Here is a 56,711-nt window from a genome sequence, read left to right on the forward strand (position 1 = left end):
CGGTACCGGTTGAGGACCTTCGAGACCGTCGATTGCGGCAGCCTCAGGTGGTAGCCGATGCGGTGCGGCCCCCACCGCCTCGTGAAGCGCAGCGCGATGATTCGCCGTTCGGTGCGCCGAGCACATTGGTTCGGGAAGAAGTGCGGGCGCGACGACCGGTCGACGAGCCCGGCACCACCCTGAGCCCGGTACCGGGTAACCCATTTGGCCACGGTCGCGCGAGAGACCTGGAGCCGTTCGGCGACCCGGGCTTGAGCCCAGCCGTCGTTCACGACGAGCTGAACCAGCTTCAGCCGGCCTCCCGGGGTCAGCGGGGCGTTGGCATGAGTAACGTAAGAGATGAGGGCCTCCGTTGCATCGTGTTGAGTGTGGTAACCCAATCGATACCGGAGGTCCTCACCTTTTTAGCTCACGCCACGCTCACAACCTGTGTGGGAACAACACCTAGCTGACGACGTCACCGTTCGGATACTCGTTCGTCAAGTCGACGCCACCATAGCTATCGACCACGGCGACAATGTCGACCTCGAGACCGAGCTCCTCCTTGACTCCCCTGCGTAAAGCGGATCCGCATCACCGACGACTCCTCCGGTGCCGGCGTAACCTTCGATTCTGCAACTGGCCTCGTGACCAACAACTGACCCGCGATAAACAAAAGCGAACCTTGGGGAGCCGCCCGGGGCCACTCCGCCCACAGTTACGTCGGAAGACAGGCCCCAGCTTTTTGCCGTGTAGGAGCTCCGGATGTCCCGTGAGAGGTCGCTCAGTCGTAATTCGTTCATGGCCGCTGTGAGATCAGTAACCTGCATACCTGATCGGTATTGGACCCGGCATTTGGATACTCGCGCTAATACATTGCATCCTCCGTGCCTGCAGAGGCAAGAACCGCTCTCAGCCTGCAACCCACCGTCCTCGTGACGGGAGAAATCGATGAACCCGAGTACCTTTGAGGAGCGGCTGAATGGTTCGGCGGCGTGCTCGGGGGAGGACACGTGGTGGTGGATCCGGTCGCTGCAAACGAGGCAAAGCTCAGCATTGAAATGAGTGATAGCGGGCTTCTCCATCTGCGCTGGCTGCCCGGGGTCCACGTTCAGGTCGAGGACGCTCGGGCCGCGATGGCGAAAGTCAACGAGGTCTGCCAGCAGGAAGAGCATCCCATGCTCGTCGATATGGCAGCGGTCGGTTCGGTTAGCCGTGAGGCCAGGGCTGTTTGGTCCATTCCCTGCAGCGCCTCACGCATTGCTCTATTAGGCGAATCGCCTGTAGATCGGGTCCTGGCGAACTTCTTCCTCGGTGTGCACGTCCCGCCTTGTCCGACTCGTTTTTTTACATCGCGCAGCGAGGCCTTGGACTGGCTTAGTGCCCGTGCATGAGCGCCGGGAAGTGCTGCCTGCCGCGATGAGGGCCACACCGGGCGTCTGTCCTTTGAGCGGGGAACCGGCGGTGGCGGTGCCCGACACGTTCCGGCCAACCGGCAGGGTTACTGACCGCCCGTCGGGCTGGCAGGCGCCTTCGGGTGGGTACTCCTCTTGGTGGAGTATCGATAGTGGGCCCACATCGGAGGTCGCTGGTGACCGCAGGATTCAGCGCGTGACAGATCGATTCAGGGCGACCCCGGGGCAGTTGCCAGTTCTTCGGCCGGGGTCTGCAAAGGGCCAGACTTCCCGTCGTGGATTGCACCTTTGGACGATATGAGCTCGGGAAAGGCCGCTGAGGACCCGCGCCTGCAGCAGTTGGTGGAGGGCATTGTCCGGTTGGCTGCCGGTGAGCTAGACACACGCATGAAAACTTCGGAACGTAGGGATGACATCGATGCTGTCATCACGGGTGTCAACCTGCTCGCGGAGGAACTTGACCATATTTACTCGGATCTGGAACGGCGGGTTGCCGACCGTACGGCCATGTTAGGGCGAGCGCAGGCTGAGCTGGAGCAGATGGCCAAGACGGATGCCTTAACAGGCCTTGCGAATAGGACCCTGCTCAACGAGCGGATCCAGGAGGCAATCCTGGCCAGTGCGGACAGCGGGAAAGCCCCGGCCGTGCTGGTGCTGGATCTGGATTCTTTCAAGGCCATAAATGACACTCTGGGCCATGGTGCCGGTGACGCAGTGCTGGTCGAGGTTGCCAAGCGTCTCCGGTCCGCCGTCAGGGCCGCCGATACAGTGGCCCGTCTGGGTGGGGATGAATTTGCCATCGTCATCACCGAGGCCACGGAAGAGGAGATCCTGCAAATTGCGCACCGGGCATCCGAGCAACTGCAGGACAGCGTGCGTGTCGGAACCGAAACGGTCTGGGCAATGGCCAGCATCGGGGTTTGCATCGGCACGCCGGGGTATCCGGCCGAGGCGCTGATGCGCGATGCTGACATCGCCATGTATCAGGCGAAGGAGCAGGGTCGCAACAACGTCCAGCTCTTCCACCCCGATATGCTCGACGCTGTCCGGGAACGCTCGCGCATAACCGCCGAACTACGCAGCGCTGTTGCCGGCGGCGAACTGGCACTGCGGTACCAGCCGGTGGTCGAATTGGCCTCCGGCAGGGTCATAGGCATCGAAGCCCTCCTTCGGTGGCATCATCCCGTGCGCGGAATTATTATGCCGGACAGCTTCATCCGCATCGCGGAAGAGACCGGCCTGATCCTAGAGCTGGGGCGGTGGGTGCTGCATGAAGGAGTCGCCCAGATGAGACGCTGGAGCGAAACCGCACCTGACCTGACGGACTTCCGTCTGCACATCAATCTTTCCGCCGCCGAACTGCTTCGCAGTGATCTGCTGGAGGATATCAGGGATACGCTGGACCGGAATCACGTGGCTCCGCGGCGTTTGGTTTTGGAGATCACCGAGACCGTGTTGATGTCTAGGGGAACGGCGGAAGAACAGGTCTTCAGCGGGCTGCGGGACATGGGCGTGGGGCTGCAAATTGACGACTTCGGTACCGGCTATTCGTCCATCAGCTATCTCCGGTCGCTTCCCGCGGACACGGTGAAGGTCGACCAATCCCTGATTCAGGACATGGGCTCGGACCCGCAGCAGCTGAAATTCATTGCTGCCATTCTTCAGCTGATTTCCTCTGTGGGACTGAAAGCGATCGTGGAAGGCATCGAAACCGCCGAGCAGGCGATCCAGTTGCAGGCCATGGGTTGCCTTTACGGGCAAGGCTATTACTACAGCTACCCGCTGCCGCCCGCGAAGGTACTGGATCAGCTCCGGAGCCTCGCGCAGCGTCGGTAGAGTTAGGGCATGTCAAAGCTTTGGGAACAGATGCTGCTTGTCCCAACAGTAGTACGCCTCACTTCCCGGGTACCGAGAGACCCGGCGGCCGCGTGGGATGGGTATTGGCGCGGAATCCACACCACCGGCCGTTCCGGAGACGTGCTGTGGGACTCCGGATCCCGGACCGAGCATGCGCAGTACTCCGACGCCGTCGTAGCCCACTTTGATCCGGCTCTTCCGGTGATTGACGTCGGGTGTGGTAACGGGACCTACACCCGCTGGCTTGCTGGTCTTTTTCCAAGCGTGCTCGGCATCGATGTTTCAACCGGCGCGGTCGAGTTGGCGAGGAGGGAAGCTGAAGGCGTCCAGAACGCCGACTTCATGGTCATGGATGCTGCGGGAGTAGGAGCGGGAGAGCACCTGTTGGAGCGGATGGGGCCTGCCAACGTTTTTGTCCGCGGAGTCTTTCACGTCCTGAAACCCGACAAACAGTCCAGCTTAGCTGCCAACCTGCGAACCGTCATCGGGCGCAGCGGCCGGGTGTTCCTCGCCGAAACCAACTTCCAAGGAAACAGCCTCGCCTACCTGCAGCAGCTGGGTGCCACGCCGCGAAGCATACCCCGGCAGTTGCAGAGCGCCCTGGAAAACCTGCCCCGCCCCGGGCGTTTCGGCGCCCAGGAACGGCACAGCACATTTTCGGATTCGGACTGGCAGTTGATCGCGGACGGGCCGGTGAACATCGAAGTGGTCCCGATGAAATCCACCGGTCTTTCGCAGCAGATTCCGGGATATTTCGCTCTTCTGGCCGGCAAATAAATCCAGCGAACATCCGCCCTGAGCGTCAAACGGCGGACTTGCTCTGAGGTACTGGCCCTGACACGTAGGAACAGCCGTTTCTCCGAACCCCGCTCACGTCGAGGGTCTCTCGCGTTACGTGGTGAAATGAAACCGCCAACGGACGCGGGCGACAAGACCCACCGATCGTCAGTCCGGGTTCTGGTCGACGCTGGCGGTCGGAGTCAGGTCGACTAAACTCACCGGCTCTACTTTTGCATGGGTCACGTCCGCCGGCGGCGCGACCGGAGAGTTCCGAAGCGAATCGCGGTCCGCCTCGCCATAGCCAACGATCTCGACTGTGACGGAGTCAAAGGTAAAGCTCAGTGCCCGCAGGGGGGTTCTGCGACGTGATGTAGAACGACCCTGGCCACGCGAGGCCACCGATCGGCGGCCCATCAGGATCGGGGTTAGCGAGAGTGACGCCAAACTCGGCGGCTAAGTCACGGCCGACATGGAACGGGAGCCCGACAGCATCCGGCACAGTCACGCGAGCCGCCAACAGCTCAGTCATAGCAACAAGCTACTCGCGGCCCGCCATGAAAACACCCCGCACCAGATCCGCGACCGTTGCATCGGTGGAACCGTCGCCGGGACGTGGTTCCGTGGGGACGGTTCAGCTGGTGGGCTGTCCTGCTCGCCAGTTGCGTGCATGGGTCAGTATCTGCTGGATGACTGCACTCTTGGCATCGGCGTAGTGGTTCGTATCGCTCCATGTGTTCTCCGCGAGCGTCCGCTTCGTGGATTCGTAGAGTGCACGGTCTGCAGCGCTGACCCGGAGCCAGTCGCGGAGGTCGAGGTAGTCGATTTGCTCAGCGGACTTTGGCGGAAGAACGTGCACGTGGAAGTCCAGCTCCGCCGTGCGGAGCATCCGGTGGCCGTATTCTCGGACACGGAGCTGCAACCCGATGGATTCCATTGGCACAAGGTAGGACTCCTCGTCGTCAATGTTGGCCACGACAAGCAGCATGTCGATCACCGGTTTCGCAGCCAGTCCAGGGACTGAGGTCGAACCGATGTGTTCGACCGACAGCGCAGCTGGGCCCAGGGAGTCCTGGATCTTTTGAGCCATGGAAGCTGCTTTTGAGGGCCATGTGTCGTCGTGATCGACGATGACGATCGCACGTTGCTCACGACCACCGATCAGGATGGTGTCGAATTCCGTGTCTCTTGCCTGGTCCATCCAGCGAGTCTGGCACGACAGACTCGGCCGTCCAGGCCAGACGGAAGTCCCTCAGCAGCGGAACCGTGACCGCGTCAAGCAGTCACCAAGTGAAACGTCGCTACGTCCACGACATCGTGGCCTTCGAGGTCCGGGTAGTGCGTGCGCAGTGCTCCGCGAAGAGCGTCAGCGTCGGGGAGGTCTTCCTGGCGAGCGTCGTCGTTGCTCAGGTGATCGAAGCGGCGTGATTCGATGCTCTCGATCTTGGCGTTGAGCCGCCGAATGGTGTCTCCGTCGTCGAATACAAGCACTGCCGATCCAGTCTGGATGGGATCGTGGTGGCGGATCGTGATTGTCTTCTGACCCGAAGCAATGCTGTCGTAGTAGCGAGGGTTGAAGTAGACGATTCTGGGGCCGAATGCGGGCTCCGGTGCCGAGTAGCTGCGGGGTAGTAGATCGCGTAGGGGTTCCGCGGTCACGTCGCCACCGGGGAGGGGCAGGATGACTGCCACATCGGGGTGAAGATCGAGCAAGACCTGTCGGCACCGTCCGCACGGAGCGAGCACACCACGGTCACGGTCACCGACCGCGACGATGGTGACGAGGGGGCCGGCGAGGGCCTGCGCGGCGGCTGCAATGACGACGAGTTCGGCGCATGGCCCACCCGTGAAGTGAAAAACGTTCACGCCCGTGTGGACATTGCCCTGGGTATCCATGGCCGCCGAGGCGACCGTGTGCGTGTCATCGTCTGGCAGTGATCGCACTATCGCTTCGGCGGCAGTCACGAGACGACGTTCGTTGTTTTCCAGCACGGGCCCAGTCTCGCATCGACACCGGCCCCCGACTCGCTCTGCGGACTCAAACGAGTTTCCGAATTGGGAACCCTGAGGGCGTACGGCAGTCGTTACGGTTCCGATCCAGTGCCCGTATGGCCGTCCAAGGCTCTGCTAGCTTGGCCTCGGCTCTCTGGGCCGGCCGGCAGGTGGGAACCGGTCCCTCAGGGATTAGGTCAGCACCTGTTTGAAGAGCGCTGGGTACTCATCATCAGCTAGGTCCAAAGACGTCGCCTCGTCCAAACTGAACCAGCCGAAAGCATCGTGTTCATCGGGCGCCGCATTGACGGTGTCGCCGTCCCACCCGTTGACCCTCCACACCTCCAGGAGGACGTCCGCTATTCGACGCGTTAGCAAAGCGTTATCCACGGTGTCACGGACGTGCCCGGTGTTCCGGTCTGGTGCGGCGGGGTGCTCGAACCGGGCATCGGCCGGGCAACAAATATCGCCCTTGTACTGGCCGGCGTCGCGGCATCCATCACCCAAATCGGGTTCCACCGCGTGGCGGTGTTTGAACCGGGCATCCGTGCATCGGATGTCCGCAGGCTGGGTGCAGACATGTCCAGACTCTGGATGATCCGTCCAATGAAACCGCTCTGACTCGCCACTAGATTCGAGGAAACCCGAACATCATCCGAACCGAGTCAACGGAGCACGAGTGCAGAATCAGTTCGAAGACAGCCGGAGTCCAACCTCGAAGCCGCTCGCCGGGATCCTGGTCGCGGACTTCTCCCGGGTACTGGCCGGTCCGCTGGCCACCGTGACGCTGGCCGACCTGGGAGCACGGGTGGTCAAGGTGGAGAGGCCGGGCAGCGGTGACGACACCCGCAGCTGGGGTCCGCCGTTCTCCGCCACGGGGGCCACCTATTTCGAGAGCGTGAACCGCAACAAGGAATCCCTCTGCCTCGACCTCACCGACGACGCCGACCTCGCCGTCGCGCGCGCTCTCGCCCTCAGGGCCGACGTGGTGGTCGAGAACTTCAAGCCAGGCGGGATGGACCGGCTCGGCCTGGGCTATGAGAGCCTCAAGGCAGAGAACCCCGGCCTCATCTACGCCTCGATCACCGGTTTCGGCAGCGGCGGTGGGGCCGACCTGCTCGGTTACGACTTCATGGTCCAGGCGCTGGGCGGGCTGATGAGCGTCACGGGGGACGAGAGTGGCCCGATGAAAGCGGGCGTCGCTCTCGTAGATGTGCTCACCGCGAAAGACACGACCATCGGCGTGCTCGCCGCCCTGACGGCCCGAGCGAGCACCGGCCTCGGTGCCCGGCTGGAAATGAACCTGCTGTCGAGCCTGCAGGGGGCGCTCGCCAACCAGGCGCAGGCGTACCTCGGCGCGGGCGTGGTTCCCGGAAGAATGGGCAACCGGCATCCGTCGATCGTGCCGTACCAGCTGCTTGCCTGCGCGGACGGACCACTGGCCGTGGCCTGCGGTAACGACGGCCAGTTCGCCAAGCTCGCCCGGGTGCTCGGCGACGAGCGACTCGCAACCGACCCGCGGTTCTCGACCAACTCGGCCCGTGTGCACCACCGTGAGGAACTCGTGCTCCTCCTGGAAGCGCGCCTCGCGGAGGCTCCGGCGCTGTCTTGGCAGAACCGGCTCACGGATGCCGGCGTACCGGCCGGGCAGGTTGCCACCATCGCCGAGGGCATCGAGCTCGCCGAATCACTGGGCCTGGAGCCGACGATCGAGGTGCAGGACGCCTCGGGTGCCACCATGGGCCGCCAGATTCGGCACCCCGTCAGCTGGACGCCGCCGCTGGCCCCGCGCACGAGCGCGCCGCCGGCCCTCGGCGAGCACAACGACTCCATTCGCACCTGGCTCACCGGCGCTGCGGTTCTCGTCGCACCCCGGGGCTAAGCAGGCTGAACCGGCTGCGTGGTGACGCCGCGCAGCGCCAGCCACAGGTTCGCCGCCACATCGGGATCGTCGAGGTCCGCGTCGATCAGTCGGGAGGCGATCTCGATCCGGTGCCGCAGCGAATTGCGGTGCAGCTGCAGATCCCGAGCGGTCGTCTCCCACTGGCCGCGATGGCCCAGGTAGCAGCGCACGGTATCCACGAGATCCGCCCTGGTGTAGCCCTTGAGCGCTTCGACCCAGGAATCGGCCAGCGGGTCGAGAACGTTCTCCGTCTGTACCAGTTGTCCCGGCGCTGCCCGCCGGCAGGCCCGGCCCACCTCAACCACGATGCCAGAGACCTGGGACGGCAGCACCGGACCGCTCATCGCGGCCCCTAGTCGGTCGGGAGCGACACCCGGCAGTCGCCTCGGCACAGGCGCCGGATGCTCCAGTTTCACCGTCTTGGCCGATGCAGCTGCGCCGCCAGCGACGTCTGGGGCGACGTGCGGCACGTCCAGGACCACGTAACTGAGTCCGTCGAAGATACACCGCAGGCTCGAGCGCCGGATGCTTTGCCGCAGCTCCGCGGCATCCTCCCGCGTCGCCATCGCGGCTACCGCATCGGCGAGCTCCTCGGTAGAGAGTAGGTCCACCTGCTCGCCGGTGACGGCCAGGACCCGCACCCGGTCCGTCACCGGGGGCAGTCCCAACTCCGCCGCAGCAAGGCGCGCGGCGTCGACGTAGCCGTGCAGGAGCAGGGTACTGGCGGTTCCGCCCAGGATCGCGTTGGCCCGGCGCATTTCCCAGTCCTGCTGCGCCGTGATCGACAGCAGCATGCAGCCGGTCAGCATGAGCTGCCGGTCCGCGGGGCGGAGCGCCCGCCCGGCTCCGACCGCCAGGAACCCGGCGGTTCGCCGGCCAGACACGATGGAGTACTCGACGACATCCGTTCCCAGCAGCGGGAAGGTCGCTGCGGCGTGCGTGCCGGCCAGGTTCAGCCGGGCCGTCTCCTCTCGGAGCTTCGGCAGCACCCGGCTCTCGGTCGTTGGCCAGAGGGACTCCGGCGTGCCGTCGGCCGGCAGGTACGCGGCCCAGCCGCCCAGCGCTTCGGCCAGGACCTTCACCACGGATGCTGCCGCTCCCGGCCGCGTGGCGGCGCGCGCGAGCGAGGTCTGCAGCCCCAGGTTCGCTGCAAAATCGGCCTGTTCGGTGCGGCCCACGATGTCCCAGTACGCCCGGGAAACCTGCAGGAAGGGGGTTCCGTCCGGAACGATCAGCAGCGCCAGCCCCGCCTCGCGGCACGCGGCGGCGAGGTGCGGCGGAACGTGGTCGGTGCCCGCGCCGAGGCCCAGCCCGAGGGCTGACACCCCGTGGTCGACGAGCCGCCGCACGTATCGGCGTACATGCTCGTCGGTTCCGGCCAACGGGATTCCCGTGGTCAGCAGTAGTTCGCCGCCGCCCAGGTACGGAGTCGGGTCGGTCAGCTCGGAGATGTGGACTCCCGTGAGGTCGCGGCGGGTCGGTCGCCCACCACCGTCTGACTGGAGGTCGCTGCCGAGCTGATCCTGCAGTTGGGTGAGGCTGATCGTCACCATGGGGTTCCTTTTCAACTCTGAAAGGCCAATATCTTGGATATTCTAGCCACGCCGCCCGGCCTTCTTAGACGTTTTATACGATGTCAAGCGGCGTGGCCTGCCCTACCTTTAGTCGATGGACACAGCGACCGTTCCCCAGACCCGACTCCTCCGGACGGCTATCCCGGGCCCTCGGTCCAATGCGCTGCAGGCCGAGCGGATGCGACAGGTCTCCAGCGGGTTCGGGACCGCGCTGCCGGTGTTCATCGAACGGGCCGAGGGCGGCATCCTGCAGGACGTCGACGGCAACCGCATCATCGACTTCGCCTCGGGTATCGCGGTCACCAGCGTCGGAGCCGCCAATCCGCTCGTGCAGGCGCGCGTCAGCGCGCAGCTTGCCCGCTTCACGCATACCTGTTTCATGGTCACCGAGTACGAGTCGTTCACGGCGGTCTGCGCCTGGCTGAACGCCCACACGCCCGGCGACTTCGAGAAGCGCACGGCGCTGTTCTCCACTGGTTCCGAGGCTGTGGAGAACGCCATCAAGATCGCCCGGGCCGCAACCGGCCGGGCCAGGGTCTTGGTCTTCGACGACGCCTATCACGGCCGGTCCCTGCTGACTATGGCCATGACCGCCAAGGAGAAGCCCTACAAGATCACTTTTGGGCCGTTCCCCACCGAGATCGTGCGTGCGCCGATGGCGGCTCCGCTGCGATGGCCGAGCGGCGCGGAGAACGCCACCGCCGAGGCGGTCGCCGGGGTCGAGGCTGTTCTGGCCGAGCACGGTCCCGAGACCTTCGCCGCCATGGTGATCGAGCCCATCCAGGGCGAGGGCGGCTTCATCGTGCCGGCTCCCGGTTTCCTGGCCGGGCTCCGCGACATCGCGGCCCGGCACGGGATCGTGTTCGTGCTCGACGAGGTGCAGGCCGGCATGGGCCGCACCGGCACGATGTTCGCCAGCGAGCACGAGGGCGTTGCCGCGGACCTCCTTGTCACGGGCAAGGCGCTCGGCGGAGGACTGCCTCTGACAGCCGTGACCGGCCGCGTCGAACTGATGAACGCCGTGCACACCGGGGGACTCGGCGGCACCTACGCCGGCAATCCGCTGGCCTGCGCGGCCGCGCTCGGCGTCTTCGAGGCGTTCGAGAACGGCGACCTGCTCGCCGGGGCACTGCGAATCGAGAGCACGGCCCGCCGCTTCCTGGAGCCGCTCGTGGCGGAGGATTCCCCCATCGTCGACTTCCGTGGCCGCGGCGCCATGCTCGCAATCGAATTCGCCGACTCCGGGACCCTCGAACCACGCCCCGAGCTCGCCGCCGCCGTTGCCGCCCGCTGTCACCAACAGGGGGTGCTCGTGCTCGTCTGCGGCACATACGGCAACGTCATCCGTCTGCTGCCCCCGCTCGTTATTGAACAGGATCTACTCGAAGACGGGCTCGCCGTGCTCCGGACAGCCGTCGAGACCATCTATGCCGAATCGACCGTCGGCGCTGCGGTGGTGCACGCGTGACCGAAACATTCGCACCGGCCGTCGACTCGGCCGTTGACCCGAGCTACGACCCCCGCACGGGCGCGCAGCACGGAAGCGTCTCTCACACTGCCCCGGAGCAGGTCGCCGAGATCCTGCGGCGGGCGCAGGGCGCGGCATCCCAGCTCGCCGACACCAGCCCCGCGACCCGGCAGGGCTGGCTGACCACGATTGCGGAATCCCTCCGAACCCACGAAGACGAACTCGTTCAGCTCGCCGGAGAGGAGACCGGCCTCGGCGCGGACCGGCTGCGCGGTGAACTCGCCAAGTGCGCCACCAGCACCGATTTCTACGGCGCGGTCGCGGCCGAGGGCAGCTACCTGGGTGCCAGCACCGAAGTCATCGGCGGCGACTCCACGCTGTCCCGCTGGAACATCCCCCTCGGCCCGGTCGCGGTGTTCGGGGCGAGTAACTTCCCGTTCGGGTTCGGCGTGATCGGCCACGACGTGGCGTCTGCGCTCGGCGCCGGCTGCCCCGTCATCGTCAAGGCTCACCCGGCCCACCCGCGACTCAGCGTGCGACTGGCGGAGCTGGTCTCCAACGCGCTCAACCGGGCCGGTGCCCCGGCAGGCAGCTACGCGCTCGTCGTCGGCTTCGACGCGGGCCTCCAGCTCGTCGACGCCTCCGAGGTCACGGCGGTAGCGTTCACCGGCAGTCAGGGCGGCGGGATGGCTCTCGTGCAGCGCGCCGCCGCGCGCGGCGTGCCGGTCTTTGCCGAAATGGGAACCGTGAACCCGGTCTTCGTCACGACGGATGCCGCGGCCGACACCGCGGGGATCGCAGCTGGCTTTGTCGGCTCCTTCACCCTCGGTGCCGGCCAGTTCTGCACCAAACCCGGGCTGCTCTTCGCCCCCGCGGGAGCCGGAATCTTCGAGGAAGTGCTGGCCCAGCTGTCGCAGGCCCCGCGGGCCCCGCTGCTGACCGCCGGCATCGCGTGCGGCTATCGGGCCGGTGTGGCGCAACTCATCGAGGCCGCCGATGTCGCGGGAAACGTCACGCCGACGGTCGTCACCGGGGAAACGCCGACCGACCCCGCTGACGGCTACGTGGCCGCCCCGCAGGCCGTCCTGGTGCGGCTGGAGGACCTTCACCCCGGCTCACGCCTGCTGGGAGAGTGCTTCGGCCCGGTCGCTCTGGTCTGCGAATACGAGGATGCCGGGGCTGCACTGGATGCTCTGACGCGCCTGCAGCCAAGCCTGGTCGCATCTGTCTTCACCAGCGGCCCGGGCGACCCGGAGTCGGCGGAGGTCGTGCGGCGGCTGCTTGGGCAGGTGGGCCGGGTCGCGCTGAATGCGTGGCCGACCGGAGTGGCCACCAGCTGGTCCATGCAGCACGGCGGGCCGTGGCCGGCCACGTCCCGGTCCGACGCGACGAGCGTTGGAGCGGGCGCGCTGGGCCGATTCGTGCGACCGGTCGCGGTGCAGAATGCCGAACTCGCGCACCTTTCGGATGCCCTCCACCCTGACAACCCCTGGCGAGTTCCTCGGCGCATCGACGGGCGACTGACGCTCCCCACCCTCTGACTTCCGGTTCAACCTAACGAAAGCGAAACCATGACTGACCTCGCATCCCGCATCGACCTGACCTTGACAACAGCTCCCGCCGGTATCGTTGCCTCGCCTCTGATCGACACCTCGGATCTCATCGACATCGAGTCCCTGCTCACCGCCGAGGAGGTCAAGCTGCGCGATTCGGTTCGGGCCTTCGTTGATTCCACCATCAGGCCCAACATCGCCGGCTGGTACGAGAACGGGGTCTTCCCTCTCGAAATCGTGCCCCAGATGGCGAAGCTCGGCCTGCTAGGAATGCACCTGAAGGGTTACGGCTGCCCGGGCCGCAGCAGTGTCGAGTACGGTCTGGCTGCCCTGGAGCTCGAGGCCGGGGACTCGGGCCTCCGAACCTTCGTGAGTGTGCAGGGGTCCCTCGCCATGAGCGCCATCCACAAGCACGGCTCGGAAGAGCAGAAGAACGAGTGGCTGCCGAAGATGGCGGCCGGCGAGGCGATCGGATGCTTCGGGCTGACCGAGCCGAACTCGGGCTCCGACCCCAGCAGCATGACCACGTTCGCCCGCCGCGATGGAGACGACTGGGTGATCACCGGCACGAAGCGGTGGATCGGGCTCGCCGCCGTCGCCCAGGTCGCCGTGATCTGGGCGATGACCGACGACGGGGTGCGCGGCTTCGTCGTGCCCACCGAGACCGCCGGCTTCACGGCCACGGTGATCGGACCGAAACTCTCCATGCGGGCGTCCATCCAGTGCGAGATCGACCTGGACAACGTGCGCCTGCCTGTCTCGGCGATGCTGCCGAAGGCCAAGGGGCTGAGCGGCCCGTTCTCCTGCCTGAATGAGGCACGGTACGGCATCATCTGGGGTGTCATGGGCGCGGCGCGCGACAGCTACCTCACCGCCCTGGCTTACGCCGGTGAGCGGATGCAGTTCGACAAGCCTCTGTCCGGCTACCAGCTGACCCAGCAGAAGCTCGTCGACATGGCGCTGGAGATCAACAAGGGCACGCTGCTCGCCCTGCACCTGGGCCGTCTCAAGGACGCCGGAACGCTCAAGCCGCACCAGATCTCCATCGGCAAGCTCAACAACACCCGCGAGGCGATCGCCATCTGCCGTGAGGCCCGCACAGTGCTCGGCGGCAACGGCATCACTCTGGATTACTCGCCGCTGCGCCACGCGAACAACCTCGAGAGCGTGCGCACCTACGAGGGCACCGATGAGGTCCACACGCTGATCGTCGGCAACCACATCACCGGAGTCGCCGCCTTCCGCTGACCCCGGTCCACCGTCCCGAGCTTGCACCGGGGTCATCTCGTGGCCAGTGATCAGCGCGGCCGGGAACGTCCCACCACACGACGAAGAACAGGTGAGCGATCATGGCAACCGCTGAAACGCAGATCGACAATGGGATCTTCAGGGTCACGAAGTGGACCATCGAGCCAAATGACGCCATTCCTATGCACGTGCACGAGTTCGAGTACGTGGTGGTGCCGCTCGTCAACGACAGCATGCGAGTGCTGAACTCCGACGGCTCGGAGATCGTGGCGGAGATTCGGCTCGGGGAGAGCTACACACGCCCGGCCGGCGCTGAGCACACAGTAATCAATCGTGGGGCCAACACGATCGAGTTCGTCGAGATAGAGAAGCTCCTCTAGCCGGCATCCAACCATGGATGTGCATAATCACGTGCTATCGGGCGATTGCCGGGGCGCAGTCCGCCCAAGACCGATTGGATGGGGAATGGATTCGTACTATCGGTTCTCAGCCGACGTCGCTGAGATAGACCGTGACCAGGTGCATCGCTGGATCAGCGAGCTGTCCTATTGGGCGCCAGGGCGGTCACGTGCCAGGCAGGACGCAGCCATAGACGGCTCACGAAACTTCGGTATCTACCACACCGAATCAAACAAGCAAGTCGCCTACGCCCGGGTCATCACGGATGGAGTGACTTTTGCATGGCTTTGCGACGTATTCGTCGACCCCGAGGTTCGAGGCCGCGGCATAGGCGGTGCTCTCATCGATGGAGTCTTGGAAGAGTGTGAACCACTTGGTCTGCGACGAATAGCTCTCTCGACAAACGATGCGCACGGCTTGTATTCCAGGTTAGGGTTCACGGCTTTGGATATCCCCGAGTCGTGGATGGAACGAATCGGGGACCCCATAGCTTGAGCACCAGCAGACCCGAATTGCGGCGGACGGTGGCTTGTTCCGAGTCAGTTTGGGTGCTCGGCCCATACTCGCGCCCATACTTCGGTCCAGGCGAGCGTTTTCCGGGTGCCAGCGGGAGGTGACCGCGTTTCTCGGCGAGTTCGGAAGTGCGCACATTTCGTCCTGATGCACGGGAGGAATTGTAAAATTGAGGGTTACTAAGTGCGTATTTTCGTTTTTTTCGCCGACAAAGTTGGCTGATATTGGTAAATTGTTCGCACTTCCGGACCGGTATTGCTACGTTGGGGCCAACCGATTCCACGGGCTGGCCATGCACCGGGTGCGTGTCTACGGGTCTCACGGGATTTCACAACGGAGTGAAAGAAGAAGGATCACCATGCGAAACCAGAAACTGAAGCGGCAACTGAGCACAATCGCGTTGGGGGGAGTGGCGACTTTGATCATGGCTGGCTGCGCGGGAGGTAACGCAGCTGAACCCGTGGCAGATCGAGACCTTGGCACTCCGGTGGCAGGAGTCGTCCCCGAGGGCGTTTTTGATGGTGTCACGCTCACCTACGCGGCTTCTGGCGGTATTTTCCAGGATGGTCAACGCGACGCAGCGTGGGATCCTTTCGCAAAAATCTCAGGTTCGAAATTTTTGCAGGACGCATTCGACGCCGGCAAACTCAAGGCCATGGTTGACAGCGGAAACGTGACCTGGGACATCACAAACGCGACGCAGTTCGACACCGCCCGTGGCTGTGGAACGCTGTACGAAGAGTATGACTACTCGCAGGTGGACATCTCGAAGGTTCCCGAGGGGACGATCACAGACAAATGCATGGTGCCGAATATTCTCTATGGTCTGGTCGTCGCTTACAACACTGATGCGTTCGGCGACAACCCTCCAACCAGTGCTGCCGATTTCTTCGATACCGACAAGTTCCCGGGCAAGCGTACGGTCAGCCAATCCCCGTATGTCGACCCCCAGACGGTGGAGTTCGCCCTGGCGGCGGACGGCGAAGATATCAACAACGTGCAGGTCGCCGACATCGCGACCGCCTTTGACAAGTACCGTGCCCTCGGTGACAACGTCATCGGCTGGACCTCCGGCGCTCAGGCACAGCAGCAGCTTGAATCGGGCGAAGCTGTCATGGGGCTGGTGTGGTCAGGCCGCGGATACGGTGCAGCGGCGGCCGGCGCGCCGGTTGCTCCTATGTGGGACGAGTGGATGATCATGGTCGATTCGACTGCCATTCCCAAGGGTGTCAAGGATCCGCAGGCGGCCTTCGCCGCCGTGAACTTCTACCTCGGCGCAGAACAGCAGGCACGCATGACGGAGCTGACCTCCTATGGGCCGGTGAATGTCGACGCGGAGCCAAAGGTTGACGCGACGTTGAAGACGTGGCTCACCACAGAGCATCTCAAGACCGGGCACGCTCCGAACATTGACTTCTGGGTGGAGAACTACGATGCCCTGTCGGCCGCATGGGCCAGCTGGGTTACCGGCAGCTGACCGGCATGGCTGTTCTATCCATCCGCGGCCGGGGCAATCGCTCCGTTGACGGCGGTGACACGAGCAGGACGATTCGAGAGCCAAAGAATTGGCGCCCGTTTCTGCTGCTGCTACCAGCCTTTGCAGTCGTCTCGTTCTTCTTTCTCGCGCCACTCATTGATGTCTTCATCCGGAGCATCAGCGATCCAACGCTGGGAATCCAGAATTACGTGTGGCTGTTCACCACTCCGACCAACATGGTGGTCGCGTTTCGCACATTCGGAACCTCGCTCGTCGTTACGCTCGTCTGCTTGCTCATCGCTTACCCTTACGCGTATCTGATGACGATTGTGAGTGATCGCACTCGCAATATGTTGCAGCTCTTCATCATGCTGCCCCTATGGACCAGCATCTTGGTGCGCACACTCGCGTGGATGGTTCTCCTGCAAGACACCGGCCCCATCAACGGGCTTCTTGAGACGTTGTTCGGGATCGGTCCACTGCCGCTGATTCGAAGCACTTTTGGCGTCGCTCTCGGCATGTCCCAAGTGCTACTGCCGTTCATGGTGCTGCCCCTTTATTCCGCGCTTGCCAAGATCGACAAGCGGTTGCTACCCGCTGCGGCGAACCTTGGGGCGAGACCCGTCACGGCATTCTTCACGGTTTACTTGCCGCTTTCTCGACCAGGGATATTTGCGGGTTCGGTAACGGTTTTCATTCTGGGACTCGGGTTTTACATCATCCCCGCGCTATTGGGTTCGTCGAAGGAAATCATGATGTCTGCACTCATGTACCAGCAGATCAGTGGCTTCCTCATGTGGGGCCACGGCACCGCCCTTGGAATCTTCATGCTCACAACGACCATCGTGGTGCTTGCGCTCCTGAGCCGCGTGTCTAAGGGTGCGAATCTGTTTGTGGGGCGGGCCAAATGACAATGAAACGCGCATTGGGTGCCCTGGCGGTTCTCATCGTTCTCTGGTTACTCCTTCCCACCCTGGTGATCATTCCTATGTCGTTCAACGCGGCGGCGTCGTTCAATTTTCCACCCCAGGGTTTCTCCTTGCAGTGGTACGAGAACTTCTTAACCGACCCATCATGGTTGCGCGCCTTGGGCTCATCGCTGCAGGTGGCCCTCATCACCACGGTTGTCGCGACGTCGCTTGGGATCATGGCGGCAATCGGGCTGTCCAAGGTCAAATTCCGCGGAAAGGCGTTGCTGGAAAGTTACTTCCTCACTCCGCTCATCGTCCCCGGCATTGTGATCGCCATTGGGCTTTACTCGCTTTTCCTGCGCTTCAACCTCCTTGGCACCCTTCCCGGGTTTGTGCTGGCGCACACCGTGGTTGCGCTGCCACTGGTCATTCTCAATGTGACGGCTTCGCTCCAAGGCGTAGATCCTCGCTTGGAGCAGGCGTCAGCCACGTTGGGGGCTGGCCGTCTACGCACCTTTTTCAGCATCACCCTCCCGCTCATCATGCCCGGGGTGACGGCGGGAGCGTTGTTCGCCTTCGTCACGTCCTTTGATGAGATCATTCTGTCGCTCTTCATCCAGAGTCCGCAGTTGCAGACGCTGCCGGTGAAAATCTACAACAGCGTGACTCAGGCGAGTGATCCAACTGTCGCTGCCGTCGCCGTCGTGGCGATGTTCACGTCAGTGCTTGTGATGCTCACCGCACAATTTGCTACCCGCAAGAGAAAGCGAGTTTCGGCATGAGTCCGGAAAGTACCACTGCCGCACGAGACCAAAACGAACGTGAACTCCGGCAATTGCACCTCAATACTGAGGTCATTGGCGTGATCAACGACGCGGGCATCAGCCTTCGCGATGTGACAAAGCGCTACGGCAGTAAAGCTGTCGTTGATGCGATCAACCTCGTCGTAGAGCCGGGGGAGTTCATGACGTTTCTCGGCCCATCGGGGTCCGGGAAGACGACGACTCTCAACATGATCGCTGGCTTCGTCACTGCAACGGAGGGGTTGCTTCACATTTACGGCAAGCCTGTTGCCAAGATGCCTCCCCACAAACGAGACATCGGCATGGTGTTTCAGAATTACGCCCTTTTCCCGCACAAGACCGTCTTCGAGAATATTGCCTACCCCCTGGACCGGCGCAAGATTGCGAAATCAGCGCAAAAGGCGATGGTCGCGGGTGCTCTCGATATGGTGCGCATGGGGGAATTCGGCGATCGATATCCGGCGGAACTCTCGGGTGGTCAACAACAGCGAGTGGCTCTCGCTCGCTCGCTCGTTTACAAGCCACGCGTGCTGCTCATGGATGAGCCGCTCGGTGCCCTCGACAAGAAATTGCGCGAATGGCTGCAGAAGGAGATCAAACGAATCCACCGCGAGGTTGGATCAACATTTGTCTACGTGACGCATGACCAAGAAGAGGCTTTGTCTCTTTCTGACCGAATCGCAGTATTCAACAACGGGAAGATAGAACAGGTCGGCAGTCCGACAGAACTTTATCAAAGGCCTGAGACCCTTTTTGTTGGGCGCTTTCTCGGTGAATCTACGGTGTTGTCCGGCCGGGCGGTCGATTCCGTCGGCGGAATGACCACCCTGGATATTTCCGGACATGAAGTCCGTGTTCCCGGCCACAGGAGTTCAGCTTCGCTAGCGATTCTCATTCGTCCCGAGAACATAACGCTTCAGGATGAAGGCACCGTTCCGGAGTCGTCGCAGGTGAACTCGCTGCCAGTGATCGTGCTGGACGCAAACTATTTGGGTGCAGCCTGGCGTTGCGAGGTGCAACTTCCGGATGGCAGCACCGGCACTGTTCGTGAGGCGCACTCCGCTGTTGTGCGGGAGCCGGGTACTCGTGCGTCGATGAGCTGGAACGTCGATTCCGGGGTGCTGCTTGAAGACACCGGTGATGCAGGAGTGTCACTGACCTAGTCTCTGGTCAGAGAGTGAGTGATTGTGGAGCTGTCGGGCCGCACCAGATCAGGCCCGATGGCTTCATTTCGCGAGTAACGTCGAAACGAGGCGGGCCTCTCTGAGCCCGCTCTCTATCGCGCCGTCGATGAACCCGCCCCAGAGATCGGCGGTGTCGCATCCAGCGAAGTGGAGCACGCCATCCGCCAGCTGCAATTTTGAAAGGTCACGAGTGAGCTGTCCTGGCCGGTGGGTCATCCACGTATTCTTCGACAAGGGATCCTTCATCCAGTCATGCGCAGCAACGTCGATCACTTCAAGGTCATCACGCCACACTCCCACGGCCGCCTGAACCTGTTCGATGCTGTTCACGTCAATGGCTGTGTGATCCGGCCCGAAGCCAACCAGAATCGAATGGTCTTCCTCGATGAACTCGCTCTTGAGCACCGAGATCGGGTGGTGCTGAGACGCGTAAGCGAAGAACCGTGGCAGACGACCGCGCACCTTTATCCACACCTTGATTCCCTGTGATGCCACGCGCTCGCGGTTGGCGCGCCTCCAAACTTCGGGGAGTGGGGGCGTGATGGTGATCGTATCGACGGCATTGATGGGCAGGGTCATAATCACTCGCTGCGCCCGCAGCTGTCGACCGTCGGAGAGAGTGACGGTGGCCCCGTGCGCATTGTGCTTGATGGCCGTGACTGTCGAGCTGAGTTGGATGTCGCCGCCGATGTCCGCGGCGATTGCTGCCGTGAAGGACGACATGCCTCCCGCTACTCGATAGGTCGACGAGGCCTCGTGCATGAGAGGCCAGTGGCCGCCGGCCGCGCTCGCCCAGCGTAGAGCGCTGGCGAGACCGACCTCGTGCAGTGGTGCGTTCACGTGTCCGACCCACACAGATTCGTTCGCGTAGCGGGCCTCATCGTCCAGGAGTATTTCGTCTAGGCGCTGCTGTAGTGACTGGTCATCCCGTTCGGTGATTCCGCCGACTGTTGGATCTACCGCTCGCGGAATGGCAGTGAGGGCATCCTCAACTACCTGACGTTGCCCTTCATGGATGAGAGCCATGAAGTCTTCGAGTCTGCCTTTTCTTGGTGCGCCTCCTGCACCGAGCCAGTAGGCGTCTTCGGCGATCGGGCTGCGATCGATTTTCCGACCATACCGAGTCATTTCCGCCCACACGTGGGGTTGTACCCAGTGCACCCAGGTGCCGCCCAGTTCCAGGTCGTGCCCTAAAGCATGCTCGGTCCACGTGCGACCGCCAACTCGGTCGCGAGCCTCGAGCACGATCACTCTGTGACCACTGTTCCCGAGTTCTCGTGCGGCCACGAGTCCGGCGAATCCGGCGCCGATGACGATCACGTCTGCTGCATCCACCAGGCCGGCATTCACAGATCTTGAGTTTCATTTGCGACGGCCAAGATCGCTCTGGCTGCTCGAAAACCGGACACGACCGCCCCGTTCAGGGACTGTTGGAGGCCGGTGTGCTCGCCAGCAATTGCAACGAGCCCTGCCGCGCTGTCAAATGCGGTCGTGTCCTCTGGCCTCCATTCGAGGGACGGCGCTGAGTAGGACCCTAGTGTCCACTCGTCGTTTGTCCAGTCGGTCAGCAGCACATCCCCGTCGATGTCCAGTTCAGGGCGCATTTTTTTCAGTTCGGCAACCCAGCGTTGGGGCCCGTTCGCCGTATCGAGTGACTTCAGTGTGCGGGATCCGCCAGCGAAGCACGAGAGCGCCGGCACACGATTTTCCCCATCGACCGACATGGAGCGCCACGACCACCACGCATGATCAGCGCTCTGGAGTGCTGTGTCGTCATCGACAGCAGACAGAGGAACGCCGAGCTTTGCTGCCGTGCCCATCGAACGGTGGTCAAGCGCAGCTCGCTGGGTAGCAGGGAGCGTGAACCCGAGGTTGAGCGTGCGCAGGATTGGGAGCGGCACTGCGAGCACTGCAGCGTCCCCATCGACTGTGCTGCCGTCGCGGAGGTTCACCTGAATACCCGAACTCGACTGGTCTATCGCGGTTATGGGGGACTCCAGCCTTATGGCCGGGCCAAGCGAGCGGGCGAGTTCACTGGCGAGCGACTGGTTGCCCCTGAGGAATCGGCCGCCGTCCTCTATGTAACCTCCGTCGGCCGAGGACTCATGCATCAGGGCAGCTTCTGCGCTGATTAGCTCAGGATCACCGGCAAGCGATGTTGCTATTCGCCGATACGCCGGGTGACCGTGAAAACCTGAGCCAATCGTCTCCTTGAATACGGTGTCTACCGAGATCTTGGTCACGCCATCTGCGAGCATCCGCTCTAGCGTGCGGATGAGACGACCACTTACTGCATTCAGCTCGCTGAGGCTCAAGTGTGAACCGTTGACGGTTCGCCGTGCGTACCGCACATTGTGAGTGAGAATCGGAACCTCAACCTCCGCTGACAAACGACGAATAGCAGATTCTGTGGGAAAGATGTACTCCCCACCGCGCTCAGTGACCTGACCGTTGCCGAGTGTCTCTGACCACGTGCGCCCACCCACCCTGTTGCGAGCCTCAAGAACAACAGGGTCATGACCATGTTGTCTCAGCTTCCATGCGGCCGTCAGGCCCGCGAGGCCTGCGCCAACAATAATGACCTTCACGGTTCCCCCTCAGAGTCCGCACGGGGCGCGGTTGTTGAACTGAGCGACGACCAGCCCCATTGTTGATGCTGTTCAGACCTTAATTCCAGATATTATGGACAAAGACTATCCAGAATCGGAGAATATTCATACAGTTTCCCAACAATCAGGGTGAATGCGCACGGATTTGTATTTTCGTGGTGCAGGAGTCCCTGGACCTGATCTTGAGACGAGGCGAAAAGTGCCGGGCAGCTTAGGGTTCTCAATTGAAGAGGATCGCGTCATTGACTACCTTCGTCGTGATGGGCGTGCGTCTTACTCATCCATTGCAGAGGCGCTCGAGCTCACCAGGAATCGTGTTTCTGAAATCGTGAAATCAGTGGTCGACAGCGGTCAGCTGCGATTCACGGCGAGCGTCAATCCGCGCATGTTTGGCTTTCAAGTCGAGGGTCACCTTCACATTGTTCTCCGTGGTGACGCAAGTGCTCTTTACGAAGAAATGGTCGGGTCATCACTGACGACTTACGTCTCTACAACGACCGGCGATGCGGGGCTGTGCGTTCAGGTGCGATGTCGCTTCGAGACAGAACTGGTCGAGTTACTTGCTGCAATCAGAGAACACGTCGAGGTGCTTTCGATCCAGGTGCACCGTTATGAAAGCATCGTCCATAATATTTACGCACCCACGTTGCAGGCAGAGGATGAGTCCTATCTCGACGAGCTTGATATGCGCCTGATAGAAACGCTCGAACGAGATGGTCGCGCTCCCGTGCGGGTGCTTGCCGAGGCGCTCGGTCTGCCTGAAAGCTCCGCACGTCACCGGATGACGAGGCTCATCGATGGCGAAATAATCCGTGTGGTCGCAGTGCCGAAGCGGGATTTTGGCCGCGCACACACGATCGCACTCGGTCTGGGCGTGCGACACCAGGGAGCGAGCGGCACTTGTGTAGAAGTCCTGAGCAGACTGGGTGCAGAGTTCATTGCCACGACGACGGGTGATTTCGGCATCATCGCCACAGCAGTTTTCAATACTCTGCGGGAGGCGAACGACTTCGTGGAGACGCTTCGACGCGAGCCACGGGTCGTAGGGCTTTCAACGTGGGTCCACTTGCAGATCCAGAAAGAGGATTACAGCGTCGCTGAGTATCGAGACACCCGGCAACGGTGACCGCTGCCGGGCATGCCAGCCGGTACGGACGGCAGCTTTTCCGAGGCTGGCCAGGTTGTTGCTTCTAATCTGGGCATCATTCGATTCGCCATAGTCCGTGGTTCATTAGTGTCGAAGCCGCCTGAAAACGTGGTCTGGGCCGACCGGATCGGCTTACGGCTTCCTGCACAACCGGCTGAACACGCAAACCGTGGAAATCCGCGGGTACTCTGCAGCAGTTCCGGGTGGGCGATACCGTCGAGACGACTATCAGTCGTCCTTGGTTCGAGTGGATGCAGTTGCCCATCGCTTACCCATCAAAATCATTCTTGGCCGACCGTAATCGACCAGGTGCAGTTAGATATAGTGAACCGCCCGGTTCCCTGTAAAAACAAGGGAATCCGCGAGTTTTCCAAGACATTTGGCGAAATCGAAGTTAAGGCCTGAACCATAAAAGGGTCGCAGGTTCAAATCCTGTCAGCCCGACCAAAGGGCCGTTCGCGAAACTCTTCACGAAATGGTCCGGTCGAAACAAAAAGAAATCGCTCCTGAGGCCTCTCGGGAACGATTTCTGGTTGAAGGGGTTCTCGCGTCCGATTTCGGTCGCGATGCTTGAGTTGTCGTCGTGCCATCGGCTGTCCTGCAGCTTTTTAAGCGTTTGCGCGCGCCGGATTGTCTCGAATGCTAAGTGTTTTTGCTATCTGAGCGGTATCTGGTCCTGAGCGGGACTGTTAGGTCCGTAGCGGTGGTCCGCCGGTTTCGTCCGATGCGAGGTGTTTGACCTTGTCGGGCCGCATGACGCCGGCCGGGTAGGTGTCGGTGTAGGGGTTGTGCCATTCGCGGTCGCGGCGGCGAATCGGGCGGACGACGGGTTCTCCGTGAACGTGTTTTTTGCGTTGTCCCTAATTTTGTCGCTGATGAAAGCGGCGATTTTGCGGAGGTTGAAGTTCGTCAGCAGGATGGCGACGATATTTCACGCGGCGCCGAATCCGCGCACCTGGCGGCGCCTGGCGGACTCGATGTCCTCAGGCCCGTTGCTTTTGATCTGGTCGTTCAGGGACTCGATGGAGTTGCGAGCATGGTCGTGGAATTCATCCCATTCCTTCGTGCCGTATTCGAACGCCTCCGCGTTGCGCCGGTTGTTGGCAATGTCAAAGGACACGGAATGCTGGCTGCAGATCTTGTCCGCGAAGTCGGGCAGATCTTCTACGTCGACCGCGGGGCGGATCTTGTCCGTCACGGTCTTGAGCAGTTCTCGTAAGGGGCAGGTCACGGTCGGGCTGGCGGCCAGTGCGGGGCAGCGCAGCACGACGCGGCCATTTGCATCGGGCTTCTCCTTGACGTGGAGTTGGAACGCGGTGCGGCTCTTGATGCGCTCCCGGTTTGTTGCTGTATCGATGATGGGCCATTCCGTCCTCATTGGGCCACGTGCATCGCGTATGGCGCTAGGTGTGATGCGCCGGGTGACCGACGAGCGACACCATTTACGGGACTGGCTGGGTGGTTTAGCGTAGATGGGTTTTTAGGAAGAGGGATGTTCGCTCGAATGCGTCTGTCGTCTCGTCTGCGGCGTGGCGTGGAAGGTCCGGGTCCAGGGCGAAGCCGTGACGGACTCTGGGGTAAACAACCACCGCGGATTGCGTGGTGTTATGGGTGAGGATTTCGCGCACCTGTTGGAGGTCACGGGCCGGGGTGCTGGCGTCTGTGCCGGCATATATTCCCAACCAGGGAGCCTTGAGCACGCGTACGGCATCGATTCCGCTGAGGATGCCAGGCCAGCGTGGCGAATCCAGGCCGGCACCGTAGAAGGTGACTGCGGCATCGATGTGCAGTGTTGCTGCCGCCCACAATGCGAGGGTGCCTCCCATGGAGAATCCTATTACCGCTACTTTCTGTGCTCCTTGGGCACGGACCCAGGACAAGGCGCTCTCGATGTCAAATGTGAGCCCTTCCCTCGTGAGGGTGTCGTGGTGACGGCGGGCTTGTGTGAATTTCCCATTGGTGACGACGGGGTCTGCGATGCGGTGGTAGAGGTGCGGCGCGGCGGTGATATAGCCGCAGCCGGCTAGGCGGACGACGAGAGCGGTGACCGGTGCGGAGAGGCCCCAGACCTCGTGGAGCACAATGACTCCAGCCCGGGCTACGCCCACCGGCATTGACACTGTCAATGGGACACCACCAGCCCCTGCAGTTTTATTCGCATGCGAATGGTCGGAACGGGCCGGGATAGATTGCATGCTTTCTTCCGTTCGTTCAGGAATCCAGTGACAGCGGCTTCACCGGAGGTATCCTCGCCTTTTCCGCGTGAACCGGCGGGCTGGAACGAAGAAGCTTCGTCACTGATCAGGTTACCGATGGCTTCAGGACGGCAACAGAGCGATGCCACCATACGAGGCTGCGCCCTTTATCGCGGAGCCGAGTGTCGGGCGCATAAATCTCACATTTCTGATGCGGGCTTCAGTACTGCGGTTCAATGGGAACATGGCCGGAATCTGTGTGTACACGATCGGGCATTCCACTCATCCCGTTGATGAGTTCGTTGGAATGTTGAAAGCAAATGGTGTCGAACGACTCATCGACGTTCGCACCGTTCCCGGGTCTCGCCACAACCCACAATTTGGGGAACACGAACTCGACACAAGCATGCCGGAGGCAGGTATTGACTATCAGCGACTTCCCGAGCTAGGCGGGTTACGGCATACTCCGGCGGCAGAAGCATCTATCAACGGAGCGTGGCGTAACAGAAGCTTTCGCAACTATGCCGACTACATGCAAACGCCCGAGTTCGTTGCCGGCGTTGACGAGTTGGTGGCGCTGACGAAGAAGCAGACGGTGGCGATCATGTGTGCCGAGGCCGTGCCCTGGCGTTGTCACCGATCACTGATCGGAGACGCGTTGCTGGCTCGCGCTCTGCAGGTTGCCGACATCATGAGCCTGACCTCGACCAAGCCCCACACCCTCACCAGCTTCGCGAAAGTCGATGGTAACCGCCTCTGGTATCCACCGGAAGAGTGAAACCCGAGGGTGCCAATTCGAAGCAAGATGGTGCAGCGAATACGCTCGAAAGATCCAGCAAGATTATGGCAGTGGAAGGCATACCAATGACAAAAAAATACTCAGTCGGCGATCACGTGCGCTGGAACTCCGAGGCCGGCCATGTACACGGCACCATCGCGAAAATTCATACGATAGACGTGGAATACAAAGGGCACACTCACCGCTGCAGTCCCGATGATCCGCAGTACGAGATCACGAGTGACACGACCGACCACGTGGCGATGCACAAGGGCGAGGCCCTGACGAAAATATAACCACCCGCGGCCACCAATGCAGACAAACGGCGAGCCACGGTTACGGGCGGCCTGGTTTGTAGGTTGAGACGGATGCCGCATCAGCTAACCAGTATCGCCAGGGGAAATTCATCGCATTGCCGCCGCGTCCGCTGACGCCAACGCGTGGTCCGGTTCGGTGGGGTAACACCAGGCCATCATCCGGAACGAAAAACTTCCACTGTCCGCCAAAAAGATCGTCACCGTCGTTTGCCAGGGTTGCCCCGAAGGTTTGGGCAACGCAGCCAGGGCCCCGCGCCAAACTGCTACTGGGAAGAGGAACTTTTCGTGGTTTGCTTTCTCGACGGCTGCGGGCAATGGCGGCACCTCCCATCACGTCTCCCGCCCTGATGAGACAACCGTATGGCTGTCCTGGTTGTCCGGCGACGAGGTTCAGCGAGTGGTGCATTCCATAGGTGAAGTAGCAGTAGAGGTGCCCGGCGGGACCGAACATTGTCTTGTTCCGATTCGTCTGGCCCCGATAGGCGTGTGCGCCGGGGTCGCGTTCACCCGCGTACGCCTCGACCTCGGTAATTCGAATGGTCACAATGCCGTCGTCATCGGTGCGTTGAAGGATGCAGCCGAGAATTTCGGGTGCGACATTGAGCACCTCGCGGGCAAAGAACTCTCGGTTCGCTAGATGAAATCCGTTCGGCAAAGTCACTTGGTTATCGTATGCATTCCTGGCGAGCAACGCGCGAACGAGCGTTCAGAGCATCTCAGAAGTTGATCTGGTCTCAACGTCACGCGAAATAATTTTTTGAATGAGCAGCGCAAGAGATGCAGCGGCATGAGACGGTGACGTCGGTTCGTCGTCGTCTCCAACCTCCGCGATTCCTCCAGATCACCGGGATCTCTGTTGCTGTGGCGATTGCCTGGACACCGTTCCCTTTCCTCCCTGGAAACGCTCAGGAATTGCGGTACTACGCGCCGCTGGGCGCACTTCTGAGCATGCACTCAATCCTCATGCGTTCGCTCCGCAGCGCTTTACAAACCCTCGCTGGGCTGGCCTTCGGAATCGCCCTCGCCGGGGCCGTGCTCATCCTGAGCGAGCCCAGCGTTTAGACGATCTGGCTGGTCATCGGCCTCGGCCCCCTTATCGGAGGCATGCGATGGCTTACTGTGGGCGGAGGTCGAGCGGTTGAGCAGTTTTTGAGGCACCCTCGCCACGCACCTCAGCGATATCGGCGTGGCCTTGGTTGGGAGTTGGCCTCCCGAGCGTCAACTCCGGGCGACCAGGGGCAGCGCACTCACGGACGCGGCACGAGACGTCAAATCGGCTGTGCAACGCGCCGATGAGAGTCGTAAGGGTAACCCTCGCGCTCGTTTCAACCGCAGAAATCTTGTTGTTGACTAGGAGGGCCTCGCGGCCCTGGAGAACGTCACCTTTCACGTGCGCAACCTGTCCGAGGTTTTTGCGGGCATGATCTGGGGTAAACCGATTCCCCTTGAGCTGCCGCCCGAACTGCCTCCGGTTCTCAGCGATGCCCTGCACGCAGTCGCAGAAACCTTGCGTGCCCCGGACGATGGCCCGCGTGATAGCGCACCCCTTGATGCCGCCGTAGCGGCAGTCGAGGCGATTCTGCACTGCATGCAAGAGTTGGGTGCCGGGGCGGCGTCGCTTAGCCCCACGGCCGCGATCGTCATCGATCTGAAGTGCATTTTGGTCGCCCTTCGCCCTGGGACCGAGAGAGATTCTGAAGAGTCTCCCTCGCCCGTCGTTCAGCCCGTCCCATCGCCTGTTCACGCTGCTGAGGTTCCACGCACAGGAACCTTCTCGTTCCCGCGAGTTTTTCCTTACCCGGGTTGACCTTGGATTAGCCTTCGGTACTGTGAATGGGATTGCAGAAACTATTTCATCCGTCGAATTCGCATTAGGAGGTCATCATGCCCAACGCCATCGAGACTGTCGACGTCAACGTTCCCGTTACCGTCGCGTATAACCAGTGGACAAAATTCGAGGAGTTTCCAAAGTTTCTCAGTTTTGTTGAATCCGTCACGCAGGTGACCGACACTCTCACCGAGTGGAAGGTTAAAGTCGGTGGCGTGGAGCGCGAGTTTGAGGCTCGGATAACTGAGCAGCACCCTGACGAGCGTGTTGCCTGGAACAGCACCGGCGGCCAGGTTGACCACGCGGGAGTTGTCACGTTCCATAAGTTGGCCGCGAACGAGACACGGGTGACGGTACAGCTTGATTGGGAGGCGACAGGGCTGCTTGAGAAGGCTGGGGCCGCTCTCGGTATCGACGATCACGCCATTAAAAAAGACCTCAGGAACTTTAAGGAGTTCATCGAGGCGAAGGGAACCTCCGACGGCGGATGGCGCGGAGATGTGAAGGCCTGACGCTGCCGGAAGACCAACCTCGGCAAGCGCTACTGGATAGAGTCGTCGGTCAACCGGATCAGTGAAGGCAAATATAAAGAAATCGCACCTGGGGCTTCTCAGGAACGATTTCTGGTTTGAGTGGATCTTGCGGTTTCGTGTGGCTGCGAGTTCTTCTTCAGCGCCGTAGCTCCGGCTGTTTTTCTGTGTTCACCTGTGTCGGATGGTCTCGAACGCTGTGTGTTTCACTTTGTCCGGGCGCATGAAGTCAGTCGGGCTCGATTGCTCGGGGCACATCGAGCCGTGAACCTTCGGGTTCTCCTTGCCAGGGACTGCGCTGATGGCTAGGGCATTGCCGGGCGGTCGCCTTCGCGCAACCAGTCGTCGAAGAAAGTCTGGAGTTGCTGGCCTGAGCTCTCTTCCATTACGGCTTCGAAGTCCGCAGTGGTCGCATTCGAGTCGTCGTACTCAGTCAGCCACAAGCGGGCGCCGGCGAAGAACGCGTCGTCACCGATCTTCGCGCGCAATGCGTACAGGGTAGCCGCGCCTCGCAGATAGACCGGATTCGCAAAGAGGCTGTCGCGACCCGGGTCTGCGATGTTGAGTGCCCAGCCGTCGTTTGCGTCCAGGTATGCCACCGTGTCGGCGAACTGATTGGAAATTGATGCGGTGCCCTGATGTTCTGCCCAGAGCCACTCGATATAGGTCGCCCAGCCTTCGTTCAGCCAGATGTCCTTCCAATCAGCCGGGGTCACAGAGTTGCCGAACCACTGGTGCCCCAGTTCGTGCACCACTGTGTTTTCGTCCGCGACCTCGGAGTACACCGGGCGGGTCTGAGTCTCTAGGGCGTAGTCGACCGAGTCGTCGTCGACAATGGCGCCGAACGACTCGAACGGGTATCGCCCGAATTGGGCCTCCAGAAAGGTGATCATCTGGGGCTGCAGCGCGAGTGCCGCCGCTGTTTCTGCAAGAGGCGCGCCCGTCACTCCATCGTCGATCGCATTGATGATCGGCAGACCGTCCGGACTCACGTCGCGGGACAAGGCGTAGTCGCCTACGCTCGCCGTCGACAGGTAGCTGGACATCGGGTCGGATGCCCGCCACGTCCATGTTGTCCAGCCGGCCTTTGTCTTGGGCGCCCCGGCGGGCAGCCCGTTTGCCACAGCTGTCTTACCGGCCGGCACCGTGATGCGGAACCTGTAAGTTGCCTTGTCTTCCGGGTCGTCGTTCACGGGGTACCAGGTCGCCGCTCCATCGGGCTCGTTGACCACCATCGCGCCATCAGCAGTGGTGACCCACCCGTAAAGGGCCCCGGTGGTGTCTAGTGGCCGCCCGGTGATCCCGCCATATTCAATGACAATGGTCGTCGTCTGTCCTGCTTCGAGCTTCGGCCGCAGCTCAACGGTGAGTTCCCAGTATCGGTTTGCATTGTCCTGCTTCTGTGACCACTCGGCGCTGTCTTTGCCTTGCGCTTTCCCGTGTGCCGCCGCCTTGCCGTCCACCCGGACCGACGAAACGTCGAGGCCGCGTAAGTCGAAGTTAAGCGACTGCAGATCCTGCTTCGCGCGGAGTGTGATGGTCGCGACGCCGCTGAGGCGGCCTGTGAGGACCGTGGGTTCCGTCGGCGGCGTGTAGCGAAGGGCAAGGTCGTAGTGCTGGACGTCGTACCCGCCGTTGCCGGCGTTGGGGAAGTACACGTCACCGCTTCCGGCCGCGCCGGCCGTAGAGCGCGCCCCGTCCTTCCCAAGGGAGACCTGCGCCGTCTCACTGAATGCGCCAGACGCGACCGTTGTCGGCACGATTGCGACCGCTGGAGCTAACCTCGCCCTGGCGTCGGACGCGTTGGGGGTTACTGCTGTTCCGGTTCCGCAGGCGGCCAAAGCGAACACGGATAACCCCGCGAGTGCGACGGTTGTGAGCCTTCTCAATGAATCCAAGGGACATCCCCTTTGTTGGCAGTGAGGTCGAATATGGACTGGCTGGACTGGAGAAAAGCGTGAAGACGACGGTTAAATTCAGGGAATCCACAATTTAGCGCCCATCTCCGGCAACATCAACCGCGCTCATGGAATTGGCGCAGCAAGCACAGTGCACCCGGAGTCGTTGCTCCCGCGAGTGGATGTCCGTGGGACTGTGACGCGGGCTCTTCGCGTTGGTTGCCTACGTCGGTGAGTATGCGACTTGAGTCGGCGGCCACTTCCATGCGGTTACGGCAATGGCGATGAGAAGTACCACTTCGATGAAGCTACCGAGGAGGTAGTGGACCCATGCGTCGCGAATGGCCAGACAGGATGAAGACCCAGAAAGAAGGGGCGGACGATGTTAGCTGAGAGCCCAGAGAGGCAGAGTCCCGACGAAGAGACCAAGGGTCATGAGCGCGATCGCCGCCGGATGTGACGCTGGGACGTCTCCGGTTCCGAGTCTGTTGGTGATGCGGGCCAGGAGCGCATGGGTTCGTTGGCGAGAGAGCAGGCCGATGACTAGGAGCGTTAGGCAGGGTAGGCAGTAGATGACCGTATACCCGGCCAGCACCAGGAGCGCTTCACCTGTGCTGGCTTGCGCGTCGAGGAGCCTTTCGATAGCGATGAAGTAGGGGAACGCGTTGGGCAGATCGGCGGCCGTGAGTAGTGCGCCAAAAGGGAATGCAGTCCACGGGGTAAACCACGTGGGCAGTTCGATGGGTTTGCGGGGTCGGGTTCGGAAGCGTCGAACGCCAGCGATAACCACCGCGGCTCCCGCTGCCCCGAAGGCGACATAGCGCAGCGCGAGCACAATGCCGCCGACGGCGCCTGCGGCTGCGCTAGCGCCGAGAAACAGTGCTGCACCCGCCACGAACACGGTTGTGGCCGCGCCGAGAATGGTCACCAGTGCCGTTAGTCCGGGCCGACTGGGTGCAACAAGCAGGATGAGTGTGACGGCGACGATGGTCGCAGGATTGAAGGCGTCGAGGGCCGCTAGGCCGGCAATCGCGCCCAGTAGCGCTCCACTCATTGTCTTGACGCACCACCGGGTCGAGGGATCAGGGCGTCGAGGAGTGCGTCGAGTTGTGCGGGGGTGGGGGCAGGCTCGATGCCGGCGATCACGTTGGCTGCGAGTCCGTCACCGACGAGGCGGATCACCCGCGCGCGTGTGACGTCGCCCGTTTCCTTCTGAATCATGGCCTCCCACCGAGAGCCGGCTTCCTGCGCGGCGGTAGCGACGTCATCACCCGGCGACTCGACCGCCCGGTGCGCGACCGCTAAAGCTCGGAACAGAGCCACGTCATCACCCGTCGGCACGGAAAGCCTGAGCCAGGCTTCCGCCGCCCGGCCCTCCATCGACGCCGCAAGCATCGCTACGTCGAGCTCCTCCAACGCCCCGATGGCCAAGCCCTGAACAAGAGCCGCGCGCGAAGGAAAATGATGGATCAGTCCGCCCTTCGACACCCCCGCAGCACTCGCGGTGCTGTTCAAGGACGGCACAACACCGCGCTCGAGAGTGAGGTTTCGGGCTGCGCTGAGAATAAGTGACCGACGATCCATGGGACCATCCTAGATGCGAACCGACCGGTCGGTCGGACATCGTTGTTGATCGGCCAGGAGATTATCCCGGCGCAGCAGTGAGTTACTGTCGCATCCGGCAAACTCGTTTTCTTCCGGGGCACGACACAACGGTCTCACTGACCGCCGCGGGGTCCGAAACCAGATGTGACGATTCCGGCACCGGTCCCGTCATCCGCTCGCGGGCGTGGATCAGCCAGGGAACGCTGCGTCGTAGACCGCGCGAAGCTCAGCGCTGTCGGCCCCGGTGACGCCGCAGCCGGTGATCGTTCCATCGACTGCGCCGACGAGGTAGCTCTGGCCGACCACGAAGGGCACGCCCGAGAAGTCGGAGGTCATCGCGTCGACCTGCGTTACCTCCACGCGGTCGGCGACGTCGCCAGCGAAGCGCTCCCTGACCTCCAGCAGAACGGTGTCGCCCTGGATCTGCAGCACCGTCGCGGCGAACGCCTGCTCCTGCGCCGCGACGGTCGCCGGCTCGAGCCTGAGGCAGCTGCCGCTCGCGAGGCCTCCGTCCATGGGAGGCTGCAACGCCTCGACGGTGGGCTCCGGGCCGACGACGACGAGGGGCACGACGATTGCGGCGGCGATGGCGAGGCCGGAGGCGATGCCGACCACCGGCATCCACCGCCGCAAGGCGCGTCGCGGCGCCGTGGGGGTGACGGTCGTGGTGATAGGGGATTGGTCGGTCATGATCTGCTCCATTCTGTGGTCGAGCCATGTCGGCGAGGCAGGGGGCAGCGTGCGGGCCGGATCGGCGGCACGCAGCTGATCGCGCAGCGCACGGTCATCGTCGTGCATCTTCGCTCCCTTCGTCGTACGGTACATGTCCGGTCGGGTCGCCGGATTTCAGTAGCTCCTGCATGAGGCGAGCCTTCGCACGGTGTAGGCGGATCGCCGCTGCGTTCGCGCTGATGCCGAGCACGACGGCAATCTGCGGGCTTTTCAGCTCGTCCCATGCCCACAGCCGCAGGATCTCCGCGTCGTTTCGACGCAGGCCGGCGAGGGCGGTGGTCACGCGGGCCGTCTTGGCGGCGCCATCGACGGTCGATGCTGCGGGGTTCTCGTCCGCAGCGGCCGGCGGCGGGTCGATGGCAATGATGCGGCCGATGAGACGGATGCGCCGGCGCTCGGCGCGTTGAGCGTTGCTGAGGCACTGTCGAGCGACGACGATCGCCCAGGGAAGTGCGTCGTCGGGCACCTCGTCGAGGCGGCGCCAGCACACCAGCAGAGTGTCGCCGATCACGTCGTCGGCCGTCGCGGCGTCGGTGCGGCGGTGCAGATAGCGGCGCACAGGGTCGACGACGAGCACGGCGAGGTTATGCATTCGCTTCTCGCGATCGGTGTCGGTCACAACTCTCATACTGAGGGATGTCCGGCAGGGGCGTGGGGATTTCAGGCGAGGTGCTTTCGCACTGCAGGAGATCGGCGGTGACCGTAGACCGGGTGCAGCGAGAGGATAATTCGGGAAAGCAGCTCTGTCACAAGAGTGGTCACGCCACATGTTCGGTGTGGCGTTTTTCTATGCCGTTTTCCAGGAGTTCCCAGGTCCGCACGACCTTGGCTCATCACCTCAGCTCTCATGGTGGCCGCGATCACCCTTGTCGGCTGCGCCCAGCCCGCGCCGGAGTCGAGCAAGCCACCGGTGGCGGAGCCGGCGCGATGGTCTTGCGACGGCGCGAGCGGACCGGCATCGTGGGCGGAGGTGGACCCCGGCTTCGCGGCCTGCGGCGCGGGCACCGCCCAGTCCCCGATCGACCTGCCCGCGACCATGCCCGCACCGAGCTCGGTCATCCAGCTGAGCGCGGAGGACGCGGAGGCCGATGTGTTCGACACCGGGCACGCGGTGGAGTTCGAGGCCGACGGCGAGGGCGAGACCCTGACTTTCGCCGGCGACGAGTACAGTCTGCAGCAGATGCACGCCCACGTGCCGTCGGAGCACACCGTGAACGGCCAGCCGGCGGCGGCCGAGCTGCACCTGGTGCACGCGGATGCGGCTGGCAATCCACTGGTGCTGGGCATCCTCGTGGCCGAGGGGTAAACATCCGGCGTCCTGGCGCCGTTCATCGACAGGGCCACGCATATGGCTGACGACGAGGACGTGACAATGGATATCGCGGCCGTGCTGCCGCGGACGCTGGACAACTACGAGTACTCGGGCAGTCTGACCACACCGCCGTGCACCGAGGATGTGCAGTGGGTCGTGACGAGCACGCCGATCTCGATGTTGGCGGAGCAGATCGGCACACTTGAAGGCGCACACAGTCACAATGCACGGCCGGCGCAGCCGCTGGGGGACCGGGATGTGGTTGGCGGATCCGTGAAGCTCGGGATCGAGGGGTAGCGGCCGGGTCGTTCCGGGCCAGCGCGCCGGGGCTTCCGGGCCCGGAACCCATAAGTGGCGATTGTGGGCAGGCTGAAGTTCGCCAGCGGCAAGGCTTCGCTGGAAGGCCTCGCATCTGCCGCCAAAGTCCGATGGAACTCGACACTGCTAGGTTTGCGGCATGGACGAAATTTCAGTCCGCGACGAAATCGTCTATGTCTGTGATCCAGTCCTTCGCGCCTATCTGCGCGGATTCATACGGAACGCCGTGTAGTTGGCCGTGTCTCCTCACGATCGCCATCATGCAGGCACGTTCAGGCACGGAACCACGGGGATCTGCACAGCTACCGGCTGACCAGGCGAGTAGGGGGCGGATCCCCGAACGCCACGCTCTGCTCGATGTCGAGGGTCAACGCGTCATCCCGAAACTCGAGCGTGTACGTGCGCGAGAACGGCGTGCCCACGTTGTGCGCCCGCACGACCAGAGTGCTGGGGGAGACCCACGCGCCGCTCGCCAGTACCGGGGCATCGGCGGATGCCACCCATTCGCCGTGGCCGAAGGCTAGCCGCCGGCCCACGCCGCCACGGATGATCGTGAGCAGTCCCGGCTCGAAAGTTACCGCGGTCACGTCCGCATCGTCGAAGTCGAAGCGGACGCCCGCCACCCGCGCCGCCGTCTGTGACGTGGGTTCGCCCACGACGGTCGGCAGGGTGAGGCCCGCCAGCTTTCCGGCAAGACCACTCGGTATCTCTGCGAGCGGCTGGTCGGTGAAAGCGGGCAGCAGGTGTTCCCAGACGAGATCGAGCGCGCGCTGCGCGGTCGGGAGCGCCGCAGTCAGCACGACCACGGCATCCGTTTCTGGAAGCACGAGGCAGAACTGACCGAACGCTCCGTCAGCGCGGTAACCGGTCGGCCGGTTTCGCCAGAACTGGTAGCCGTAGCCCTGACGGCCGTCGACGTCGTGCTCGGTGCCCGACGTGTCCACCTGCACCCGGGTGGCCTCGTCGATCCACTCCGCCGGCACGAGTCGCGTGCCGTTCCATTCGCCGCGTTGCAGCAGCAGCTGGCCGAAGGTCGCGAGCTGCTCGGTCGTGAGGGAGAGCCCCCAGCCGCCGGCGTCGATGCCGCGCGGGCAGGACTCCCACGTGGCGCCGATGATGCCGAGCGGGTCGAACAGCCGCGGGGTGAGGTAGTCGAACAGACGCTCTCCGGTGAGCCGCTGCAGGATCGCCGAGAGCAGGTAGCTCGCGCCGCTGTTGTAGACGTAGTGGGTGCCCGGCGCGAACTCGAGGGGCTGGGCCAGGATGGTGCGCGCCCAGTTGTCACCGTGCGAGTCGTCGGCGAGGGACACCGTATCGGTCGGATGCCCCGTGGTCATGGTGAGCAGATGGCGCACAGTCAGCGCGGCCAGGTGCGGGTGGATCTGCTTGGGCAGGTCGTCTGGTAGCAGGTCGACGACGAGGTCGTCGAATGTGAGCCGGCCCTCGCCGATGGCGAGCCCGACGGCGGTCGAGGTGAAGCTCTTGCTCACCGAGAACATGAGGTGCGGATGCTGCGCCGCGAAGGGATACCACCAGCCCTCCGCAATGACGCAACCGTGTCGAACGACCATGAGGCTGTGCAGGCTCTCGAGCTGCGCCTCCGCCGCGGCGATGAAATCGAGAATGGCGGCGGAGGAGATTCCCTCGGCCTCGGGGGTGCTGCGGGGGAGCGGGGTCATGGTTCAATTGTGCCGGGTCGAACGGATTCGGGTACTCGGGCTCGGACGGCTTGCTGAAGTTGCGCATCCAATCGGCCCGGTCGAAAAAAGTCTTGAGATCGCTCGGAGGTTGGTTCAAGTTTGCCCCTGTTCACGCGCGTCGGATTATCTTAAATGCTAAGCGAATCGCCCCCCTCGGGCAGTATGTGGCCCATACCGAGACCGTCGGGCCCGTAGCGGTGTTCCACCGGTCTCGTCGGATGCGATGTGTTTGGCTCAATCCGGCTTCCGCACAGTCCCTAACTGGGGTATGTACAGTCCGGACCCTTATTGACAGGATCTTCAAGATCTCGCCACCGACACCTAGCGGCGGCATGGTCTTGCTCGGAGGAACTTGCACCCTCGAGAAACCCGACTAGCAAAAGGCCCCTGTCTTGATTCCTGTCAAATTTCGCGTTGGTGCGATCACGGCCCTGAGCGCCATTATTCTCGCTGTGTGCGTTTCACCCGCTTCTGCCGCTACTAATTCGCTAACGATCACCCCCACCGAGTGGAACGTCGTCGGGTTGGACAGCAACAGTGTTACGTCAGGGCCCAACCAGTTTTCGGTTGGTGCCAAGGTATGCAACGTAACCGGCACGGCGGTTAGCGGTGTTGACGTGGCATGGAATTGGACGACTGCCAATACCTACATCAATCTCGACAGCACTGCGACAAAAAGTGTTCCCGCTATCGCTGCCAATTCGTGCACGAAGCTATGGTGGACGGTCGAGATCACACGCGATGCGGCGGCCTACAACGCCAAACGTGGCTTCACGATTTCGGCTGCGGCCCCGGGAGTCACCACCGTGAGCACCCCGACGACACGCGAGATTTACGTTGAGAAGCTCGTCTCTCAAAACCGCAACGCAGTGACCTCCGTGACAGGACCGACAAATGTTGTTGTCGGTCAGACAGTCAGCTACTCACTGACGGGAAAGACTGCCACACAGGGTTACGAGCAGCTGTCCGCTGGGCCCTCACTTGACGGCACCATTTTTGAAATTCTGTCCGTGACTGGCACCTATACGCAGCCAGAAACAGGGGCTGGCGGTCCGCCGACCGCCGGTTTCTACGCCAACGCGTGCACATGGGACCCGGTTACGACAAGTGGGTCCTACAGGTCCTGTCTAGGGACGGGCAAGGCAGGCGGCAACTCGATCGTGGTCACGGTCACAGCCTTGGTAAAAGCTCCAGGTACCGGTCTTGTCAATGCAAACATCTACGACTATTCGGGCTCCTCGTACCACTACAACTCCGATCTCGGCACGTATACCAAGTCCGTCACCGCCACGAACCCGGTGGTTCAGTCTTCGCCGGTGGCTGTTGATGATGGGCCGTTTGCGGCGACTTCTGGGGTGGCCCGTACGGTTGATGTTCCGGCGAATGACACTGATGTTGATGGCGACCTGGATCTGACATCGGTCGTGGTCACGACACCGCCTGCCCACGGGACGACGTCGGTCAACGCGACCACGGGTGTTGTCACGTACACGCCGTCGGGTTCGTATGTCGGCTCGGACTCGTTCGAGTACCGCATTTGTGATGGTCGACCGGTGTGTGACCCCGCCACGGTGACCCTCAACGTCACTGCAGTTCCGGTGGTTCAGTCTTCGCCGGTGGCTGTTGATGACAGCTCGCCGGCCGTCTCCGGTGTCACATTAGTGATTGATGTCGCGGACAACGATTCGGACGTCGACGCAAATCTCGATGTCACGACCGTGTCGGTGACTGTGGCGCCATCACACGGTGCCTTCTCGGTCGACCCTGTTTCTGGTGAGATCAGATACACCGCGGACTCGTTGTACACGGGGACCGATACGTTTACGTATGAGATCTGCGACACCACAGACCGTTGCGACACCGCAATCGTCACAGTCAGGGTTACGGCTCCTCCGGCAACCAGTACGCCACCAGTTGCTGCAGACAACGACGTGACCACGACTACCGGCAAACCAGTAGTCATCGATGTCCTCGACAATGACACTGACCGTGATGGTGATCTTGACCCGACTTCGGTCTCGATCGTTGCCGGCCCCAGCCACGGCACCGTCGATGTTGACCCTGATGTCGGAGAGGTAACTTATTCGCCCGACTCCAGCTACACCGGCACCGACTCCTTCACCTACAAAGTTTGTGACGTTGACGGCAATTGCGACACCGCCACTGTCACAGTGAAGGTCGGCGTGGTAGGCGGCCCGCCAGTCGATGCTGGTCGATCTCTCGCAGCCACGGGCGCCGACCCTGGCCAACCGATAATTCTCGCGACTCTGCTCTTCCTGACGGGACTTCTTCTCGTCCGCAAACGCCGCCGGTCTTTCTCAGAAAACCTTCTTCGAGTAGATTGATTCACCACCACCTAGGCGATGGCCCAAGATGAGTGCTGTTTGTGAAGACAGATCCAACACGCTCTCGACCACTTTTGACGATTCCATGCGTCCGTTGACGGTGCAAAGTTCACTCGGTTCTCGGCTCCCTCTTCCCCCTTGGTTTTTCTTTGAGCGCGAGCTGGCAGAAATTCGAAGTAGGGCAGGATGGTCTGATGAAGATATACAACCCTCCGCGTACAAATCTGCAGGCATCCAATGTCATTCTCGGGATGATGAGGATCTCGGACATGGACGATGAGGAGATCCGCGCTCTCGTCGGCACCGCGCGGGATGCCGGCATCAATTTCTTTGATCACGCCGATATCTACGGTGGCGCGCACGGCTGCGAAAAGCGGTTCGGTGACGCGGTCACGTTCACGGACGCAGAGCGTGAGGCGGTCATCATTCAGTCAAAGGTCGGCATCCGTCAGGGCTTTTTCGATTTCTCCAAGGAGCACATCCTCCGCTCGGTCGACGAGTCTCTCGCGGCGCTGAACATCGACTACCTGGATATCTTGCTGCTGCACCGTCCGGACACTCTGGTCGAGCCCGAGGATGTTGCTGCGGCGTTCGACGCGCTGCACGCCGCGGGAAAGGTGCGCAACTTCGGTGTCTCCAACCAGACGCCCGGGGTGATCGAACTGCTGAAGCGTTCGGTCAACCAGCCGCTGGCCTTCAACCAGGTGCAGCTGAGCATCACCCACGCGCCGTTGATCGCGCAGGGAGTTGCTGCCAACATGGCAGGGCTGGACCAGTCGATTGACCGCGACAACGGGCTCCTCGAGTACAGCAGACTGAACGACATCACCCTGCAGGCCTGGTCGCCATTCCAGAGCGGCATCTTCGACGGCGTGTTCGTGGGCGACCGGGAGATTTACGGCCCGCTCAATGACGCCCTCGATGACATCGCCGCCGCCCACGGGGTCACGCCGACGGGGATCGCGGTCGCCTGGATCACCAGGCACCCGGCCAACATTCAGGTGGTCCTGGGGACGACCAAGCCCGCGCGAGTGGTGGAGTCTGCCGCAGGGTCCGAAATTCCGCTCAGCCGTGAGGAGTGGTACCGCCTCTTCACGACCGCTGGGCATGTCCTCCCATAAACAGGAGCGCTCCACATCGTCTTCCTGACCCCAGATGCAGGTAACCCCGGCGGCCAGCGACGCGATGAATTGCACGAGGGGTCGTGCAGCTTGTCGGCCGTGCCGCCGGGAATCACCCGCCTACGCTACGTCGACAATGATGACCCGAGAAGGGCGTGCCGTCGGCAAGGTGGACATCACGCCAATGAGGTCGTCGGCGAGTCCAGGTGGTGAGCGCAACACCCTGAGTTCTGTGGGGTGTTGTTGTTGGCTCGACCGTTGTCGCCTTTGAGCGTTCGTTTGTCGCTTTGGGAGGAGTTGGACGCGGGGCTGTCGGTGGCCGTCGCGACGCAGGCTGCGCCGCTCGACGACCTGGGATCAGGGAGCGGAGATATCCCGACACCAGGAAATCACCATCGCGACCGGGATGTTCGTCTCGGTCTGAAACTGCAGATACTCAGCCATTTCCGAACCCTGGTCCCAGGTCAATGATTTTCGTAGGTGCGCCGGCGGCCCTGACATGGCCTGACCGACGCGTTCACGGACGGTGGCGGCGTCGCGTTTGCCGTTCAGGTGCACGAGCAGGAGCATGCCAGTGGTGCGTTCCACGAGGGTCGCAATGGCTGAACGGTTAAAGGTTCCGCAGACGAGGTCGCCTTCGCAATGGCCGGGAACCAGTCGGGTGTCGACCTCAACGGGGCGCTCGCCCAGCAGCGGGCCGGAGAACCTCGAACGCCGTTTCGTCGTGTGACGGTGGGTCGGACGCCCGCGGCGCCCGGTTCGGAGGTGACGGGCCATTCCCCGGGACAGCCCGTTTGCGTGCGGCGAATACAGAGCCCGATAGATACTTTCGTGCACGACGTCCATCTCGGGCTGTCACGGAAAATCGATCCGCAGCTGGTGACTGATCTGCCTGGGTCTCCACTGTTGAACGCGGGCAGCAGTTGCGCCTGTGGAGATTCCTTCAGCTAGTCGCCATTCACACGGTTTCCGGGGAGATCATCCGCAGGGATGGTCTCCCCATCGCGTTTACTCCACGGGAATTCGGTTCTCCTGACTGGAAATGCGGGTGGTTTGGTTGCTCCTCAGCGTGCCGCGTACTGTTGACGATTCTGGCGGTCAAGGTGGGGAAATATTTGGAGTGGAACGGACTCACTTGGCGCGATGACGGCCGCCAAGAGATCGAACGCCTCCTGGCCACCAACAACTTCCCCGAATTCACCGGTCGGCTCTGTCGGTTAAGCGCGGCTGAAACGCACCCGCCAGAGCTCCGGGCCTCGTTCGATGTAGCTCACGTCGAAAGTGTTTGGCTGGCTCTGCTGAAGTTCCGCCAGCATCCGTTGGGGGTCGTGCGGTTCGATCACGTCCAGGGCGAACCCCGGCACAACGGCGTCGAGCGCGCCGAAGACGGCCGCGTGCCAGATGGCGTGCGGGATGGTGCGGGCGTCGAGCACGATGGTGTCCGTCCCCTCGGTCGTCCCGTCACGGCCCCCATCTGCCGTCGGCTTGCCGAGTGCAATCGGCGGAGGACGCCGCGCCGGAGCGATGAGCTTCGCCACGGTGAGCAGGATGACCGCGTCTTCGACAGCCTCCAGCGAGTTGCGGCCCGGCGGCATCGTGATCAGGTCCCCGCGCCATCCAGACCACGATGCGCCACCCGAGGTGAGAACGACCCGCCCCTCGAGGACCTGCACGGTTGCTTCAGCCAGGTTGTCGTGTTCTCCAAGGCGTCGCCCGGCACGGAGCGCGATCAGCGTTTGCCGGAGGACGTGCACGTGGCCGCCGTAAACGGTCTCCGCGCTGCGACCGCTGGATGCGTCCCGTGCGTGATTGAGATGGTGGCGCACGAGTGCGGTGAGCGACTTCTTTTGCATGTCGTTCTCAACTTCCATTTCCCTCATGCTCCGCTACCGCTGTGCGCGTGTCAACGGTGCTGTGATTGCCGCGCGTGGCTGGTCGGTGCCGCCCGTTCTCAGTTCGGAGCCGGCCACGCTGCCAGCGCGTGGAGTCTGCTGATTTTCGAGGATCTCATGCTTGTTGATCTCCGTTTTCCGCGCGGCCTAGGCGCATAGTGCCGCCGTTGGGTTGAAAGTCAATTAGATGGCGAAGGGGTGGTCCGTTGGCTTGGGGAGGGCAGCTGCGTCTCACCTCCAAGAAACGATCGACGGCTGCTGCGGCGCGACCTTCAGCGAAGGCCCAGACGATGAGCGACTGTCCCCGGCTGGCATCACCGGCGCCGGACACGCCCTCGTGGCTGGTCTAGTACTCACCGTCACATGCGATATTGAGATCGGTCGGGCACTGGATGCGGTTACCGTCACAGAATGAAAATTTGCCGCAAAATGAAACTGCGCGGGCCTATTTGGTTTCCTCCGGAACGGCGGCTCCGCGCGCGCTCCGGGTGCGCAGCCACGGGATGAGGCCACCGACGAGGAGCATCTCGATCTGCCGGGTCGAGAGTTCGTGGCGCACGGAGTAGACCTCATCACGGGTTGTGTTGCGCACGAGGATCTCCGTTCCGTTCGAGAGAGCCTCACGAATCCCGTCGAGCACGAGCACGTCATCCTGCGCGATGCGATCGTGATCGGCCGCATCCGCGAACTGGAGCGCCAGCGCGCCGAAGTTGGCCAGATTCTGCCAGTGGATGCGTGCGAACGAGACCGCCAGCACCACCCTTAATCCTAGGAAGCGCGGGGTGATCGCGGCGTGCTCCCTCGAGGAGCCCTGCCCATAGTTGGCACCGGCGACGATCATGTGGCCGGTCGTATCTCGGGTTTGGGCAGCGCGAGTCGGGTAGGTCGGGTCGACTTGGTCGAAGGTGAATTCGGCGAGCTTGGGGACGTTGCTGCGGAAAGGGAGCACGCGCGCACCCGCCGGCAGGATCTCATCCGTCGAAATGTCATCGCCCACGATCAGGGCGACAGGTGCCTCGATGTGCTCGGAGAGCGGTCCGAAGACCGGCAACGAGGAGATGTTTTCGCCCTTGACCAGGTGCACCGCTATGGATTCCTCCGGCGGTAAGGGCTTCTCGAGCATCGCCAGGTTCACGCTCGACACCGCCGGAAGTGTGATCTGGGGATATTCCAAGCCGAAGAGCCCGGGCAGGTCCCGCGGATCGGTGATCTGTCCCGTCAGCGCGGCGGCGGCCCCCGTCTCCGGCGAACATAGGTAGACCGAGTCTTCCTGGGTGCCCGAGCGGCCGGGAAAGTTGCGCGGCATCGTGCGCAGGCTGATGCTGCCATTCGCTGGGGCCTGGCCCATGCCGATGCAGCCCATACAGCCGGACTGATGCAGTCGAGCCCCCGCCCCGATCAGATCCAGGGTGGCCCCCATGATGGTCATGTCCTGCAGAATCTGCCGGGAGCTGGGATTCACGTCGAGGGACAGGCCGGGGAATGACTGCCGCCCCTTCGTGATCGCGGCCACGATCGCGAAATCGCGCAGGCCCGGATTCGCGGACGACCCGATCACGACCTGTCCCACCGGGCGCCCCGCCACTTCGCGCACCGGCACGACGTCGCCGGGCGAGCTGGGAAGCGCGATCAACGGCACGATAGAAGCCAAATCGATCTCCCCGGTCACGTCGTAGGTCGCATCCTCGTCCGCGAGCAGTTCGGTGAAATCCTGCTCGCGCTGTTCGGCGCGCAGGAAGGTTTGCACCTGAGCGTCGGCCGGGAAAACGGTGGTGGTCGCGCCCAGTTCGGCGCCCATATTGGCGATCACGTGCCGATCCATCGCGGTCAGGGTGGCGAGGCCGGGGCCGTAGTATTCGATGATCCGGTTGACGCCGCCCTTGACGCCGTGCCGGCGCAGCATTTCGAGGATGACGTCTTTGGCACTGGTCCACGGCGGCAGTTGTCCGGTGAGCTTCACGCCCCAGATTTCGGGCATCCTGATGTACAAGGGCTCGCCGGCTATGGCCAGGGCCACCTCGGTGCCGCCGACGCCGATGGCCAGCATCCCCAGCGAGCCGGCGGCCGGGGTGTGGCTGTCGGAGCCGACCATCGTCTTGCCGGGGATGCCGAACCGCTGCATATGCGTGGGGTGCGACACCCCGTTCCCGGCCTTCGAGAACCACAGGCCGAACCGTTGGCAGGCGGAGCGGAGAAAGTCGTGGTCCTCCGCGTTCTTGCTGTCGGCCTGCAACAGGTTGTGGTCGACGTACTGCACGGAAACCTCCGTGCGCGCGCGATCCAGTCCCAGCGCCTCCAACTCCAGCATGACCAGGGTCCCGGTCGCGTCCTGGGTGAGGGTCTGGTCGATGTGCAGGCCGATTTCGGTCCCCGGCACCATCTCCCCGGAGACCAGGTGCGACGCGATGAGTTTCTGGGCGACGTTGTATGCCACGGTGAGCTTCCTTACTCGATAGCGGTGCCCGCCGACATACGGCGGTAGCGAATTGGCCTCCGGGGTATTCCGCTCGTCCCCAAGGTAGGCCACTCGTGGCGCTGGGGCTAGCTTTTCCAGGGAGAATGGACGTCCTCTGTACTGGAAAGATGGACCGGGAAGACGGGGCTTTGGGAGGGGGTGGACGCGGGGCTGTCGGTCGCCGTCGCGGCGCAGGCCGCGGGGGTGTCGCGTCCTACTGGGTATCGGTGGTTAAGCGAGCATCAGAAGGTGCTGCCATCACCGGTTCAGGATTTCAGTGTCGCCCGTGTCGGACTTTGATCGTTGCGAGAGCGAGAAGAGATCGGATTCCAGCTCGCCCGGGGTCACGGGGTGCGTCGCATCGCAGCGGCACTGGGCCGGGCGCCGTCGACGATCAGTCGGGAGGTGACCAGAAAACAGGCCGCCGGCCGCTACGTGCCCTCGCTCGCGCAGGAGCAGACCTGGGCAAGGGCTCGGCGGCCAAGAGCCCGGAAGCTGGACGGATTAGCGTTACGGGAACAGGTCACCGTGATGCTCACTGATCGGTTCAGCCCGGAACAGGTTGCGGGTCGACTGAAAGTCGAGCATCCGAAGAATGTGGAGATGCAGGTGTCACACGAGACGATCTACCAGGCCCGCTACGTTCAAGGTCGTGGATCGTTGCGCTTGGAAGTTGCCGCCGCGTTGCGGTCAGGGCGGGCAACACAGCGACCGCAGAGGCCGGAGGGTCCCACCAGAGGCCGTAGGGTCCGGGATCCTCGAGAACGTTGCCGCCGAGCTCAACCGCCGGCCCCGCACACGCCACGGCTACCGAACGCCCGCAGAAGACCTCGCCATACTAATCTCGAATCGAACAAATCAAACCGGTGTTGCACACACCACCTGAATTCGCCGCCCGGGTGAACCGAGACCACGCGGATGCTCGCCGAGCCGATACGGTCACGCGCAGGGGAACCATTCCGAGATTGCGTTGGCGGAACGGCGATGCGCGATGAATCGGCGGGTCACTTCAGCGATCGCATCTGCAAGCGGGAAGATGTTTTCCGTTACGAATTGGTCGTCGTGGTCGGCGGCAACGGGATGCCAGTAAACGCCGTCGGCGGTGATCGTCACCTCGGGTATGAGCGAGTCAACGGTCAGTTCTATGCCGGATTCAGCGACTCCGCGGTGGGCGAGTGCGCGGATTACCTGGTCGTCCCGCAGGATACCGAGAGTATCGAGAAAGGCGTGAAACGGCGCGAGTTCGTGCATCTGGTCGGCCGGCAAAGTGGCTGCGACCTTGACTCGAAATCCCTCGTCGTGTGCGATTTGGATGCCCGCGACGGCCCTGGCCCAGGACCCGGAGCCGCGGTGGCTGTCATGGATCTCGGATGTGGCAGAGTCGAGACTGATCTGCAGCACGAGCTGGGAGCGGTCCATTCGACGCAGGCGCTCGCGCCGCCTGCCGTGAAAAAGCATGCCGTTGGTGAGCAACGTCGTGGGCAGTTTGTTCGTGCAGGCATTGACCAACTCGTCGAGGTCATTCAGCAAGAACGGCTCTCCGCCGGTGAGGATGAGCTCTTTGACGTCGGCATCTGCAGCCTCGTGCGCGATCTGCCGGACTCGATCCATTCCGATGGCTCTCCGCTCTGCCTTCGGAGACGACCGAACGCAGCAATAGTCGCAAGCCAGATTGCAATCGAAATTGGTGTATACCCAGACCCGGGATCCTGGGAGCTGACCGGGATCGAGCCCGGCGAGCGGGTCGGGCGAGCGGCCGTGGAGCACGGTGATGGCCGACCCCACCATGCTGACGATCTCATTCCCACTCGAAAGGCACCACGCTGAGATGAGTTCCAGGGCGGCCTCCCGATCGCATGTCCCGAAGTCGACAGAAGCCGTACGGCCTGTTGCCACCCGGCTCACGTTCTCGACCAGGTCGAGGAGCAGGCCCGCGCCTACCGGAGGGCTCGCGGTCACCAGCGGTCCGATACTTTCTGTTCCCGCACGGCCGCGATGAGCGAGGCATACCCGTCAAGTTTCGGCGACACCCACGCCCGCAGGCCTTCCATCTCGAGGATTCGCTGATGTTCGAGGTTCTCCCAGTCCATCGCGAATAGGTTTGCCACCCACTCGTCCGACCGGTCGATCGTCAGCGACGGCATGGCGGTGAAGGTGCAGTGGCTGTACTCGGGGGAGATCCAGAAGGACTCGAACGCGCCGGGGAGGAGCTCACCGCGACCGATCGCTTGCCACGTGTTGATGCCGATCGCCGCAGCATCCGCCCGATCCTCGAGCACCGCGCGAAGGGCGTCGAGTTCGCTCCTGCCCGTATCACCGTGTTTCCCGACATCGCTATTGATGCGAGTGAGATCGACATCCGTTTCGCCGATCCCCGCCTCACGCAGGAAATGTACGGGAAGGATGGCGGCTTGCGCTGAATCGCGTGACCCCAGGGCAAGTCGACGTCCACGAAGACTCTCCAGCCCGGTGAAACCGCTGCCTGCTCGGGCGACGAACACCGTCTGGAACACAAGGTCCGTATCCCGGGACGCGAGTGCACGGCATGCTCCATCCGTCTGGGCGACAGTGCGCACCCAGGCCAGGTTGGTATTCCACGCGAGATCGATTGTTCCCGTGATGAGGGAGTCCACCAGACTCGCATAATTTGAGAACAGCATGAAGTCGATCGGCGTTGAGGTCTCGGCGAAGTAGTCTCGCATCCCTTCCCAGATGGGTACGACATTGGGAGAGTACGCAACGGAGCCGATGATCAGGGGCGCACTCACGCTGCAGCACCCGTAGAGGCAGTGTCACGAGTTTGGGCGGCGGGTGCTGCGACGGTTTCCGGGGCGTCGAAAAGTGGGCGGCCAGTGATCGCCCTGCCGTAGAACTCATAGAGCACATCGGATGTCGGAGCCATCACGTGGCCCGCGCGGGCATCGCGAAAGTACCGATCTATTTGCAGGTGCTCCGAGAACGCCGCACCGCCGCAGACGCGCATCGCGGCATCCGTAATTCGCAGTGCGGCATCGTTCGATGATGCCTTGCTGCCGAGCACGAATAGGGGGGTATCCTCCTGCGGGTCAGCCACGCGACCAGCGGCCCGATCAAGGTACGCGCTCGCATTCGCGAGATCGATTGACATCTTCGCCAACTGCGCCCGAATTGTCGGTAGCGCTGACAGGCTTTGGTCGAGATGCTCCAGCCGGGTTCCCACCGTATGCCTCACCGCTGCGTCGACGGCCGCACGGCTGAGCCCGATAGACACAGCCGAGTTGCCGAGATTGAACCACGGCAAAACAGAACTCATCATGAGCCCGAATCCGCTACCGGCCGTCCCGAGACGGAATCCCTCGGAAGAATCCATGTCGATGGTCATCGGGCTCGAGGAGTTCCCACGCAATCCCATACCGCTCCACGGCCGGTCAACGCTGAGCCCCGGGCTATCTGCCGGGACCGCGAACAGGTCGACGGTCTCGGCATCCGCAGTCCCGGTAGAGATGATGTAGACATCCGCGTGGCCTGCGGAGGTCACCCAACTCTTTTTCGCCGAAATATGCATTCCGTCTGACGTCGAGGTCGCGCGCGACACCGGAGTCCAGAAGTGTGAGCGGGAACCCGCTTCAGAGAACGCGAGGGAGGCAAGAGAGCGACCGCTGGCGAGATCCTCGAGGAGTGCGGGCATCCCCGCTGGCGGTGCGGCTGCGACGGGCATGGAAGCGCTCACATGCATCAGATAGATCATGGAGGTCGACCCGCACGCTCCCGCAAGCTGGCTGATGACCTCGACGAGCTCGCGTGGCCCCGCACCAAGACCACCAACCTCAGTGGGCAGAGTGAGTCCGAGCAAACCGGACTCGCGCAGGGCCGCGACGGCCTCATGTGGAAAACGCCCATCCGCATCTACTGCGTGGGCGTGAGTTCGTGCAACGTCGAGCACGGGCTGAACGCGTGAATTCAGGTCCATTACGGCTTACCTTTCGTCGGAATCGTGGGTGCGAATGAGCGAACGGACAGCGCGGGCGAGCATGAGAAGCCCGAGGCCGAGACCACCGGTGACCGCCATGGTAGAGGCGTCGCCCCCCAGCGGCCTGAAAGACGCCGCGAGCCCTGCGAGTTGCGCGAGCGCGGCGACGGTCAGCAGAACACCGGCGGCAGCGTAGAGCGCGGGGCGCCGAGTGGTACCGCCGGCGATGGCGAGTGTGCCACTCACAAATAGAACGACAGCACCAGTTGCCCCGATGTGCACGAAGTCGAATTCGGTCGGAAGCTGGGCGCCGAACACAAAGCCCGCAAACACAAGTGAGGCCAGGCCGAGAAGGACGCTAGCGCGGTCGAAGGCGCTCGAGCCGGCTGGTGATCGCCTCATGACAGCCTCATCATCAGTCGGGCCGCGCGCCCTGAGGATTGCACCCACTGCTGGCGAAGGACACCGTCGATTCCATAGCTTCGCCCAGCTGCGGTCGCGAAGATCGCGAGGTGAGCGAGCGCCATGAGATAGTACGACCAGTGCCATTCGTTCGGGGCGAAAAGTACTGAAAGCGTGATTGCCAGGGTCTGGCCGATGCCGACGACAGCCCAGAAACGCGTGGCGAGGCCGATGAGCAGAAAAGCCCCGAGTCCGCCTTCGACGAGGAGGGTGAACCACCCGAAGACCTCGATATTGGGCAGGATGACGGCTTCGACGAGTGAGGAGTAGGGCGGTAGAACAGGATGGGCGATCGCCTGGCTCGCCCAGAAGTAAAGTCCGTTCTCCTGTGCTCGGCCGAAGTCCGGAGGGATCTTCCAGGCGACATTCTGGATCCACATCAGTGCCACACCGACGCGGAGCACCGCGACCATAACCCCTGTCGCACGGGAGACGGGAACCGCGACAACCGGCGCATCATTGACTCGGGACATGAGAACCGTTCATCTCCAGCATCCAAGCGGCACGGAGAGCAAACCGCAATACCGAGAAGATGGAAAATCCCAAAAAAACTTCCCATCGAAATCCCATCATCTGCCCGACCGTGTTGTGCCATCCTTTCGAAAATGGCCTCTGACGCGCAGGCCGAGACAAAGCGACTGAAGCAGCAAATCGTCGAGTTGGACTATTCAGTCACGGTAGGCGCTTGCTTCGGACGGCCGCTATTTCTGCGTTGGCGGAGCAGTGCCCACGCTTCTGGGGTCGCGACGATCGGCGTTGCGCTTGGCCTGCTGACCGGGCGCCGGATGGGCGTCCCTGCCCTCAGACAAGGGTGTGCGCTCGGCAAGGTGGTCGTCACTCCGCAGGGGTCGAAACCGGCGACCTGACGCTCACACGTTCAGGACTTGCCCGACCGTCGCACCGCCGTCGGCGATGAATTCGGTGCCGGTGGAGTAGGTTGCGTCGGCGACCAGGTACAGAATCAGCTTCGCCACCTCCTCAGGCTCGCCAATGCGCGGGATCGGCTGCCCCGCGTACATCTCCAAACTTTCCATACCCGCGGTCATCGGTGTACGGATGCCGCCAGGGTGCACCGAGACTACGCGGATGTTGTCAGCGCCGAGATCCAGGGCCGCGGCTTTTGTAAGTCCGCGCACTCCCCACTTGCTGGCAACGTAGGCGCTCAGGTTGGAGTAGCCCATGATTCCCGCGGTGGACGACACGTTGACGATGACCCCTCCGCCGGCAGCTTTCATTGATTCAGCGACCGAGCGGATGCCCAGAAAGACTCCGGTCAGATTGATGCCGATGACGCGGTTCCACTCCTCCAACTCTGTAGTGGCAACAGGCGTGAATGCGACGATTCCGGCGTTGTTGATGAGGATGTCAATGTGACCGACGGTGGAGTCGACGTCGGCCACCACCTGCTTCCACTGCGCCTCGTCTGCCACGTCGAGGTGTCGGTAGACGCCGCCAATCGAATCCGCCAGCGCCTGTCCGGCGTCATCGGCTATGTCGGCCACGATGACCCGGGCTCCCTCTGCTGCCAGCAGCGTCGCATCCGCCGCGCCCATACCCACGGAACCGCCTGTCACCAGCGCGATCCTGCCGTCGAGTTTTCCCATGATCGGTCTCGATTCTGTTTTTCTCGCCCCGCTCGGATCGCAAGACGAACGTCTCGCCACAGTAGCCACGTTCATTGGCAGCGGGCTACCTTGGCGCCATGCGAAAACTCTTCGTCTCGGCACGAGATCAAGAAATAGAAGCGGAAGTATGCTCCCCTGACGATGAGCGTCAGGACGAGGAGGTGTGGAGCTGAGTGCCAATGTTGCTCTGGCCCGCATGATAAATTCGATTGTTCCGATACCGGAGCATGACAGCACGCAGAACATCGTCGAGAGGCTCAAGCATGAGCGAGAAACTGAGCTTCCGAGTCCGACGCCTCAATAAGAAGCATCGGACCGCTTTCGTCGCGTTGTTCGCTGAACACCCGCAGGCCGAAGTCGATGACGCGCCTGAGATCTATTTCGACGACACCATCGAACTCCAAATTGAGTCCATGGCTTTGGCCCTCGTCGCCGAAACCGATGACGGCCGGCTTCTCGGCGCTCTTGTCACCGAACCGGACAGCTACGTTGACGAAAATCAGCTCGACGAAGACTCCACCGACGATGACATCGACGATGCAATCGTCAGCGATCACGGCACCGCCGTCTTCGAGTTGCTGATCACCGGTGGATCCGCGCAGGTGTGCCGGGAACTCCTCAACACTCTCGCACCGGCCCTCACCACCCGCGGTTTCGCTCAGGTGCATGCCAGCGTCCCACCAGATCTCGCCGAGGTGTTCCGCGGTCAAGGCTGGGTTGTCCTGCCAGAAAACACGGGTATCGCCTGGATGGGCATGGACCAGTCAGACGAGCAGGTGCGCGACTATGAAGCGATCCCGAGCAGCTCGCTGGCCGCGTTCCTCGTGATCGACCCCAACGTGTACATGTCTTGGCCGTATGACGCTCCTGACAACCCCGAAGATGACGACTCTCGACAAGAGAACATCGCCACAGGCATGGAGGAATTCGCAGCCCGGGTAGACGCAGAAGCATCCTCAGATTCTTAGTGGATGAAGGCGAGCAGCACGCCGACGCCCACGAGGCTCTCGTCAGGCCGCTACGCGGTCTGTCCGATTCCGTTCCAGAAAGTGCGACACTCCGGAAAAGATCGCGACAATGCTCAGGCCCAGAATGAGCCGGAACACGGCCGGCATTGACCGCACGATGCGCGCGCCGAGGCCGATCACCGCCAGGGCGCCGAGCGTCAAACCGGTCCCGAAATCGGGATCGAGACCCGCCAGTGCGATGAGCATGATCTCTGTGCTGAGAATCAGGTCGGTGCGAGTAGGGCCGAAGACGAGTTTTCGCTCATCCCGCGGTTCAGTGTCGTCAGCCTCATGGTGGGCGCCGAACCATTCGGTGACTTTCTCCGCACCCTCGAAGCAGAAATAGGTGCCGCCGATGATCAGCAGCCACGGCAACACCCATGGTGCGAATGCGGAAAGGAGCAGTGCGAGCGGGATGATGATGAAGTTGTTGAACAGGCTGCCGAGTGCGATCTGCCTGACAGCGTGGAGGTCGCGTGCCGGTGTGAAAACCCGAACGTACTGTGGGGTGACGGCCGCGTCGTCGATGATGATTCCTGCGGTCTTAGCACTCGCCGTGGGGGCGGCGGTAAGTACGTCATCGACTACGGCGAGCAAGCCGACCGAGATCTGGACCTCCTCGAATGGGGGCATCACCCTGGTGGGCGACGCAGTGCTGACCACAGTTCCGCTCGGCACGGGCAGGAGATGTCACAGCAGAACCGCACCAGCTGCTCGTCGCTGACGAATTTCGTAGGTCACCACCATCATGTGCGGCACGGTGAGCCCTGCCAGACCGATGAACACCAGCTGCAGGATCTGCTCGCTGAGAACGCCGCCGGGGCCGAACGCGACGAGGAAGACCGCTACCGCGAGGAGGGGGACCACGGTGTAGACCACGACCAGGAGGGCCGTCTGCCGTCCGCCGCCCCGCTCCTCCTGGAATCCTCCCTTCAAGTGCCGAAAACTGTGCAGTGCGCAGAAATACAGCACGAAGAAGACCAGCGGTTCTGTGGCCAGGCCGAGCACTGTGGCGAGCACGATCTCAACGCTCTCGCTCGGCCGGTGTCGCAGGGCGACCAGGGCAGCGATCATCAGACCTGCCACGGCGATCGGCCCGAGCCACTCCTGCACGCTGGCCACCACTGCGCCTCCGTCACCGGACAGCACCACGTAGATTGCTCTGACCTGGTCAGGATGCGACAGCGCCGGCACGGTGAGCAGCCCGAATCCGGCGAGAAAACGCAGCCCGACCGACCGGTCCGCATTCCAATCGGAGCCGAAGTGCAGCGCCGACACGAGCAAAAACGCGACCAGGCTCAGCACGGGCGCGACCAGCCAGAGCAGCACCACGCCGACCACGACCAGAATGTAGACCGCGTTGAACCCGGCGAAGCCCAGCGGAGTGCGCCACAGCCCAGCCCGGCGCGCGATCAGTGGATCGAGAGCGCCGTGGGGCAGGCCCAGCACACCGGCGAGGATGCCCAGCAGCACGATTTGAACCGTGGGCGAGGGCATGGGAATGCCCAGTCCGACCACGGCCAGAATGACCAGGGCCAGGCTGGAGAACACCACCGTCTCGGCGGGCACGCGCCGCCGCCGCGGCGTGACGCGGGCGGCCTCGCTACGGGGAGGAGTGGTCTGATCGGTCATCGCTGCACGCTGGTTTCTGTGGTCGGCGTCGGTCTGGTGGCCGGCAGGGTCTGTGCCGGGCTGAACGCCGCAGGCGCGGCCACCTGGGCAAGAAAAGGGGTCCACGGCAGGCTCGCGATGATGCGTGCGTAGTCCGTGGGTCGGGCGCCGTCGCTGAGAAAGCGCACCAGCGCGGCGGGGGCAACGCCGCGGGCGAGGGCGAAAAAATACTCCGCGGTGCGTTCCGGATGCGCCCGAACGGCCTGCAGAAAGATGCGATCGAAGGCGCGCCTCGCCCGAGGTTCGTCTGGGTGGCCCACCGCCCCCTGGCCAGCGAGCAGGCTCTCCGTGCAGAGTTGAGCCCAGCGCTGAATGCGCAGGAACCCGTAGCCCGAGGCAGCCCGCAGCGCCCCGCCGGCATTGCCGGCGTGCACGACCCCGGGGATCGGCGACGCCGTCTGCCGGCCCAGACCCATGGCCAGCACGCCACCCTCGGTGCGCACCCGGCGGGCGTCGGCCAGGCCGAGCCCGGTGAGTACCTCGTCGAGCTCGCCGACCAGGCGCTCCCGCTCTATCGGCGCCGTGCCGAAGCGGGTCCACTCCACGATCGCGCGGTTCCGGCCGAGCGGCAGGGCGTACACAAAGCTCAAACCCTCAGCGTCGGCGTCGAGCGACCCCATCAGCGTGACCTCGCCGAGCTCGAACGGCAACGGATGCTCACGCTCCAGTTCGAAGCCCACGAAGCTCTGGTAGAGCATCGACTCGGCGGCCCGTGGTCGGGTGTCAACCACCTGACGGGCCAGTAGGGGGCCCGCGCTCGTCTCAACCCGAACGCCGCCGGGGACTGCGTCGACCGTCTCGGCGTGCACGCCGAGGCGCAGGTCGACGTTCGCAGACTCCGCGATGTCGGCCTGCGCGCTCGCGTAGAAATCGCTGCCCCGAATGTACTGGTAGGCCAGCCCGGGTACCCGATGCCGAACGGTGAGGCCCGCCGCATCCGAAAAGGTCCAGGTCTTCCAGCTTCGTGAGACCAGGTGTGACAGGTCGTGCTGTTCCGGTCGCCAGAAGCACCAGCTGCGGTCGTCCTGATAGGCCGTGCGGGGTTCCAGCACCACGACGCGCAAACCAGAACGTACTCGGGCCAGCCGGGCGGCCAGCGTGAGACCGGCGAGTCCACCACCTAGTATCACGAGGTCGGCGTCCACGGCAGGCGTCATCTGTGCTCCTTGCGCTCGATCACGTCCGAGGTGCCAATGGGACGATCTCCGAACAGCCTAGTGGTCTTGGTGTGTGATTTTTCGGCTGCTGACCCGGCTGCGAAAAACACCTTCAACCGGTGGTTTGGACTCCTCAGTGGAGGACCGCGAGCAGCACGCCGACAGCCACGAAGAGCACACCGAAGACACGGTTCAACACGCGCTGGCCGTGATCGTCGCGGGTGAATCGCGCGAATGAATGCGCTGTTCCGGCGAAGAAGAACCACATCACCAGAATGTCGATCGCAACGACGGTGGCCGCGACGATCAGATACTGGGTCGGCATCGGCCTGTCCACCCGGATGAACTGAGGCAGGAACGCGAGGAAGAACACGATCGCTTTGGGGTTGAGCATGTTCACCCACAGCCCGCGTCGGAACATCGACCAGCGGGGCTCATCGCTCAGGGCCCGGGTGCGCTCGCCATCGAGTTCCGGCTTGGCCAGAAACTGACGGATGCCCAGGTAGACGAGGTAGGCGGCACCCGCGTAGCGAATGACGTTGAAGGCGATCGGAGAACCGGCCACGAGCAGACCGACACCGAGTGCCACGATCACGATGTGGATGAGAAGCGCGGCCTGCTGGCCGAGGATTCCCCAGATGGAGCGGCGAAAGCCCGCGTTGAGAGCGTTGCTCATGGTGTTGATCGCCCCCGCACCGGGCGTGAAGCTGATCAGAGTGCCCGCGCCGACAAGGGCCACCCACAGGGAGAACTGCACCGGGACATCCTCGTTTCATGCTGATTGCGGCTTGCCAGCCGGCGACGGGGTCAGGCCGTTACGCGGTGGGACCGATTCTGCTTGCGAAGGCGCGAGATCCCGGACAGGGCCGCGACAATGATCAGGCCGAGAATGAGCCCGAAAACGAGCGACATCGCGGTGTCGGTGACCCAGGCAATGATGGGTCCGGCAGGTTCGACCGCCTGCGTCACGGCGTGCAGAACGTCGTAGGGAACGCTCCAGATCGTGTCGTTCAGGTTCACGATCACCAGGTGGCCTCCTACCCACAACATGGCGACCGTGCCGATGACGCTGATCACTCGGAACACGGCCGGCATCGATCGCACAATGCGCGCGCCGGTGCGTCTGACCCGTCGTACCGGGTGCTTCATCAGCGTCAGCCCGATGTCGTCGATCTTGACCAGCAGGGCGACCGCACCGTAGACGAGCGCCGTCATCCCCAGGCCGATCACGACCAAGGCGCCGAGCGTCATCCAGATGCCAAAATCGGGATCGAGACCCGCCAGTGCGATGAGCATGATCTCTGTGCTGAGGATGAGGTCGGTGCGAATAGCACCGAAGACGAGCTTTCGCTCATCTCGCATCTCAGTGTTGTCAGTGCCGTGATGAACTCCGAACCACTCGGTGACTTTCTCCGCACCCTCGAAACACAGATAGGTACCGCCGATGATCAGCAGCCACGGCAACACCCACGGCGCAAAGGCGGAGAGGAGTAGTGCGAGCGGGATGATGATGACGAATTTGTTGAACAGGCTACCGAGAGCGATCCGCCACACGATGGGAAGCTCGCGCGCCGGTGACAGTCCCTGAACGTACTGAGGCGTGACGGCCGCATCGTCGATCACGACGCCTGCGGTCTTCGCGCTAGCTTTGAGAGCGGCGGTGAGTATGTCATCGACAACGGCGAGCAGGCCGACGGACATCTGGTTCTCCTCGGATTCAGGGGCGTCGTCCTGGTGCAAGGCGACGGCAATGGGGTCAACATTACCGCGCGGCAGGGTGGGCACAGGCGCCTCCCAGACGGTGGAAAGAAGATTGATCCTGGTTTCGCCATCACGTCGCGAACGATATATCGTTGACTATCGTCGAGCCGGATGGCTTCGGCGCTGAGGAGGACATCATGAGTGGTTCATTTATGGGTGACGGGTTCAGGGCACGCCGGGGCGGTGCTGGTGAGGGCTGGCCCAGCGGAATGTGGGATGCCATGGAGCAGCTGCGCGGACAGTTCGACCGCAAGGCCGGTCCGAGAATGGCACGCGGGAACGTGCGTGCGGCGGTGCTTGCGCTGCTCGCCGAGAAGCCGATGCACGGCTACCAGATCATTCATGAGATCGAGGAACGCAGCAATGGCGCCTGGAAGCCGAGCCCCGGCTCGGTGTATCCCACGCTTCAGCTGCTTGCGGACGAGGGCCTCATCAACGCCGAGGAGTCCAACGGTCGCAAGACCTACTCGCTCACGGACGAAGGCCGCGGGGTAGCGGATGCCATGGCCGACCAGCCGGCCCCGTGGGAGGCCCAGAGCGCTCGGGACACCGGGCGGGCGGCCGCGCTGCCCAAGGCCGGCATCGACCTGGCTCAGGCCGCCGCGCAGGTCGCGCGATCCGGCAACCCGGAGCAGGTGAAGCAGGCTGTCGCCATCCTGGATGAGGCGCGTCGCAAGCTGTACGCCATCCTCGCCCAGGACTGACCGAGTGCCCTCAGCACGTCGGCATCACGGAGATCAGATGACCGACGTCGCGGACTTGCGTGCCCGCTACCGCCGGATTTTGCGGTTCGCCGCCCTGTATTTGGCGCAGACGTGGTGTTACGAGGTCCTTCTCCCGCGGGTCGGGCTCGCGCGGGTCGCGGCACGAAGCAGATCGGCGCGACTGCAGCACATCGCGCAGCGCTTCCACGTGCTCGCGGTCGACCTGGGTGGCCTCATGATCAAGGTCGGCCAGTTCATGTCGTCGCGCCTCGACGTGCTGCCGCCGGAGATCACGAAAGAGCTCGAAGGTCTGCAAGACGAGGTTCCGCCGGTGCCCTTTCCGGCGATCCAGGCCGTCGCTGAAGCCGAGCTGGGTGTGACGCTCGAGCGTGCGTTCTCTTACATCGATCCCTCGCCGCTGGCCGCAGCATCCCTCGGTCAGGTGCACCGCGCTCGGCTGTCGGAACTCGATGCCGCCGAGACCGGTCTGCTCGACGTCGTCGTCAAGATTCAGCGGCCGGGCATCAGCGAGATCGTCGA

At 62.8% G+C, this 56,711-nt stretch carries 55 protein-coding genes and 1 pseudogene (1 of these 56 running past the window's edge); 25 read left to right on the plus strand and 31 right to left on the minus strand.

What is annotated here, in order from left to right; all coding sequences use genetic code 11:
- Positions 1–341 (minus strand): leucine zipper domain-containing protein (locus E3N94_RS08275; protein ID WP_241987090.1); only part of this gene is annotated, 341 nt, incomplete at its 3' end.
- A 699-nt stretch (positions 342–1,040) separates the two neighbouring features.
- Between E3N94_RS08275 and E3N94_RS08280 the strand changes: the two genes are divergently transcribed.
- The 3 genes from E3N94_RS08280 (at position 1,041) to E3N94_RS08290 (ending at position 4,028) form a co-directional block, all read left to right on the plus strand.
- A complete protein-coding gene (locus tag E3N94_RS08280; RefSeq protein ID WP_104102200.1) occupies positions 1,041–1,373 on the plus strand; it encodes an STAS/SEC14 domain-containing protein in 333 nt (110 codons plus the stop codon).
- A gap of 318 nt (positions 1,374–1,691) precedes the next feature.
- Complete coding sequence (locus E3N94_RS08285; protein ID WP_134419349.1) at positions 1,692–3,230, plus strand: EAL domain-containing protein; 1,539 nt, start codon at positions 1,692–1,694, stop codon at positions 3,228–3,230.
- 9 nt (positions 3,231–3,239) lie between these two features.
- Positions 3,240–4,028: a class I SAM-dependent methyltransferase gene (locus E3N94_RS08290; RefSeq protein ID WP_104101742.1), complete on the plus strand. Its 789-nt coding sequence runs from the start codon at positions 3,240–3,242 to the stop codon at positions 4,026–4,028.
- Positions 4,029–4,662: 634 nt separating this feature from the next.
- Here the strand turns inward: E3N94_RS08290 and E3N94_RS08295 are convergent.
- From E3N94_RS08295 to E3N94_RS08305, 3 genes are all read right to left on the minus strand, one after another.
- Complete coding sequence (locus tag E3N94_RS08295; RefSeq protein ID WP_134419347.1) at positions 4,663–5,229, minus strand: GrpB family protein; 567 nt, start codon at positions 5,227–5,229, stop codon at positions 4,663–4,665.
- Positions 5,230–5,303: 74 nt separating this feature from the next.
- Complete coding sequence (locus E3N94_RS08300) at positions 5,304–6,020, minus strand: ASCH domain-containing protein (RefSeq protein WP_134341927.1); 717 nt, start codon at positions 6,018–6,020, stop codon at positions 5,304–5,306.
- A 192-nt stretch (positions 6,021–6,212) separates the two neighbouring features.
- Positions 6,213–6,539 carry an NUDIX hydrolase gene (locus tag E3N94_RS08305; RefSeq protein WP_134373395.1) on the minus strand — a complete coding sequence of 109 codons (327 nt, stop codon included), beginning with the start codon at positions 6,537–6,539 and terminating at the stop codon, positions 6,213–6,215.
- Between the two features lie 160 nt (positions 6,540–6,699).
- Here E3N94_RS08305 and E3N94_RS08310 point away from each other — a divergent pair, with 160 nt between their 5' ends.
- Positions 6,700–7,902 carry a CoA transferase gene (locus E3N94_RS08310; protein ID WP_241973159.1) on the plus strand — a complete coding sequence of 401 codons (1,203 nt, stop codon included), beginning with the start codon at positions 6,700–6,702 and terminating at the stop codon, positions 7,900–7,902.
- On the opposite strand, the gene E3N94_RS08315 is transcribed toward E3N94_RS08310, so the two are convergent.
- Complete coding sequence (locus E3N94_RS08315) at positions 7,899–9,476, minus strand: PucR family transcriptional regulator (protein ID WP_134570069.1); 1,578 nt, start codon at positions 9,474–9,476, stop codon at positions 7,899–7,901. The genes E3N94_RS08310 and E3N94_RS08315 overlap by 4 nt on opposite strands.
- Before the next feature lie 115 nt (positions 9,477–9,591).
- Between E3N94_RS08315 and E3N94_RS08320 the strand changes: the two genes are divergently transcribed.
- The 9 genes from E3N94_RS08320 (at position 9,592) to E3N94_RS08360 (ending at position 19,032) form a co-directional block, all read left to right on the plus strand.
- A complete protein-coding gene (locus E3N94_RS08320; RefSeq protein WP_134341930.1) occupies positions 9,592–10,965 on the plus strand; it encodes an aminotransferase class III-fold pyridoxal phosphate-dependent enzyme in 1,374 nt (457 codons plus the stop codon).
- Positions 10,962–12,506 carry an aldehyde dehydrogenase family protein gene (locus E3N94_RS08325; RefSeq protein WP_134570070.1) on the plus strand — a complete coding sequence of 515 codons (1,545 nt, stop codon included), beginning with the start codon at positions 10,962–10,964 and terminating at the stop codon, positions 12,504–12,506. Before E3N94_RS08320 ends, E3N94_RS08325 begins: the two co-directional genes overlap by 4 nt.
- Positions 12,507–12,536: 30 nt before the next feature.
- Positions 12,537–13,766 carry an acyl-CoA dehydrogenase family protein gene (locus E3N94_RS08330; RefSeq protein WP_134341932.1) on the plus strand — a complete coding sequence of 410 codons (1,230 nt, stop codon included), beginning with the start codon at positions 12,537–12,539 and terminating at the stop codon, positions 13,764–13,766.
- A gap of 101 nt (positions 13,767–13,867) precedes the next feature.
- Positions 13,868–14,146 carry a cupin gene (locus E3N94_RS08335; protein ID WP_134373405.1) on the plus strand — a complete coding sequence of 93 codons (279 nt, stop codon included), beginning with the start codon at positions 13,868–13,870 and terminating at the stop codon, positions 14,144–14,146.
- Between the two features lie 85 nt (positions 14,147–14,231).
- Complete coding sequence (locus E3N94_RS08340) at positions 14,232–14,660, plus strand: GNAT family N-acetyltransferase (protein WP_134570071.1); 429 nt, start codon at positions 14,232–14,234, stop codon at positions 14,658–14,660.
- 376 nt (positions 14,661–15,036) lie between these two features.
- Complete coding sequence (locus E3N94_RS08345; protein ID WP_134341935.1) at positions 15,037–16,155, plus strand: extracellular solute-binding protein; 1,119 nt, start codon at positions 15,037–15,039, stop codon at positions 16,153–16,155.
- Entirely contained in the window at positions 16,128–17,066 is a 939-nt protein-coding gene (locus E3N94_RS08350) for an ABC transporter permease (RefSeq protein WP_241973158.1), read from the plus strand. Before E3N94_RS08345 ends, E3N94_RS08350 begins: the two co-directional genes overlap by 28 nt.
- On the plus strand, positions 17,063–17,848 hold the full coding sequence (locus tag E3N94_RS08355; RefSeq protein ID WP_134341936.1) for an ABC transporter permease: 786 nt from the start codon (positions 17,063–17,065) through the stop codon (positions 17,846–17,848). The genes E3N94_RS08350 and E3N94_RS08355 overlap by 4 nt, the downstream gene beginning before the upstream one ends.
- Entirely contained in the window at positions 17,845–19,032 is a 1,188-nt protein-coding gene (locus E3N94_RS08360) for an ABC transporter ATP-binding protein (RefSeq protein ID WP_134373409.1), read from the plus strand. Before E3N94_RS08355 ends, E3N94_RS08360 begins: the two co-directional genes overlap by 4 nt.
- 63 nt (positions 19,033–19,095) lie before the next feature.
- Here E3N94_RS08360 and E3N94_RS08365 read toward each other — a convergent pair whose 3' ends face one another.
- A complete protein-coding gene (locus E3N94_RS08365; protein ID WP_241986038.1) occupies positions 19,096–20,403 on the minus strand; it encodes an NAD(P)/FAD-dependent oxidoreductase in 1,308 nt (435 codons plus the stop codon).
- Positions 20,400–21,641, minus strand: coding sequence for an NAD(P)/FAD-dependent oxidoreductase (locus E3N94_RS08370; protein WP_134419343.1), 1,242 nt, complete (start codon positions 21,639–21,641; stop codon positions 20,400–20,402). The genes E3N94_RS08365 and E3N94_RS08370 overlap by 4 nt, the downstream gene beginning before the upstream one ends.
- A 154-nt stretch (positions 21,642–21,795) precedes the next feature.
- Between E3N94_RS08370 and E3N94_RS08375 the strand changes: the two genes are divergently transcribed.
- Positions 21,796–22,788 (plus strand): Lrp/AsnC family transcriptional regulator, encoded by a 993-nt coding sequence (locus tag E3N94_RS08375; protein ID WP_134341939.1) that lies wholly within the window; start codon positions 21,796–21,798, stop codon positions 22,786–22,788.
- 952 nt (positions 22,789–23,740) lie between these two features.
- Here the strand turns inward: E3N94_RS08375 and E3N94_RS08380 are convergent.
- Positions 23,741–24,187, minus strand: coding sequence for a hypothetical protein (locus tag E3N94_RS08380; RefSeq protein WP_134419509.1), 447 nt, complete (start codon positions 24,185–24,187; stop codon positions 23,741–23,743).
- An 85-nt stretch (positions 24,188–24,272) separates the two neighbouring features.
- A complete protein-coding gene (locus E3N94_RS08385; protein WP_134570072.1) occupies positions 24,273–25,004 on the minus strand; it encodes a dienelactone hydrolase family protein in 732 nt (243 codons plus the stop codon).
- 244 nt (positions 25,005–25,248) lie between these two features.
- Here E3N94_RS08385 and E3N94_RS08390 point away from each other — a divergent pair, with 244 nt between their 5' ends.
- Together E3N94_RS08390 and E3N94_RS08395 are read left to right on the plus strand one after the other, a co-directional pair.
- On the plus strand, positions 25,249–25,782 hold the full coding sequence (locus tag E3N94_RS08390; RefSeq protein ID WP_134570073.1) for a DUF488 domain-containing protein: 534 nt from the start codon (positions 25,249–25,251) through the stop codon (positions 25,780–25,782).
- Positions 25,779–26,078, plus strand: coding sequence for a DUF2945 domain-containing protein (locus tag E3N94_RS08395; RefSeq protein ID WP_347232578.1), 300 nt, complete (start codon positions 25,779–25,781; stop codon positions 26,076–26,078). Before E3N94_RS08390 ends, E3N94_RS08395 begins: the two co-directional genes overlap by 4 nt.
- Before the next feature lie 40 nt (positions 26,079–26,118).
- Here the strand turns inward: E3N94_RS08395 and E3N94_RS08400 are convergent, their stop codons facing one another.
- Positions 26,119–26,760 (minus strand): DNA-3-methyladenine glycosylase, encoded by a 642-nt coding sequence (locus tag E3N94_RS08400; protein ID WP_134570074.1) that lies wholly within the window; start codon positions 26,758–26,760, stop codon positions 26,119–26,121.
- A 1,223-nt stretch (positions 26,761–27,983) separates the two neighbouring features.
- On the opposite strand from E3N94_RS08400, the gene E3N94_RS08405 reads away from it, so the two are divergent.
- Entirely contained in the window at positions 27,984–28,439 is a 456-nt protein-coding gene (locus E3N94_RS08405; protein WP_104101671.1) for an SRPBCC family protein, read from the plus strand.
- A gap of 323 nt (positions 28,440–28,762) precedes the next feature.
- Here the strand turns inward: E3N94_RS08405 and E3N94_RS08410 are convergent, their stop codons facing one another.
- From E3N94_RS08410 to E3N94_RS08430, 5 genes are all read right to left on the minus strand, one after another.
- Positions 28,763–30,115, minus strand: coding sequence for a M1 family metallopeptidase (locus tag E3N94_RS08410; protein WP_233191446.1), 1,353 nt, complete (start codon positions 30,113–30,115; stop codon positions 28,763–28,765).
- A 625-nt stretch (positions 30,116–30,740) separates the two neighbouring features.
- Complete coding sequence (locus E3N94_RS08415) at positions 30,741–31,409, minus strand: GAP family protein (protein WP_104101668.1); 669 nt, start codon at positions 31,407–31,409, stop codon at positions 30,741–30,743.
- Entirely contained in the window at positions 31,406–31,939 is a 534-nt protein-coding gene (locus E3N94_RS08420) for a TetR/AcrR family transcriptional regulator (RefSeq protein WP_104101666.1), read from the minus strand. Before E3N94_RS08420 ends, E3N94_RS08415 begins: the two co-directional genes overlap by 4 nt.
- A gap of 210 nt (positions 31,940–32,149) precedes the next feature.
- Positions 32,150–32,758: a hypothetical protein gene (locus E3N94_RS08425; protein ID WP_134373423.1), complete on the minus strand. Its 609-nt coding sequence runs from the start codon at positions 32,756–32,758 to the stop codon at positions 32,150–32,152.
- On the minus strand, positions 32,745–33,311 hold the full coding sequence (locus tag E3N94_RS08430) for a sigma-70 family RNA polymerase sigma factor (RefSeq protein ID WP_134570075.1): 567 nt from the start codon (positions 33,309–33,311) through the stop codon (positions 32,745–32,747). The genes E3N94_RS08425 and E3N94_RS08430 overlap by 14 nt, the downstream gene beginning before the upstream one ends.
- 228 nt (positions 33,312–33,539) lie before the next feature.
- Between E3N94_RS08430 and E3N94_RS08435 the strand changes: the two genes are divergently transcribed.
- Together E3N94_RS08435 and E3N94_RS08440 are read left to right on the plus strand one after the other, a co-directional pair.
- Complete coding sequence (locus E3N94_RS08435) at positions 33,540–33,998, plus strand: carbonic anhydrase family protein (protein ID WP_134570076.1); 459 nt, start codon at positions 33,540–33,542, stop codon at positions 33,996–33,998.
- Between the two features lie 42 nt (positions 33,999–34,040).
- Entirely contained in the window at positions 34,041–34,301 is a 261-nt protein-coding gene (locus E3N94_RS08440) for a carbonic anhydrase family protein (RefSeq protein ID WP_134416654.1), read from the plus strand.
- 323 nt (positions 34,302–34,624) lie between these two features.
- Here the strand turns inward: E3N94_RS08440 and E3N94_RS08445 are convergent, their stop codons facing one another.
- Positions 34,625–36,001 (minus strand): serine hydrolase, encoded by a 1,377-nt coding sequence (locus E3N94_RS08445; RefSeq protein WP_134570077.1) that lies wholly within the window; start codon positions 35,999–36,001, stop codon positions 34,625–34,627.
- A gap of 413 nt (positions 36,002–36,414) precedes the next feature.
- Here E3N94_RS08445 and E3N94_RS08450 point away from each other — a divergent pair, with 413 nt between their 5' ends.
- Positions 36,415–38,367 (plus strand): tandem-95 repeat protein, encoded by a 1,953-nt coding sequence (locus tag E3N94_RS08450; protein WP_134570078.1) that lies wholly within the window; start codon positions 36,415–36,417, stop codon positions 38,365–38,367.
- A 194-nt stretch (positions 38,368–38,561) separates the two neighbouring features.
- Positions 38,562–39,488 carry an aldo/keto reductase gene (locus E3N94_RS08455; protein ID WP_134570079.1) on the plus strand — a complete coding sequence of 309 codons (927 nt, stop codon included), beginning with the start codon at positions 38,562–38,564 and terminating at the stop codon, positions 39,486–39,488.
- Between the two features lie 357 nt (positions 39,489–39,845).
- Here E3N94_RS08455 and E3N94_RS08460 read toward each other — a convergent pair whose 3' ends face one another.
- From E3N94_RS08460 to E3N94_RS17175, 7 genes and pseudogenes are all read right to left on the minus strand, one after another.
- Entirely contained in the window at positions 39,846–40,334 is a 489-nt protein-coding gene (locus E3N94_RS08460; protein ID WP_134570080.1) for an IS30 family transposase, read from the minus strand.
- Positions 40,335–40,705: 371 nt separating this feature from the next.
- Entirely contained in the window at positions 40,706–41,359 is a 654-nt protein-coding gene (locus tag E3N94_RS17580; protein WP_134570081.1) for a DUF2249 domain-containing protein, read from the minus strand.
- Between the two features lie 200 nt (positions 41,360–41,559).
- A pseudogene (gene gltD, locus E3N94_RS17170) lies at positions 41,560–41,753 on the minus strand (glutamate synthase); the annotation flags it as partial.
- A gap of 72 nt (positions 41,754–41,825) precedes the next feature.
- Positions 41,826–43,814 (minus strand): aconitate hydratase, encoded by a 1,989-nt coding sequence (locus E3N94_RS08475; RefSeq protein WP_134570082.1) that lies wholly within the window; start codon positions 43,812–43,814, stop codon positions 41,826–41,828.
- Positions 43,815–44,774: 960 nt separating this feature from the next.
- Entirely contained in the window at positions 44,775–45,740 is a 966-nt protein-coding gene (locus E3N94_RS08485) for a radical SAM protein (RefSeq protein ID WP_198411435.1), read from the minus strand.
- A 50-nt stretch (positions 45,741–45,790) separates the two neighbouring features.
- Positions 45,791–46,603, minus strand: coding sequence for a PhnD/SsuA/transferrin family substrate-binding protein (locus E3N94_RS08490; protein WP_104101612.1), 813 nt, complete (start codon positions 46,601–46,603; stop codon positions 45,791–45,793).
- On the minus strand, positions 46,600–47,196 hold the full coding sequence (locus E3N94_RS17175; RefSeq protein ID WP_233191444.1) for an acyl-CoA dehydrogenase family protein: 597 nt from the start codon (positions 47,194–47,196) through the stop codon (positions 46,600–46,602). The genes E3N94_RS08490 and E3N94_RS17175 overlap by 4 nt, the downstream gene beginning before the upstream one ends.
- Positions 47,197–47,544: 348 nt before the next feature.
- Between E3N94_RS17175 and E3N94_RS17180 the strand changes: the two genes are divergently transcribed.
- On the plus strand, positions 47,545–47,772 hold the full coding sequence (locus E3N94_RS17180) for a hypothetical protein (RefSeq protein WP_233191443.1): 228 nt from the start codon (positions 47,545–47,547) through the stop codon (positions 47,770–47,772).
- 18 nt (positions 47,773–47,790) lie between these two features.
- On the opposite strand, the gene E3N94_RS08500 is transcribed toward E3N94_RS17180, so the two are convergent.
- From E3N94_RS08500 to E3N94_RS08510, 3 genes are all read right to left on the minus strand, one after another.
- The gene (locus E3N94_RS08500; protein ID WP_134416642.1) at positions 47,791–48,186 is read right to left on the minus strand and encodes a hypothetical protein; all 396 of its coding nucleotides are present in this window, start codon (positions 48,184–48,186) and stop codon (positions 47,791–47,793) included.
- Positions 48,183–48,719 (minus strand): TQO small subunit DoxD, encoded by a 537-nt coding sequence (locus tag E3N94_RS08505; protein ID WP_134341957.1) that lies wholly within the window; start codon positions 48,717–48,719, stop codon positions 48,183–48,185. The genes E3N94_RS08500 and E3N94_RS08505 overlap by 4 nt, the downstream gene beginning before the upstream one ends.
- 396 nt (positions 48,720–49,115) lie before the next feature.
- Entirely contained in the window at positions 49,116–49,925 is an 810-nt protein-coding gene (locus tag E3N94_RS08510) for an SDR family oxidoreductase (RefSeq protein WP_241980725.1), read from the minus strand.
- Between the two features lie 209 nt (positions 49,926–50,134).
- Between E3N94_RS08510 and E3N94_RS08515 the strand changes: the two genes are divergently transcribed.
- Positions 50,135–50,839 (plus strand): hypothetical protein, encoded by a 705-nt coding sequence (locus E3N94_RS08515; RefSeq protein ID WP_134341958.1) that lies wholly within the window; start codon positions 50,135–50,137, stop codon positions 50,837–50,839.
- A gap of 42 nt (positions 50,840–50,881) precedes the next feature.
- Here the strand turns inward: E3N94_RS08515 and E3N94_RS08520 are convergent, their stop codons facing one another.
- From E3N94_RS08520 to E3N94_RS08540, 5 genes are all read right to left on the minus strand, one after another.
- Positions 50,882–51,511: a DUF808 family protein gene (locus E3N94_RS08520; protein WP_241986070.1), complete on the minus strand. Its 630-nt coding sequence runs from the start codon at positions 51,509–51,511 to the stop codon at positions 50,882–50,884.
- Between the two features lie 57 nt (positions 51,512–51,568).
- Positions 51,569–52,510, minus strand: a complete 942-nt coding sequence (locus E3N94_RS08525) for a Brp/Blh family beta-carotene 15,15'-dioxygenase (RefSeq protein ID WP_104101593.1) — start codon at positions 52,508–52,510, stop codon at positions 51,569–51,571.
- The gene (locus E3N94_RS08530) at positions 52,507–53,706 is read right to left on the minus strand and encodes a lycopene cyclase family protein (protein ID WP_104101590.1); all 1,200 of its coding nucleotides are present in this window, start codon (positions 53,704–53,706) and stop codon (positions 52,507–52,509) included. Before E3N94_RS08530 ends, E3N94_RS08525 begins: the two co-directional genes overlap by 4 nt.
- 133 nt (positions 53,707–53,839) lie before the next feature.
- A complete protein-coding gene (locus E3N94_RS08535) occupies positions 53,840–54,463 on the minus strand; it encodes a LysE family transporter (protein WP_104101588.1) in 624 nt (207 codons plus the stop codon).
- Between the two features lie 50 nt (positions 54,464–54,513).
- On the minus strand, positions 54,514–55,407 hold the full coding sequence (locus E3N94_RS08540) for a DUF808 domain-containing protein (protein ID WP_104101726.1): 894 nt from the start codon (positions 55,405–55,407) through the stop codon (positions 54,514–54,516).
- 197 nt (positions 55,408–55,604) lie between these two features.
- Between E3N94_RS08540 and E3N94_RS08545 the strand changes: the two genes are divergently transcribed.
- Together E3N94_RS08545 and E3N94_RS08550 are read left to right on the plus strand one after the other, a co-directional pair.
- The gene (locus E3N94_RS08545) at positions 55,605–56,171 is read left to right on the plus strand and encodes a PadR family transcriptional regulator (RefSeq protein WP_104101585.1); all 567 of its coding nucleotides are present in this window, start codon (positions 55,605–55,607) and stop codon (positions 56,169–56,171) included.
- 37 nt (positions 56,172–56,208) lie between these two features.
- Positions 56,209–56,711 carry the start of an AarF/UbiB family protein gene (locus tag E3N94_RS08550; protein WP_134416638.1) on the plus strand. It continues 1,204 nt past the right edge of the window, so only the first 503 of its 1,707 coding nucleotides appear in the window; the start codon lies at positions 56,209–56,211; the stop codon falls past the right edge of the window.

The sequence above is a fragment of the Cryobacterium sp. Sr3 genome (genome assembly GCF_004402835.1).
Classification (GTDB): domain Bacteria; phylum Actinomycetota; class Actinomycetes; order Actinomycetales; family Microbacteriaceae; genus Cryobacterium; species Cryobacterium sandaracinum.

Excerpts from the sequence above, each read along its gene's own strand:
- E3N94_RS17580 (WP_134570081.1), bottom strand. The coding sequence starts at position 41,359 with ATGGAAGTTGAGAACGACATGCAAAAGAAGTCGCTCACCGCACTCGTG.
- E3N94_RS08335 (WP_134373405.1), top strand. The coding sequence starts at position 13,868 with ATGGCAACCGCTGAAACGCAGATCGACAATGGGATCTTCAGGGTCACG.
- E3N94_RS08295 (WP_134419347.1), bottom strand. The coding sequence starts at position 5,229 with ATGGACCAGGCAAGAGACACGGAATTCGACACCATCCTGATCGGTGGT.
- E3N94_RS08380 (WP_134419509.1), bottom strand. The coding sequence starts at position 24,187 with ATGAGGACGGAATGGCCCATCATCGATACAGCAACAAACCGGGAGCGC.
- E3N94_RS08510 (WP_241980725.1), bottom strand. The coding sequence starts at position 49,925 with ATGAACGTGGCTACTGTGGCGAGACGTTCGTCTTGCGATCCGAGCGGG.
- E3N94_RS08440 (WP_134416654.1), top strand. The coding sequence starts at position 34,041 with ATGGCTGACGACGAGGACGTGACAATGGATATCGCGGCCGTGCTGCCG.
- E3N94_RS08420 (WP_104101666.1), bottom strand. The coding sequence starts at position 31,939 with ATGGATCGTCGGTCACTTATTCTCAGCGCAGCCCGAAACCTCACTCTC.
- E3N94_RS08355 (WP_134341936.1), top strand. The coding sequence starts at position 17,063 with ATGACAATGAAACGCGCATTGGGTGCCCTGGCGGTTCTCATCGTTCTC.
- E3N94_RS08290 (WP_104101742.1), top strand. The coding sequence starts at position 3,240 with ATGTCAAAGCTTTGGGAACAGATGCTGCTTGTCCCAACAGTAGTACGC.
- E3N94_RS08415 (WP_104101668.1), bottom strand. The coding sequence starts at position 31,409 with ATGAGTGGAGCGCTACTGGGCGCGATTGCCGGCCTAGCGGCCCTCGAC.
- E3N94_RS08545 (WP_104101585.1), top strand. The coding sequence starts at position 55,605 with ATGAGTGGTTCATTTATGGGTGACGGGTTCAGGGCACGCCGGGGCGGT.
- E3N94_RS08385 (WP_134570072.1), bottom strand. The coding sequence starts at position 25,004 with ATGCAATCTATCCCGGCCCGTTCCGACCATTCGCATGCGAATAAAACT.
- E3N94_RS08405 (WP_104101671.1), top strand. The coding sequence starts at position 27,984 with ATGCCCAACGCCATCGAGACTGTCGACGTCAACGTTCCCGTTACCGTC.
- E3N94_RS08390 (WP_134570073.1), top strand. The coding sequence starts at position 25,249 with ATGGCCGGAATCTGTGTGTACACGATCGGGCATTCCACTCATCCCGTT.
- E3N94_RS08520 (WP_241986070.1), bottom strand. The coding sequence starts at position 51,511 with ATGCCCCCATTCGAGGAGGTCCAGATCTCGGTCGGCTTGCTCGCCGTA.
- E3N94_RS08360 (WP_134373409.1), top strand. The coding sequence starts at position 17,845 with ATGAGTCCGGAAAGTACCACTGCCGCACGAGACCAAAACGAACGTGAA.
- E3N94_RS17175 (WP_233191444.1), bottom strand. The coding sequence starts at position 47,196 with ATGACCATCGACATGGATTCTTCCGAGGGATTCCGTCTCGGGACGGCC.
- E3N94_RS08525 (WP_104101593.1), bottom strand. The coding sequence starts at position 52,510 with ATGACCGATCAGACCACTCCTCCCCGTAGCGAGGCCGCCCGCGTCACG.
- E3N94_RS08280 (WP_104102200.1), top strand. The coding sequence starts at position 1,041 with ATGAGTGATAGCGGGCTTCTCCATCTGCGCTGGCTGCCCGGGGTCCAC.
- E3N94_RS08460 (WP_134570080.1), bottom strand. The coding sequence starts at position 40,334 with ATGGACGTCGTGCACGAAAGTATCTATCGGGCTCTGTATTCGCCGCAC.
- E3N94_RS08285 (WP_134419349.1), top strand. The coding sequence starts at position 1,692 with ATGAGCTCGGGAAAGGCCGCTGAGGACCCGCGCCTGCAGCAGTTGGTG.
- E3N94_RS08445 (WP_134570077.1), bottom strand. The coding sequence starts at position 36,001 with ATGACCCCGCTCCCCCGCAGCACCCCCGAGGCCGAGGGAATCTCCTCC.
- E3N94_RS08425 (WP_134373423.1), bottom strand. The coding sequence starts at position 32,758 with ATGCACGACGATGACCGTGCGCTGCGCGATCAGCTGCGTGCCGCCGAT.
- E3N94_RS17180 (WP_233191443.1), top strand. The coding sequence starts at position 47,545 with ATGCATCAGATAGATCATGGAGGTCGACCCGCACGCTCCCGCAAGCTG.
- E3N94_RS08540 (WP_104101726.1), bottom strand. The coding sequence starts at position 55,407 with ATGTCCGTCGGCCTGCTCGCCGTTGTCGATGACATACTCACCGCCGCT.
- E3N94_RS08330 (WP_134341932.1), top strand. The coding sequence starts at position 12,537 with ATGACTGACCTCGCATCCCGCATCGACCTGACCTTGACAACAGCTCCC.
- E3N94_RS08530 (WP_104101590.1), bottom strand. The coding sequence starts at position 53,706 with ATGACGCCTGCCGTGGACGCCGACCTCGTGATACTAGGTGGTGGACTC.
- E3N94_RS08350 (WP_241973158.1), top strand. The coding sequence starts at position 16,128 with ATGGGCCAGCTGGGTTACCGGCAGCTGACCGGCATGGCTGTTCTATCC.
- E3N94_RS08455 (WP_134570079.1), top strand. The coding sequence starts at position 38,562 with ATGAAGATATACAACCCTCCGCGTACAAATCTGCAGGCATCCAATGTC.
- E3N94_RS08315 (WP_134570069.1), bottom strand. The coding sequence starts at position 9,476 with ATGGTGACGATCAGCCTCACCCAACTGCAGGATCAGCTCGGCAGCGAC.
- E3N94_RS08340 (WP_134570071.1), top strand. The coding sequence starts at position 14,232 with ATGGATTCGTACTATCGGTTCTCAGCCGACGTCGCTGAGATAGACCGT.
- E3N94_RS08320 (WP_134341930.1), top strand. The coding sequence starts at position 9,592 with ATGGACACAGCGACCGTTCCCCAGACCCGACTCCTCCGGACGGCTATC.
- E3N94_RS08375 (WP_134341939.1), top strand. The coding sequence starts at position 21,796 with ATGCGCACGGATTTGTATTTTCGTGGTGCAGGAGTCCCTGGACCTGAT.
- E3N94_RS08435 (WP_134570076.1), top strand. The coding sequence starts at position 33,540 with ATGGTGGCCGCGATCACCCTTGTCGGCTGCGCCCAGCCCGCGCCGGAG.
- E3N94_RS08515 (WP_134341958.1), top strand. The coding sequence starts at position 50,135 with ATGAGCGAGAAACTGAGCTTCCGAGTCCGACGCCTCAATAAGAAGCAT.
- E3N94_RS08345 (WP_134341935.1), top strand. The coding sequence starts at position 15,037 with ATGCGAAACCAGAAACTGAAGCGGCAACTGAGCACAATCGCGTTGGGG.
- E3N94_RS08500 (WP_134416642.1), bottom strand. The coding sequence starts at position 48,186 with ATGAGGCGATCACCAGCCGGCTCGAGCGCCTTCGACCGCGCTAGCGTC.
- E3N94_RS08505 (WP_134341957.1), bottom strand. The coding sequence starts at position 48,719 with ATGTCCCGAGTCAATGATGCGCCGGTTGTCGCGGTTCCCGTCTCCCGT.